The 57,671-nt window shown below is 31.2% G+C and carries 48 protein-coding genes and 1 pseudogene (2 of these 49 running past the window's edge); 24 read left to right on the forward strand and 25 right to left on the reverse strand.

Annotated elements, in window-relative coordinates; genetic code table 11:
• The 5 genes and pseudogenes from mobB to P163_RS08240 all read right to left on the reverse strand — a co-directional run.
• Nucleotides 1-106, reverse strand: the 5' end (the start) of a protein-coding gene (mobB, locus tag P163_RS08215) for a MobB family relaxase (RefSeq protein WP_034889480.1). Its footprint begins 920 nt before the window's first position; 106 of the gene's 1,026 nt are visible here — the first part of the coding sequence; the start codon lies at nucleotides 104-106; its stop codon lies beyond the left edge, outside the window.
• Nucleotides 107-634: a BfmA/BtgA family mobilization protein gene (locus P163_RS17835; protein ID WP_051931184.1), complete on the reverse strand. Its 528-nt coding sequence runs from the start codon at nucleotides 632-634 to the stop codon at nucleotides 107-109. It lies immediately after the preceding gene.
• A gap of 579 nt (nucleotides 635-1,213) precedes the next feature.
• A pseudogene (locus P163_RS08225) lies at nucleotides 1,214-1,664 on the reverse strand (JAB domain-containing protein).
• Between the two features lie 1,120 nt (nucleotides 1,665-2,784).
• Nucleotides 2,785-3,882: a hypothetical protein gene (locus P163_RS08235; RefSeq protein WP_034889486.1), complete on the reverse strand. Its 1,098-nt coding sequence runs from the start codon at nucleotides 3,880-3,882 to the stop codon at nucleotides 2,785-2,787.
• A gap of 1 nt (nucleotide 3,883) precedes the next feature.
• On the reverse strand, nucleotides 3,884-4,669 hold the full coding sequence (locus P163_RS08240; RefSeq protein WP_034889488.1) for an RNA polymerase sigma factor: 786 nt from the start codon (nucleotides 4,667-4,669) through the stop codon (nucleotides 3,884-3,886).
• Between the two features lie 480 nt (nucleotides 4,670-5,149).
• On the opposite strand from P163_RS08240, the gene P163_RS08245 reads away from it, so the two are divergent.
• Nucleotides 5,150-5,440: a hypothetical protein gene (locus P163_RS08245; RefSeq protein ID WP_034889490.1), complete on the forward strand. Its 291-nt coding sequence runs from the start codon at nucleotides 5,150-5,152 to the stop codon at nucleotides 5,438-5,440.
• 122 nt (nucleotides 5,441-5,562) lie between these two features.
• Here the strand turns inward: P163_RS08245 and P163_RS08250 are convergent, their stop codons facing one another.
• Nucleotides 5,563-6,036, reverse strand: coding sequence for a hypothetical protein (locus tag P163_RS08250; protein ID WP_034889491.1), 474 nt, complete (start codon nucleotides 6,034-6,036; stop codon nucleotides 5,563-5,565).
• Between the two features lie 3 nt (nucleotides 6,037-6,039).
• A complete protein-coding gene (locus P163_RS17840) occupies nucleotides 6,040-7,506 on the reverse strand; it encodes a serine protease (RefSeq protein WP_051931185.1) in 1,467 nt (488 codons plus the stop codon).
• A gap of 284 nt (nucleotides 7,507-7,790) precedes the next feature.
• Here P163_RS17840 and P163_RS08260 point away from each other — a divergent pair, with 284 nt between their 5' ends.
• From P163_RS08260 to P163_RS08350, 17 genes are all read left to right on the forward strand, one after another.
• The gene (locus P163_RS08260; RefSeq protein ID WP_034889493.1) at nucleotides 7,791-9,839 is read left to right on the forward strand and encodes an ATP-dependent nuclease; all 2,049 of its coding nucleotides are present in this window, start codon (nucleotides 7,791-7,793) and stop codon (nucleotides 9,837-9,839) included.
• A 1-nt stretch (nucleotide 9,840) separates the two neighbouring features.
• Nucleotides 9,841-11,631, forward strand: coding sequence for a UvrD-helicase domain-containing protein (locus P163_RS08265; protein WP_034889495.1), 1,791 nt, complete (start codon nucleotides 9,841-9,843; stop codon nucleotides 11,629-11,631).
• A gap of 160 nt (nucleotides 11,632-11,791) precedes the next feature.
• On the forward strand, nucleotides 11,792-12,952 hold the full coding sequence (locus P163_RS08270; protein WP_034889497.1) for a HEPN-associated N-terminal domain-containing protein: 1,161 nt from the start codon (nucleotides 11,792-11,794) through the stop codon (nucleotides 12,950-12,952).
• Nucleotides 12,953-13,121: 169 nt separating this feature from the next.
• Nucleotides 13,122-13,835, forward strand: coding sequence for a DUF2971 domain-containing protein (locus tag P163_RS08275; RefSeq protein ID WP_051931186.1), 714 nt, complete (start codon nucleotides 13,122-13,124; stop codon nucleotides 13,833-13,835).
• 157 nt (nucleotides 13,836-13,992) lie between these two features.
• Nucleotides 13,993-14,592 carry a Crp/Fnr family transcriptional regulator gene (locus P163_RS08280; RefSeq protein ID WP_034889499.1) on the forward strand — a complete coding sequence of 200 codons (600 nt, stop codon included), beginning with the start codon at nucleotides 13,993-13,995 and terminating at the stop codon, nucleotides 14,590-14,592.
• Nucleotides 14,593-14,684: 92 nt separating this feature from the next.
• A complete protein-coding gene (locus P163_RS08285; protein ID WP_081891316.1) occupies nucleotides 14,685-15,563 on the forward strand; it encodes a retropepsin-like aspartic protease in 879 nt (292 codons plus the stop codon).
• 208 nt (nucleotides 15,564-15,771) lie between these two features.
• Nucleotides 15,772-17,202, forward strand: coding sequence for an amidohydrolase family protein (locus P163_RS08290; protein WP_034889503.1), 1,431 nt, complete (start codon nucleotides 15,772-15,774; stop codon nucleotides 17,200-17,202).
• A gap of 135 nt (nucleotides 17,203-17,337) precedes the next feature.
• On the forward strand, nucleotides 17,338-18,729 hold the full coding sequence (locus tag P163_RS08295) for a DUF4932 domain-containing protein (RefSeq protein ID WP_034889504.1): 1,392 nt from the start codon (nucleotides 17,338-17,340) through the stop codon (nucleotides 18,727-18,729).
• Between the two features lie 159 nt (nucleotides 18,730-18,888).
• A complete protein-coding gene (gene lspA, locus P163_RS08300; protein WP_034889507.1) occupies nucleotides 18,889-19,419 on the forward strand; it encodes a signal peptidase II in 531 nt (176 codons plus the stop codon).
• A 420-nt stretch (nucleotides 19,420-19,839) separates the two neighbouring features.
• Nucleotides 19,840-20,502 (forward strand): ATP-binding cassette domain-containing protein, encoded by a 663-nt coding sequence (locus tag P163_RS08310; protein ID WP_034889513.1) that lies wholly within the window; start codon nucleotides 19,840-19,842, stop codon nucleotides 20,500-20,502.
• 175 nt (nucleotides 20,503-20,677) lie between these two features.
• Nucleotides 20,678-21,181, forward strand: a complete 504-nt coding sequence (locus P163_RS08315; RefSeq protein WP_034889516.1) for a hypothetical protein — start codon at nucleotides 20,678-20,680, stop codon at nucleotides 21,179-21,181.
• Nucleotides 21,182-21,380: 199 nt separating this feature from the next.
• On the forward strand, nucleotides 21,381-22,334 hold the full coding sequence (locus P163_RS18555; protein ID WP_231556178.1) for a VOC family protein: 954 nt from the start codon (nucleotides 21,381-21,383) through the stop codon (nucleotides 22,332-22,334).
• A 116-nt stretch (nucleotides 22,335-22,450) separates the two neighbouring features.
• Nucleotides 22,451-23,284: a VOC family protein gene (locus P163_RS08330; protein WP_034889518.1), complete on the forward strand. Its 834-nt coding sequence runs from the start codon at nucleotides 22,451-22,453 to the stop codon at nucleotides 23,282-23,284.
• Nucleotides 23,285-23,477: 193 nt separating this feature from the next.
• A complete protein-coding gene (locus P163_RS08335; RefSeq protein WP_034889520.1) occupies nucleotides 23,478-23,849 on the forward strand; it encodes a transposase in 372 nt (123 codons plus the stop codon).
• A gap of 2 nt (nucleotides 23,850-23,851) precedes the next feature.
• Nucleotides 23,852-24,700, forward strand: coding sequence for an IS3 family transposase (locus tag P163_RS08340; protein ID WP_034889523.1), 849 nt, complete (start codon nucleotides 23,852-23,854; stop codon nucleotides 24,698-24,700).
• 144 nt (nucleotides 24,701-24,844) lie between these two features.
• A complete protein-coding gene (locus P163_RS08345; protein WP_034889525.1) occupies nucleotides 24,845-25,387 on the forward strand; it encodes a DUF3575 domain-containing protein in 543 nt (180 codons plus the stop codon).
• A gap of 179 nt (nucleotides 25,388-25,566) precedes the next feature.
• Complete coding sequence (locus tag P163_RS08350; RefSeq protein WP_034889527.1) at nucleotides 25,567-26,850, forward strand: erythromycin esterase family protein; 1,284 nt, start codon at nucleotides 25,567-25,569, stop codon at nucleotides 26,848-26,850.
• Nucleotides 26,851-27,018: 168 nt separating this feature from the next.
• Here the strand turns inward: P163_RS08350 and P163_RS08355 are convergent, their stop codons facing one another.
• Nucleotides 27,019-28,095, reverse strand: a complete 1,077-nt coding sequence (locus P163_RS08355; protein ID WP_034889530.1) for an IS110 family transposase — start codon at nucleotides 28,093-28,095, stop codon at nucleotides 27,019-27,021.
• A 293-nt stretch (nucleotides 28,096-28,388) separates the two neighbouring features.
• Between P163_RS08355 and P163_RS08360 the strand changes: the two genes are divergently transcribed.
• Nucleotides 28,389-28,967 (forward strand): YdeI/OmpD-associated family protein, encoded by a 579-nt coding sequence (locus P163_RS08360; RefSeq protein ID WP_034889532.1) that lies wholly within the window; start codon nucleotides 28,389-28,391, stop codon nucleotides 28,965-28,967.
• Between the two features lie 227 nt (nucleotides 28,968-29,194).
• Nucleotides 29,195-30,067, forward strand: a complete 873-nt coding sequence (locus tag P163_RS08365) for a carboxypeptidase-like regulatory domain-containing protein (protein ID WP_034889535.1) — start codon at nucleotides 29,195-29,197, stop codon at nucleotides 30,065-30,067.
• Between the two features lie 818 nt (nucleotides 30,068-30,885).
• Here the strand turns inward: P163_RS08365 and P163_RS08370 are convergent.
• From P163_RS08370 to P163_RS08410, 9 genes are all read right to left on the reverse strand, one after another.
• Nucleotides 30,886-31,503, reverse strand: coding sequence for a hypothetical protein (locus tag P163_RS08370; RefSeq protein WP_051931188.1), 618 nt, complete (start codon nucleotides 31,501-31,503; stop codon nucleotides 30,886-30,888).
• 259 nt (nucleotides 31,504-31,762) lie between these two features.
• Nucleotides 31,763-33,910, reverse strand: coding sequence for a UvrD-helicase domain-containing protein (locus P163_RS08375; RefSeq protein WP_081891317.1), 2,148 nt, complete (start codon nucleotides 33,908-33,910; stop codon nucleotides 31,763-31,765).
• Nucleotides 33,911-33,912: 2 nt separating this feature from the next.
• Entirely contained in the window at nucleotides 33,913-34,563 is a 651-nt protein-coding gene (locus P163_RS08380; RefSeq protein WP_034889537.1) for a viroplasmin family protein, read from the reverse strand.
• 114 nt (nucleotides 34,564-34,677) lie between these two features.
• Entirely contained in the window at nucleotides 34,678-35,574 is an 897-nt protein-coding gene (locus P163_RS08385) for a restriction endonuclease (RefSeq protein WP_034889538.1), read from the reverse strand.
• Between the two features lie 10 nt (nucleotides 35,575-35,584).
• Nucleotides 35,585-36,157: a hypothetical protein gene (locus P163_RS08390; RefSeq protein ID WP_034889541.1), complete on the reverse strand. Its 573-nt coding sequence runs from the start codon at nucleotides 36,155-36,157 to the stop codon at nucleotides 35,585-35,587.
• A 9-nt stretch (nucleotides 36,158-36,166) separates the two neighbouring features.
• On the reverse strand, nucleotides 36,167-39,511 hold the full coding sequence (locus P163_RS08395; RefSeq protein ID WP_034889544.1) for an Eco57I restriction-modification methylase domain-containing protein: 3,345 nt from the start codon (nucleotides 39,509-39,511) through the stop codon (nucleotides 36,167-36,169).
• Between the two features lie 798 nt (nucleotides 39,512-40,309).
• A complete protein-coding gene (locus P163_RS08400; protein WP_034889547.1) occupies nucleotides 40,310-42,181 on the reverse strand; it encodes a cystathionine beta-synthase in 1,872 nt (623 codons plus the stop codon).
• A 406-nt stretch (nucleotides 42,182-42,587) separates the two neighbouring features.
• Complete coding sequence (locus P163_RS08405) at nucleotides 42,588-45,578, reverse strand: histidine kinase (protein WP_034889550.1); 2,991 nt, start codon at nucleotides 45,576-45,578, stop codon at nucleotides 42,588-42,590.
• Nucleotides 45,556-46,308, reverse strand: coding sequence for a LytR/AlgR family response regulator transcription factor (locus P163_RS08410; protein WP_034889553.1), 753 nt, complete (start codon nucleotides 46,306-46,308; stop codon nucleotides 45,556-45,558). The genes P163_RS08405 and P163_RS08410 overlap by 23 nt, the downstream gene beginning before the upstream one ends.
• 278 nt (nucleotides 46,309-46,586) lie before the next feature.
• Here P163_RS08410 and P163_RS08415 point away from each other — a divergent pair, with 278 nt between their 5' ends.
• Nucleotides 46,587-47,264, forward strand: coding sequence for a class I SAM-dependent methyltransferase (locus tag P163_RS08415; protein ID WP_034889556.1), 678 nt, complete (start codon nucleotides 46,587-46,589; stop codon nucleotides 47,262-47,264).
• A 70-nt stretch (nucleotides 47,265-47,334) separates the two neighbouring features.
• Here the strand turns inward: P163_RS08415 and P163_RS08420 are convergent, their stop codons facing one another.
• From P163_RS08420 to P163_RS08440, 5 genes are all read right to left on the reverse strand, one after another.
• Complete coding sequence (locus P163_RS08420) at nucleotides 47,335-48,081, reverse strand: carboxypeptidase-like regulatory domain-containing protein (protein WP_156100672.1); 747 nt, start codon at nucleotides 48,079-48,081, stop codon at nucleotides 47,335-47,337.
• 289 nt (nucleotides 48,082-48,370) lie between these two features.
• Nucleotides 48,371-48,934 (reverse strand): carboxymuconolactone decarboxylase family protein, encoded by a 564-nt coding sequence (locus tag P163_RS08425; RefSeq protein WP_034889563.1) that lies wholly within the window; start codon nucleotides 48,932-48,934, stop codon nucleotides 48,371-48,373.
• 56 nt (nucleotides 48,935-48,990) lie between these two features.
• Nucleotides 48,991-49,428 (reverse strand): hypothetical protein, encoded by a 438-nt coding sequence (locus P163_RS08430; RefSeq protein ID WP_156100673.1) that lies wholly within the window; start codon nucleotides 49,426-49,428, stop codon nucleotides 48,991-48,993.
• A gap of 51 nt (nucleotides 49,429-49,479) precedes the next feature.
• Nucleotides 49,480-50,043 (reverse strand): TetR/AcrR family transcriptional regulator, encoded by a 564-nt coding sequence (locus P163_RS08435; RefSeq protein WP_034889569.1) that lies wholly within the window; start codon nucleotides 50,041-50,043, stop codon nucleotides 49,480-49,482.
• 99 nt (nucleotides 50,044-50,142) lie between these two features.
• Entirely contained in the window at nucleotides 50,143-51,987 is a 1,845-nt protein-coding gene (locus P163_RS08440; RefSeq protein WP_051931189.1) for a monovalent cation:proton antiporter-2 (CPA2) family protein, read from the reverse strand.
• A gap of 617 nt (nucleotides 51,988-52,604) precedes the next feature.
• Between P163_RS08440 and P163_RS08445 the strand changes: the two genes are divergently transcribed.
• The 3 genes from P163_RS08445 to P163_RS08455 all read left to right on the forward strand — a co-directional run bounded on the left by P163_RS08445 (nucleotide 52,605) and on the right by P163_RS08455 (nucleotide 55,637).
• The gene (locus tag P163_RS08445) at nucleotides 52,605-53,267 is read left to right on the forward strand and encodes a DUF2461 domain-containing protein (protein ID WP_316930068.1); all 663 of its coding nucleotides are present in this window, start codon (nucleotides 52,605-52,607) and stop codon (nucleotides 53,265-53,267) included.
• Between the two features lie 215 nt (nucleotides 53,268-53,482).
• Nucleotides 53,483-53,857, forward strand: a complete 375-nt coding sequence (locus P163_RS08450) for a hypothetical protein (RefSeq protein WP_034889575.1) — start codon at nucleotides 53,483-53,485, stop codon at nucleotides 53,855-53,857.
• Between the two features lie 367 nt (nucleotides 53,858-54,224).
• On the forward strand, nucleotides 54,225-55,637 hold the full coding sequence (locus tag P163_RS08455; protein WP_034889577.1) for an MBL fold metallo-hydrolase: 1,413 nt from the start codon (nucleotides 54,225-54,227) through the stop codon (nucleotides 55,635-55,637).
• Nucleotides 55,638-55,704: 67 nt separating this feature from the next.
• On the opposite strand, the gene P163_RS08460 is transcribed toward P163_RS08455, so the two are convergent.
• The 3 genes in view from P163_RS08460 to P163_RS08470 are tightly spaced (at most 57 nt apart) and all read right to left on the reverse strand, a layout consistent with a single transcriptional unit that may run on beyond the window.
• Nucleotides 55,705-56,712: a YpdA family putative bacillithiol disulfide reductase gene (locus tag P163_RS08460; RefSeq protein WP_410503397.1), complete on the reverse strand. Its 1,008-nt coding sequence runs from the start codon at nucleotides 56,710-56,712 to the stop codon at nucleotides 55,705-55,707.
• Entirely contained in the window at nucleotides 56,669-57,334 is a 666-nt protein-coding gene (gene rpe, locus P163_RS08465; protein WP_034889579.1) for a ribulose-phosphate 3-epimerase, read from the reverse strand. Before rpe ends, P163_RS08460 begins: the two co-directional genes overlap by 44 nt.
• A gap of 57 nt (nucleotides 57,335-57,391) precedes the next feature.
• Nucleotides 57,392-57,671 carry the 3' portion of a BLUF domain-containing protein gene (locus P163_RS08470; RefSeq protein ID WP_034894136.1) on the reverse strand. Its footprint extends 122 nt past the window's final position, so the window shows 280 of its 402 coding nt (coding positions 123-402); its start codon lies beyond the right edge, outside the window — the gene reads right to left on this strand; its stop codon occupies nucleotides 57,392-57,394.

A 57,671-nucleotide genomic window follows, 5' to 3' on the forward strand; every position in this document is an offset into this window, starting at 1 on the left:
CCATAAGGCTTTTTCCCTGATTTTCTTTTTCCAGATAGCTCACAAAATCTCCTGCACTTTGTGAATAAGCGCCACCTAGTTTCTGAGCAGAGATTGTGATATACATTTATGATTTACGTTTTATAGTTATTTTAAACTTTTCAAATTCTGTGGGAGAGATGTTTAGTTTTAGATAATCTGACCCAAACGTGTTCGCCTTTATCTCCACATTTTGTAGCAGGTATTCCAGATCTTGTTTGGTTGCTTTTAATTCATTCTGGAGTTGGGTGATTTCCAATTCTAATTGTTCCGGACTTTTCCCGTTGGAAGAGGAAATCTTTTTCTTTTCAACTAATATGGGTTTTGAAATGGAGCGTCCCTCCATGAGTAATTCCAACATGAGAAAACCAGGTTTGGTTTGGGTCTTTTCAATATTTTTTAGAATAGCAATCACAGCATCGATCCTTTTTTTGATTAGGGTTTCCAGGCTCACTTTTGAAGGGGCTAAAGTCTCAAAAGGAGACAGGTTATTTTTCTCAAAAAAGTCTAGAATCAGATCTAAAGTTTGTGACTGATTGCTGTTGTTTTTCTTAGAAAACTCCCGGAATCTATTTGCGGTTTTTGATTGTATCTGAAGTCTGGATTTTGTTGTCATGGATACTATTTTAATAATTACTGGCTATAGTCTTTCTTGTTTTATAGGTCTTTTCAAAGGGCGGTATCCAGTAGGGTGGATACTTTTGAGTTTCACTACTCTATAAATCGCCCAAAAACAGGGGTTTTAAAAGGAAAAGAAATCGAATAACACCGCCTGGCGTGTTATCCTCTTGCTATTCGATTTCGTCCCGCAGGCGGGACAAAATTTTCATACCCGTTGGTTAAAACCAACTGCCTTTTTAAAGGATTTCAAAAACCTATTTTCATTGCTTTGGATGCTCCTCACTCAAATTTAAATTATGAGATTACCCTATTTCGAACAGGAGAAATCAAGCCTTTTTAAATTACGAATTATCCCTATTCGTTTTAAATGAGTAAATCATTAAAACTGGTTTCATTTGTTCTTAATTACCATCAATTCATACAATTATTAGAAATTGAAAAATTTCAAACGGCAGATTTTCAAGTTTTGCAGCCATAACTTGTTCAAAATTTAAGGTATCGGATAACTGAAAAATTGGAAAATGAAAAAAGGTGATCTAATGAGACCACCTATGAAAATGGTGACAAGAAAAGTTTAAAGTATTCCTTCATCTGCGAAGGAAAAATAATCGCCATCGGGGGTAAGTATCAAATGATCTAATAGTTTTATATCTAAAAGGCTACCTGCATCCTTAATTTTTTGGGTCAGGCATTTATCGGCTTCACTAGGTTTAAGATTACCTGATGGATGATTATGCACTAAAATTACCGCGGTAGTCAAGGATTTAAGGATCACTGCAAATAAGATGCGAACATCAACCAGCGTTCCGGTAATTCCTCCATTGGACACTTCAAAAATCCCTTTTACCTTATTGGAATTGTTTAAAAGCAACACCCTTAAAACATTCCTGCAAGCCTATACGGTCTTTATCCCAACGGCTAAATAATAGCGTACTTGCACTAAGGGAAGAGCTGATTTTAGGAGCATCTTTCATTTTGAAATTGCCCTGATATTTTATTGAAATTTCATTAACTTTCGTGTTCATGATTAATCATTTTATAGGGTTAATAATGAAAAGAGGGCGATACTTTGAACGGGGCGCCCTCTTTGTTTTTAGGTGTTAGGCATTAGCAAGATTTTTGATTTCGGGAGTATTTCCTAAATCCCCCATTAGCTGAACTTTGTTTTTGATCATACTCATAATGTTAAGTGTTATGGTCGTTTGACAGACCTGATTAATAATTGAATTACTTTTTATATCCGGAGCTTTCCTTTTTTGATCTTTTGTTCTGATTGAGGATATGTATCTATGTATTGATCTCATGATATTCTTAATTGATTTACTTCTTACAGAGCCGTATGCTATTTCCTTTTTTGATGCAGATACAGATTCAGGATATAGAATTAGAGAGGGCTTATAAAAGGGAGGGCGTAGCCGACCGGCTTATGCAGCCCGGCTAACTTCTATATCCTGGTATTTTGCATATAGAAAAAAGGATAAGTTGCGGTGGAGTAGAAGCACAGGAAGGGAAATGATAAATAAATATAAATCTTGCTAAAATCAGAATATGATAAAGATGTCCATATTTACAGGAATGCCGTGTGATGGTAAGTTGAATTTAATTTAGATCCATCCTCTAATTATTTATTTTATGAATTCTCTATATTCAAATCCCATCCGTTCATAACAAAATCAAGATTTGGATCTGAATTAGGCGAACTCCATTAAAAATCTTTGAATTGGAATGAAGCGTTCCGATATTTTCTTCGGATTAGCGTAAGGGAGATCGAAATTTTTGTTGGTGTTCAAGATCTTTTTAGAGAAGCGCTTTTCCCGGAATGAAGCTTTTGCATAATGAAGCGGGAATGTGCTGAACGGTTACTTATTATTGCTATTGAATGGGAGTCTTTACAATATCTCCATAAAAACTTTCTCTAAAGAAAATAGATGAATTATATGTATGCATGGATTCATTTCACTCCATTTAAAATGTAGTATGATCTTTAAATTATATTTAATCACTCTACAATACGGTTTTACCGTTATCGGTTTTTGGAAATATTAATTATAAGTTTCACTCACGCGTTGTATATGCTAAGCGCATTTAGTGAGTGTGCAATTCACCTCACCTTACGGGTGTACAAGCACCCTCGATAATTAATTCTTAATCTATGATAAGTTCTAAACCGGCTTTTTCTGCTTTGTATTTTATCTTGGTCATGAGATCATAATAACTCCAGTTCCTAAGTACAAATGCTTCCTCTTTAGCTATTTCTAATTTTTCTTGTTGATTCAATAAAATAAGAGTTCCTGCCTTATGTTTTATACAGAAGTCGATTAGCTTTCTGCTATAAACATGCAGTCTATTATGAACATAATTCCGTTCTGTATCACAAAATCTTGCTAAAGCTTTGGTCTTTCTTATACGACCTTTTCCCGATTTGGAATAGGTAACTCCTTCTCGGGTTCTTTTTTGGGCAGCTTGTATAGCCAGCCTTCGGTAGAGGAATTCTTCCTTTGTTCCTATAGTGAGTTTAGCACTGCCAATTTTCACGGCAATTGGATATTCAAGGGACAACGAGGCTTCGGCGATCACTTCTGGTTTAAGGATGTGTTCTTCTTTTTGAAATTCGAACACTGCAAGCATAAAGATTTTTCCATCTTTTAATTTGATATGAGAAGTTCGTATTTTGGTTTCTCCATTTGCAACCCGCTGCATCAGTTTTCTCTTGTCATAATAATCTTTTCCTAAATAGGTTTTCATAGGAATGGAAAAGAACCGAAAGCAAAAAGCATTCTTTTGGGAATTGTATTTTAATCCGCATACTCCTTCCATATCAAAGGGAAATGCCATATCTCTCCTAAAGTTATTTATAGAACGTTCCCCGCACCAGTATTCCTGTCTGTTTTTCTTAAAAGAACTCAGGATGGTACTATTCAGGTTGGTTAGAATGTTAGTAGGAATTTCCCCCTTAAAGCGATCGGAAATCATTCTATAGGTGCAATTGATCCGGGAGCGGTTTAGAATTCCCTGTTCATCTTTTTTTTGATCTACTAGTTTATACTTGATTTCTTCGGTTAAATAAAAGAAGTCTTCTACCATCTCCTGAACGTACAAATGAGAAACAATTAGGTTGGCTGCCCGATAACAACGGTTACGCCAGAGATAGAGTTTATCCATCGCCTCCTTTCGTTCTTCGCTTGTAGGCAGGTCGATAAGGAGTTGGATCTTTCGAGTTAATTTTATCATATCTTTTGCCATCTCAAACAGGTTCTAATTGGTGTTCCTGTACCTCTTGCATTAGCTTATAAGCTTGGGTAAATGCTGTATGTACTTCCTTTTGAGAAATATTAAGCTCATTGGCAATAGAGGCAAAGGAATAGTTGTGTTTACATCGCAGCTCTAAAACCTTTTGTTGTTCTTGGGTAACCTGAACCTTGTTATCATAATTTAATATAGATGGCTGATGTAACTCAAGGACATTATTTTGGTTGATGATGTTTTTAAGATCTAGGATAGCTTTGTTTACCTCATTACGGGTCTCAGTTATACCCATTCCCATTAGCTTAGCTATTATTTTATAGCGGAATTCATATTTTAAACAGAGTTCAATCAGTCGTTTTCTTTCTGGTTGGAGTAGGGGTAATACCTGAATAATTTGATCAAAATCTTCCTGTTGATTTTCCTGATCTTTCCAGTTTTGTGCATCTTCTTTAGGATCATAGCCTGCTAAATAATCCTGGTAGTTATCATAGCTTTCTAAGGAATTTATATTCTTAAAAAATTTATGTTTCGGATTGGTATAATAGGAATAACATTCCCTTTTCATCACCATCCGAAGAAAGAAAAAGAGATGTTTTTCAGATTCGATCTTATCGCGATTCGCCCATAACTTTAAGAAGGTATCCTGTACTAAAGATTCTACTACAAAATCATCACTGATGATTCTTTTTCCCACCCAATAGACCATCCGGCTATATCGGGCATGAATATGTACCAGCGCTGATGAATCATTTACTTTTAATAGTTCATAGTTATTATCCCGCATAATAGAACTCTTTTAAATTATGACATAATCATTAAAATTTAATTGCACAGGTTTTCACCTGCCATTACAGCATTATGTAGGGAATGAAGCTGTAGCTATTATGACAAATCCAGAAATGGATATACCCAATAGCTATGCGAGTTCTAAAATTTTTAAAAAGAAGAAGCTTTGAAATTATGTTGAGAAGAAGTGCCTTTTTCTACAAGTAAAAAGGCGTGGAACTCAACTTATTGCGCAGGCGGTACTGGTATACCTTTGGAACAATAAGAGAGCCCACGCCCCGGGTCGTGAGCATCTTGCTTATTCTCTCGTTCCATTTAAAAATTACCAGTTTTCCAGCACGAGATTCAAAGCGAATGCTTCTAATATTTACTTAAAGAAGTTTCGCAAATATAATAATATGAGGTAAATATAATTAAAAAGTTTTAATGAGAGCGAACACTCTCATTAAAATTTCTGATAATCTTTTCATTTGTATTAATGACAAAGAAAAACATGCATCTCGGGAAAGTTTATTTATCAAATAAATACGTTTGTAAATATATTAGTGAAGAATGGTTGACATCAAATGATATAAGTACTAGAAAATACGGTAAAATGTATGGCGTTAATTATCATATTATAGAAAAAATTCAGCAGGAAGATGGCTATAACATGCCCTTGTCAACATTAAGTACAATTTGTTTTAATCGCGGAATTAAATTATCCGATTTTTTCAAATTGGTAGAGAAACGCTATGGAAAATATTTGAATGATAGTTTCAAATATTAAACTTGATTTTAATCATTTTATTATATACTAACTAGTATTGCGCTTATCTTGGAATATTTTAGAATATATAAGTATTTTGGTTTGCATATAACCAGTTGGCAACAATGCTTTTATAGAATTTGCTACAATGAAGAAAAATCAATAGATCCCTCTTGATAACCTCTGTAGATTATTAAATCAAGGTCTTCAGGAATAATAGTTATTATAAAAGCTACACCTTGAGGTTTATATATCTTTTCTAATTTAACTTCGGCCGTACCTTTCTTATGATCATATGAATTTATATACCGCCAATTAAAATTATAGATTTCTTTTTTATAATTATCTAACGATTCTTTGATCTCTTTTTGCTTAATGTTATAAATTCTTCCAGAACTCTGAGAGTTACTTTTTGACCAAACATTTGCCATAAGAACTTTCTCATCGGTTTTGTATAAAACAACAAAAGCATTTTCACTAAGAATCTGAGGTGTTACATCCACTCCATTATGAGAAGCATCTTTAATTATAAATTTAGCTATAACATCCTCTTTTGTTTCCTGACAAAAAGAAATATTGAAAAAAAGAAGAAATAGCAGAAAGGTGATTTTTTTCATAATTTAATTATCAACACCATAAACTTCGATTATTTGACCAGCATCGTTAAACTTGTAGCGAACTTCACTTTCCACACTTTTCTGCTCTCCAGTTTTATCAAGGACATAGTAAAATTTTGTGTTCAGAATATAATTGTAGTCATTTATTTTCTCCACATAAACATCTTCATTTCTAGAAGAACGAACAGTTTCCCAAGAATCTAGGTATTGCTTATGAATTTCATCCTTCGTAGGATAATTTATATTCCAATATCTCTTTATATTCTTAGAAAAATGACTATAAATTTTATCAAAATTTCGATCCTTTTCCGCAGTTAATAAAGACTTTATATTATTAGAGTAGTCCACTTTTGTTGAATTTTCACTACTATTCCTTGATACTATCCTTTCATCTTGATTAATAGCTGGGGTATTATCATTTTCGATCGGTAAATCATTATAAAGCTTCACTAAATTCCGAATGGGAATGCCTAAACTAAAACCTTGATAATCGTAGGTTTTGGCATAATTAACAGCAATTAAATCTCCCCACTTATTAATTATTGGACTACCACTAGAGCCTGGTAAGGTAGGAACTGAATATAAAATTCTATCACTATCAGGATCCTGACTAACATTTCCAGAAGTAAATTGAGACTTTACACCTTCTTTGGTTATTGCTAAATCAAATCCATGATTGTAACCGATCATATATACTTCATCATTTAATTTTATTGGATTGGTTTCTTCCAGATTAGGTAGAGATAACAAATTATTAATATGTGAGGGGGTTCTTTTGTTCTTTAATTGGATAATGGCTAAATCAATATTTTCATTTTCGGATTTTCGAATTGCCACGCAATCTGCAAAGTCATCACTATTTTCTATAAATGTGTTATCATATGCAACTCCTAACTTAGTCCTAACAAGATTAATTTGAACCTTATCTTTTTCATAATTAAGCAGTCCAATTAAATCATTATAATTTTCATTTTTAGCTTGAATATTTGAATATGTCTCTTTAAATTTTTCTATCTCCGAATTAGAGAGATAATCATAATTATCATTATAATACTCCTTAATCCAACTTAAAGTATCTTTATTAGCCTGGATATCCAAATTAATATTTTGCTTTAAATTCGTATAAAAATTATCAAGCTCACCAAATACAGAATTTTTATCATATTCGGGATAAATTACATGTCTGTTTGTTGCAATCTTACCTTCCTTATCAATTAAAAAACCGGTTCCAAATGATACATCGGCATTTCTAAAAGCTTCTTCTTTATCCTGATATAAGCGAAAGTTGTCACCCGATCCTGTAAAATAAAAACTGATATCCTCAGCAACTTGTATTTCATGATAATAATCACTTTTTATAAGAACTACACTTTCTCTATATTTATCATACAATTCATCCGGAGATGGAGGTTCTTTTTTACAGCTTATTACTAAAAATGAAAAAAGTAATAGTAAAATTCTATTTTTCATAAGTATTTAAGTTAGTGTAGGGTCTGTTAAAAATATAAAAAATTCTTTAAAACTAATGTAATCTAACAAATCCATTCACATCTAACAGATAAAAATTAAAAAGAACAAAGCACAGTTGCCAACAACGGTTATCACAAATAACGGGTATTGTCGAAAAAGTGTATTTTAGTATCCTAACAAAAAACAACTAAGCCGACAAATTAGCGTCCCTACTCCCGCAACTTGTGTTAACCGAGACCGTTAGGTTTCATGTGAAAAACACTCTACACTAAACAATAATTTAAATGAAAATTAAAAAAATTGAGGTTAAAAATTTCCGTCTATTAGAGAATCTAGAATGTAACTTAGAGGATGATATCACTTTAATTGTGGGAAAGAATAATACAGGAAAAACTTCTTTTTTTGAAGCAATAAAATTAGCAACTTCTAATGATGGAAAGTTTATTTTCGAAGATTTTGCACAAAGCTCATATGCAATTTTCATTACTGTTCATAGCAATTATTTAAAATCTAAGAAAGAAGGAATTAAAGAAGAAGAGCGTGAAGAACTTGAAAAACAAATAATAGTTGAAATTCCAAAAATTAAAATCAATTTTGAAATTGAGTACAATACAGAGAATAATGAATCATTAATAGAGCTAAGTGAATTTATAACAGACCTAGAAAATGTAAGAAATGATGCTACAATCTGTATTTCTTTTGAACCAAGAAATACTTTAAAACTATTTCAATCATTTGAAAACAGAGAAGATAAAGCCATCGGCTTAATAAAATATCTTCACGAGAACATTAAGATTTTATACGATACTGTTTGCTATGCCCTTGATAAAGATTCTGATTATACTAGAATAATTGAGGATAGTTTTAAAACCAAAATTCAAAAAGTAGTACTTTTTGAAAGTATAAAAGCAATGAGAATTTTAGATGATACAAAAGGTGATTCTACTAATGCATTGTCAATCGGTTTTTCTAATTACTATAAACAAAGGGATAAAACTAACAATCAAGATGTTAAAGATTTAGAAGAGACACTGAAAGGAGTTTCTAAAGAATTGAAAATCAAATATGAAAAAGTTTTAGAAGGCATAATGTCCAAACTAGAAAAATTTGGAGCAAAAACACCAATTACAATCCCTCCAATAGGAATAAATTCAAAATTTGATTCTGAAAAAGTTATAAAAAACAACATTCAATATCTTTACAAACAAGACGAAATTGATTTGCCAGAAAGTTATAATGGACTTGGTTACAGCAATCTAATTTATATGATTCTAGAATTAGCAAGTTTCATTGAGAAGTTTAAAAATTCCAAAGAAGAAAAACTATCAAATTTTCTTGTTGTTCTTATTGAAGAGCCTGAAGCTCATATGCATCCTCAGATGCAACAAATATTTATCAGTCAAGTTTCAGAAGTTGTAAAAGATGCTAAAAAAGATACCGATATACAAATTCAAGTAATCGTCACAACACATTCTTCTCATATTCTTTCAGAATCTGGAATTGAGACTGAAAGAGGGTTTAATAGAATCAGATATTTTAATAGGTTGGCTACTGATTCTGGGTATAAAATTACAAATCAAGATTTCAATAATTTAGAAATTAAAGATGATAAACGAACTTTTAGATTTTTAAGACAATATTTAACGCTACATAAATCTGATTTATTTTTTGCTGATAAAGTTATTTTGGTTGAAGGTACTACCGAACGTATGCTTTTACCCCAAATGATTAAGAAATCTGCAATTTCATTATGTAATGAATATGTTTCAATACTTGAAGTTGGTGGAGCTTACGCACATTCTTTCAAGGAAATGTTAGAGTTCATTAATGTAAGAACATTAATAATTACAGATATTGATTCTGCTCATAAACACACTAAAGATGGTAAAGAAAAAACGGGAAAATGTAAAGTTGATATTGGCGAATTTACCACAAACCATACTTTAACTAAATGGTTACCCAAAAAAACAACTATATCAGAATTAATAAGTTGTAAAGTTGAAGAAAAAATAAAGAATAATATTTGTGTTGCTTATCAAATAAATGAAAATGGTTTTAACGCAAGAAGTTTTGAAGATGCTTTTATAAATGCAAACAAAGAGTTTTTTATATCTGAACATATTGAGGAAGGAGAAGAAAATCTTATTATTAAAAATGCGTTTTCATACCTAAAAAAGAAAGATATTTCTAAGGAAATACCGGATAATATTACATCTAAACAAAAAACGGAATTCGCATTTGATATTATGTCATTTGATGAAGAGAAATATGGAAAATGGAAAGTTCCAGAATATATAAATGAAGGTTTGATTTGGTTAGCTAAAAACGATTAGAATGATAGCTATTGAACAAATAATAAAACATATAGAAGAAAACAAAAGCTATGTGCTTGAAGCTGGTGCAGGTTCAGGAAAAACATATACTTTAATTCAAACCATAAATTACGTTTTAGAAACTAGAGGAGAAAGCATCAAATTAAACAATCAAAAAATTATTTGTATAACTTACACCAATGTTGCAAAAAATGAAATCATTGAAAGACTTGAAAATAATCCGTTAGTCATTGTTTCAACCATTCACGAATTTTTATGGGATTGTATCAAAAGGTTCAACAAACAGTTAATAATCGAATTAGATGTATTGAATGAAGCTCTCCCTACTGATAAATCTTACAAGAGCGAAACAGGACTAAAGAATAGAATTACACAAGTTACTTATGATGATAGAGGTTATAGAGATTTTGAACAAGGAAGTCTGCATCATGATGATGTAATAACTTTGTCTTTACAAATACTTAAAAACTATATTTTCTTAACGCATATTCTAGGTCAAAAATATCCATACATATTTATAGATGAATATCAAGATACCGCAAGTGAAACAGTTGATGCTATTGTAAATTATCTACTTGAAAGAAATAAAACAAAATTACTAGTTGGTTTCTATGGAGATTCATATCAAAAAATTTATGATGAAGGGATTGGTTCACTTCAATCTTATATTGATTCAAACAAACTTGAACTTGTAACTAAAGATGATAATTATCGATCTTCCGTAAGTGTGGTAAATCTATTAAACGAAATTCGAGATAATATAACTCAAACAATACCTAAAAGTAAAGTTAGTATTGATGGAAGTGTTCAATTCATTAATTGTACAAATGCTCCTATGAATCCAAAAGAAAAAGTCACACCTTATCGAGCAAGAATTGCAACAAAAAAAGATTCAGATTACAATAGTATTGTGTCAAATTTAGAAACAAATGGATGGGATTTTTCAGAGATTGGGATTGATAAAATTTTAATAATTGCAAATAGTAAAGTTGCGGAAAGAGCAGGTTTCGGAAACCTATACAAAACCTATTCTAAAAGATTTTTTGACCCCAAAGCTGAATTATTAAATAGAGAAAATCAATTTGCTTCTTATTTCTTTGGTTCTAAAGACAAAAAAACCTCTAAAGAACGAGAAACAGGAATTGAACATTTAGTTTCTTTTTGGGAGGACAAAAATTATAATGGAGTTATAAAATATTTAAAACTACAAGGTGTTTTTAGTTCTCTAACTAAACATTCTGACAAACAAGAAATAGAAAGTAAATTAAAAGAATTGACAATTTTAAGAACGACTGGAACAGTTCAAGATGTTTTTGATTTTTGCCAAGTAAACCAGTTGTCATTACCGTCTAACAAATTGCAAAAATTCATAGAACAGCTAAATAAAGATATTACTCGTATTATTGACGAAAAAGAAAAGAAAACTGCAATTAAAAATAAAGAATTCTACAACTCATTAATGCAAACTGATTATAATGAGATAATTTATGCCTTTAAACACATTCAAGAACAAACTTCATATTCCACTAAGCACGGAACGAAAGGAGAAGAATATAGAAATGTTTTGGTTATTATTGATGATACGAGTTGGCCTAGTCAATATAATTTCGAAAAATTCTTTAATGACACTGATGATAAGGAACATAGGAAATTAAGAACTAAAAATTTGTTTTATGTTTCTTGTTCTAGAGCTAAAGAAAACTTAGTTGTTTTAGCTCTTTCTCAAATGGGAGATTCAGCAATGAATAAAATAACTGAATGGTTTGGTTCTAAAAACATAAAAACACAATAAAAAAGCACGAAAACCTACCAATGTATATAAAAATAGGCGAAATAGTAATAAAATCAAGGCTTTTGGCTCGTATCAAAGTAAGTGCCTAACCGAAAGTTTCGTGCTTCGAAATCGCCTACTTTTCATATACTAATCGTTGTGTGTAATAAAAGAAAAATCGATGTCCAAAAGAAACTTTAAAACTGGAAATGATGTTGGAGATGAATTATATAATTTAGAAACAAAAGAATATGTTTGTTCTCAACATATTAAAAACGCCTTCATCGAAAAGTATATAAAGGACAAAGGAACAAAAGGTATATGTGACTATTGTGATAAAAAAATTAATATTGTTGAATTAAACGTAGTTCTCGAACTTTTAATAACTGGTATTGACTATCTATTTGAAAATCCTAACGAATCAAGATATTTGAATAAAGATGGACTTCACGGTTTGGATGGAAATACATTTGATTTTTATGATTTATGGTATGAAGATTACCTAGACTTAAGAATTAATGATACAACTCTATTTGAAGATATTTATAATTATTTAAGTAATGAAAATCTTTATTGTTATAAAGATGAATATGGTTCTGAAACTGATTTTTTAAATGACTCTTGGTCTCATTTCAAAAAAATTGTAAAACATAAAGCTAGATTTGTCTTTCATTACAAAGATGTGTTTTCTAATTATAACCTTGTTGACCCAATATCATTACTTGATAAAGTTCAAAATTCAATCATAAAATTTAATTTAATCACTGAATTAAAAAAGAACACTGCATTGTATAGATGTCGTCATCATAAAACTAAAAAGGAAGTTAAACTCGCAAAGCATTTAGCTTCTGCACCAGAAAATTTATCTAAAGCAAATGGAAGAATGAATCCAGTTGGAATATCAATGTTTTATTCTAGTAAGTCAAAAGAATTAACTATTAAAGAGGTTGTTGATTATTCGGACAAGTCTAAACCTTTTTATACAACTGGAATTTTTAGGACTAATGAAACTCTTAAACTTGTTGACTTAACGGATTTACCAATTGCAGGAAGTATTTTTGATTCTACAGCTAATGATGATATTGATACAATCGCATTTTTAAATGGATTCATAGAAGATATAACAAAGCCAATTAATTATTCAGACACGATAATTGAATATATTCCAACACAAATTGTTACAGAATACATAAGGTTTAATCCAAATCTAAATGTTGACGGAATTATTTATCCTTCATCAAAAGAAAATAGTCTAAAAAATATTGTTTTATTTTACGACCACGAAGAATCAATAGAAAATTTGACATTTAGTAAATCCAGTTTAAAAACAAAAGTAGTATAATTACTACACACAACAACGGTTATCACAAATAACGGGTAGCATTTAAAAGAAAATAATTAAATTAACCAACCAACAGGTCTAAGTCGATAATGTCGCATTACCCACTCCACCAACTTCGATAACCGAGACCGTTGTGGCAATTAATTTAAAGAGAATTTAGAAATATAAAATGTTTGTATATAAATATAGAAGTGGAGAAAAATATGATTTTGATTCATTAAAGCATAATCAATTTTGGGCTTCCACTTCCAAAGAATTAAACGATCCTTGCGAGGGAATTGTTAATTCAAAATATATAAAGTTTGGTCTTAATTTACTAGGAAAGCTTTTTGGAATTGATTCTGTAGAGGAAAGAAAATTTATTGAACAGAATGCAGTCGATGTTCTTTCTTTTAATCTTGAGAAAGGAATTTATTCATTATCTAAAACTCCACTTGATGAACTTCTTTGGGCTCATTATTCTAATTCACATAAAGGATTTTGTATCCAATACGATTTAGATAAATTACTGCAAACGGATGGAATTTTAATCTCTGATTCAGTTCGCTATTCGGATGATCCACCTGAAATACCCTATACCGATATTTTACCAAAAAATTCAGACTCCCATATGAAAAAATCAGGATTTTTTAAATCTAAAAGATGGGAATACGAAGAAGAATATAGAATAATTACTGACAAGTTTGGATTAAATACATATTCTCAAGATGCAATTAAAGGAATCTATTTTGGTTTGAAGATGAGCACAAATCATATCAATCAAATTTTAGAGATTTTTAAAGGAAAGAAAATTGATTTTTATAAAATTGCTTTAGAACAGAATAGCTATAAACTGAAATCTGTAAAATTAGAAAATCTAAAAATGTTTAGCACACCAAATTAATGGTTAATACAAATACGGGTATCATTTAAAAGAAAATAATTAAATTAACCACAATTAAAATCTCATCCGACAAGTTCGCGTCCCTGCTTCCGCAACTTGTGTTAACCGAGACCGTTAGCTAAAATCATTTTATAAAAAATTAGATATATAATTATGAATGGAAGAATCTGAAAATTTTAATAGTGCAAAAAGGGCATTTTCAAATTCCTTATTAGAAATTTGTCCTGATTTGGCAGAAAAAGAATTAGAATTTATATTAAAGAAAGTTTCCCTTACTCAAATAAGAAGTAAAACATTTTATCTAAAAGCTGGAATAGTTCAAGAAAGCTTAGGATTCGTTTATAGCGGTCTTTTAAGAAGTTACTATTTGACCGCTGATGGAAAGGAAGTTACCACAGCTTTTCTAAGTGAAAATAGCACAGCCACGGACTATCGTTCATTCATACAACAAATACCTTCAAAATTTTATATTAAAACTTTAGAACCTTGTATCTTCATTAATCTATCATACAATTCAATTCAAGAATGCTATTCCAGGTTTAAAAATTTTGAAAAATATGGTCGACTGATCGCTGAATATTTATTAATTAAACGCCAAAATAGAATTGAAAGTTTTTTATTTGAAAATGCAGAGCAAAGATATCTCAATTTCTTAAAAAATAATCCGAGGCTAATAAATCGAATAACTTTAACCCATCTATCTTCATTTCTTGGAATTGAAAGACAATCACTAACCAGAATTAGAAAAAATCTTTAAAAAATAAAAATTGACACAAATGTGTCAGTACGCTCTATTCTTAATTAAATACTTTCGTGAGATTAATAATAAATAAGCCAAGTTAAATAATTATGAGAAAGTTTACTGCCATTTTAATAATGCTACTATCAACACTAACCTATTCACAAGAAAATTTAGTAAATAAAACGAGTATTCCATTTACATTGACTCAATACGGACATATAATAATTCCAGTTAAAATTAATGGTGTAGAAGGAAGATTTATATTTGATACTGGAGCAGGAATAAATATAATTTTTAAAAATTTTGAAGATAAAATTGAAAATCTACAACAAACGGACAATTTCTATACAGGACATAGAGCTACAGGTGAAGAATTGCAAGTTGATCTATATAATCTAGAATCTTTATCATTAGGCAGTTTTAATGTCAAGAATGTAATTACTGGAGTTTACGATATAGATTTTGAATATGACGGATTAATCTCCCTAACTTTATTCAGGAAGACACCAATAAGTATAGATTTTAAGAATAAAGTCATTACAATTGAATCCGAATCGTCCATGCAAGATTTAATTAAAGATAAAGATTTCGAAATGCCTATTCAAATAACTAATGACAGGAATATAGATGTAAGTATATCTACTAACATTAAACTAAACAATAAATTAAACTTGAATGTAGGATTAGATAGTGGTGCAGGATTTGACGTTTATAGGTTTAATTCGAGATATCTAACAGCTTTTAAAATTGATTCAACATTAATAAAAAAGGTTTATAAAAAAAGTTATTTTAAAGAAGGTGAGGGTAACAATTTTTTTATCACGAAAATACCCGAATTAATAGATGATAATAACAATGCATCAGTTAAAGATTTCGACGCTATTTTTATTGAAGGCCTTATATATGAAGGTATAATGGGAATTAATTGGATTGGAGAAAAATTAACAATTGATATTGCTAACCAAAGAATATTAGTGCAAAAATAACATTTGCTAACAACGGTTATCACAAATAACGGGTTGCTTTTCAAAGAAAATAATTAAATTAATCAACAATTAAAACCTAAGGCATCAAGTTCGCATCCTTACTGCCTTAGGTTATGTAATTGAGACCATTAGGCTCAATTTTAATAAGCATCGTAACGACCAAAAGAATTCATCGGATTTTAAAAAAAGCATTCATAAACCAATCAAAATGAAATATCCACAACTTCTAGTTCTATTTGTAATTATGTATTTCAATTTAGGTGCACAGAATAATCAACAAATTGAAAATAAAGATCTAGCAAATAATATTTACATAATTAAAAACGTCAATATCATTCCTATGACCACAGATAATGAAATCATTGGAAATGCAACAATCGTAATTGAAAAAAAAATTTTATCTATTAACAGTGATTCAATTCCAACGAATGGAAAGATTATAGACGGAACTGGAAAATGGTTAATTCCTGGTCTTATAGATATGCATGTACATACTAATTCTGATGTTAATTTCAGAGGAAATTCACCTACTCAAGGTGCTACATTTTTTATGGACACACAGGATATTATGACACCATATATTGCTAACGGTGTTACAACCATATTTGACCTTGGAGGAAGAGTCGAGCATTTTGGGCAAAGAAACGAAATTGCTAAGGGAAAGGTTATTGGTCCACGAATGGCAATTGCGGCAATGATAAATGGTGGAGACCCAAATAATGGGGGAAGAATCGTAAATACAGCCTCAGATGCACGACAAGCTGTTAGAAGTGCAAAAGCTGAAGGTTACAATTTTATAAAAGCATATTCTAATTTAAATATTGAATCTTTTAAAGCACTCGTAGATGAAGCTGAAAAACAAGGACTAAAAGTTGTCGGACATATTCCAGATGCTTATAAAGGTAAAACAGAAGAAGCTTTTATTCCACATTTTGGTTTAGTCGCCCATGCAGAAGAATTTTCTAAGCAAATAAGAAATCAAGATAAGACAAAGAAAGACGCTCAATATTTTGCTCAATTAGCAAAAGAAAATGATACTTGGTTAATCCCTAATTTGATAGCTATAGTCAAGATAAGAGATCAAGTTCAATCTCTCGATTCGATTCGACAAATGGAAACTTTAAAGTATGTACATCCACTTTTACAAGATAAATGGTTAACATCGAACAATTACAACAAGCATTCAAGTCCAGAATTTATTGATTATTTAGACAGTTTAATTACATTTCATAAAGAAATAGTAGTAGCTTTTAATGACGCTGGAGTACCAATGGTTGCAGGAACCGATGCAGGAACTTCCGGCGTAGTAACAGGTTTCTCACTTCACGACGAGTTGGAGTTATTAGTCGATGCAGGTTTAACAAATGAAGAAACACTGATTTCTGCTACTCGTTTGCCAGCTAAATGGTTAGGCATCGACAAAGAAGTTGGTACTGTAGAAATAGGAAAATATGCGGATCTTATTTTACTAGATGCCAATCCTCTAGAAGATATAAAAAATACACGAAAAATTTCTGGTGTATTTGTGAATGGTCGATGGCTTGGCAAAGCTAAGCTTGATAAAATGCTTTTGGAATTAGAACAAAAAAACAACGCAGAAAAAGATAAATATGAATGGAAGAAAAGACGAGAATATTAGAGGATAAAACTGTGCCTAAAATCGATTAAGAGCAAACGGAGGATTTTTAAAACCTTTTAAAAAAAACTAAGTCGGCAAAACCATAACCCTATTTCAATCTACTTTCCTTTAGCAAAACAGTTACCTGCAATTTTCATGAAAACCCACCTTAAATACATATTACTTATTCTGATAATTACTTCATGTAGAACTACTAAAAATTGGTATAGTGATCAGAATGACAAATCTTACACCGCATCTTATGACGATTTTAATGGAAAAGAAAAAATTGAACTCAAACGAAATTTAAACCAAATTGCTTACCTCAGTTATTTAACAATTAATAATAAAGGAAATTTAAACTTAGATGTCAACCGAAAAGGCTTCCATTATATTCCCAATAAAATAGAGCACTTAAAGTTTGATCTAAACAATCCTTTAATTATTCAAATCAAAGGTGAAGATGCTAAAGGAAAATTTAATTTAGAATATCCGACCTACAAAAGGAAAGAAATCCAAGTACAATACAATTCCAACTTTGAGCTTTTAAGTTTGGCTTATTTCTTATCAAATATGTACTCAGGTTTAAAAGAGAGCAACAACACCTTTGACTATAATGGTAGTAAAGTAAAAGTCGCTGACTTATTTAGTTTAAATTTAAAAATTGGAGATAGGTTTAAGACTTATCAAAATTCTGAAAATCTAAAAATTTTAAAAGATTTTTTCAAAAAACATTGGTATTTAGATTACACGAAATTCGTTATTAATTTATCCAACTTTCCAAATGCAAAACATAAACAAGGGGACTCTTTTTTGCATACCCTTTTCGATTCGAAAAAAGATGAAGAACAATTTATTTTAGCATTGAATAATTTTTATAACGAGATAAAATTTGATGAGTTTTTACTAGAGTATAAGCCCTACTATAATAAAATGATTGAAGAGGTAAAAAACAATTTACCAGATGAAAATTTTATTACAGAAATGGAACATCTATATAATAAAGAAGCAAGTGAATATTTTTTAAATGCAAGTTTAACAATGCCATTTAGTCAAGGTTATGCAGTTTCTGAAAATGATAATATAGGATATGTATTTGGTTCGTTTACTTTACCATCTGAAATAGATGATTTAAATAATTTATCTCTTGGTTATGCAAATGCTTTACAATTGAGAAATATTTCTGTTCACGAGTTTGGGCATTCATTTGTAAATCCCGTAGTTGATAAAGTGGGTGATTCAATAATAAATAATAAAGAATTTCTATTCGAGCCAATTAAAAAGAAAATGTCTGAGCAAGCATATTCAAAATGGAAATATACATTATATGAACATTTCGTTAGAGCAGGAGAAATATTTATAGCAAAACAATTAAATGATGAAATAACTGCTCAAAAACTCTCACATGATTATATAGAAAATAGAGAGTTTATATATTTAAGACAAATCATTCCGGCAATGGAAAAATGGTATAATAAAAAATATTTTACCCACACATATTCGGATTTCGTAAAAGAAACAATTGAAAATCTAAAGTTGGAAAAGTAAAAAACTGCAGGCAATAATGATCATGATAAATAACGGGTATTATCAAAAAAGTGTAATTTAGTATCCTAAGTAAAAAAATACCTTAACTGCAAAGATAGCATCCCTACTACCGCTACTTTTGTTACTGATACCGTTACCAACAAACTTTATAAAATTCAGATGCAAGGAAAACGACTAACTAAACTAATTATCGGTTTACTATTAATAATCTCTAATATTAGTTGTGATCAAATCACTAAAAAAGAGGTTCGAGATAATATAGAATCAAATGAAAGAATTCAGGTAGTAAAAGATAATTTCATTTTAACTAAAGTTGAAAATACTGGTGCTGCATTAAGTTTTGGATCCGATTTTCCTCCTATAATTAAATTATTCATTTTTCAAATAATGCCAATTGTAGTTTTGTTTTATCTATTCTACTTTTTATATAAAAGAGAAGATGTTTCAAAAACAAATTTTGTTGCTTTCACATTTTTCATTGGTGGAGGAATTGGTAATATTATCGATCGTATTCTTTACAATTCCGTTACCGACTTCATGTATTTAGAAGTTGGATCAATTCATACTGGAGTTTTTAATATGGCAGATGTTTCAGTTACAATAGCAGCAATTCTACTTGCGTATAGTTCCCTCTTTAGTAAAAGAAAGATTCCGTTAAAACCAGTTTATAACGACAATTATCACAAATAAAGGATTGATTCACAGAGAAAATAATTAACTTAACCAACAATTAAAATTTACGCCACAAATTCGCATCCCTACTCTGGCTACTTGTCCTAAACTTTACCGTTAGGTAAAATATCTCTAATGGAGATTTTACTAAAAAGATTAAATGTTGAATACACCGATTTTAAAATATTTTTGGGAAATAAATAGTTTTAATATTCCGCTTGCTATTGTTATTGGAATTTCCTCGGGATTAATTTATGGTTTAATATTGTTTTGTAGTGCTGGTATCTTATTTGGCCTTTTTGGTTTTAATTATTTCAAAAACAATGAATATTATACCTATTATAATCTAGGATACTCAAAACTTAATTTGATTAAAAAAGTTTTCTTTTCAAATATTATTATTGCATCTGGATTATTGCTCATTATAACAATTATTAGATGAGTCTCCAGGTAAAGAACATAGAGAAATCCTTTGGAAAAAATATCATTCTCAAGGACGTTTCAATGACCTGCCAAAAAGGTGAAATATTAGGAATATTTGGTAGAAATGGAACTGGAAAGTCTTCTCTTATGAAGATTATTTTTGGAATATTAAAACATGATAAAGGAACAATAGAAATAGACCAAAAATCATATTATCAAAACGAGATTATTCCAAACCAAGAAATTTCATATCTACCTCAAGACACATTCTTACCTAAGAATATAAAAGTAAGGAATATAATTCCTTTCTTTTTTCAAGATGGTTGTGATCAAGATAAAATTTTCTATTCAAAAGGAGTTGGAAATTTTACACAAAGAAAAATTAAAGAACTTTCACTAGGACAGCTTAGATATCTTGAAATCCTTCTAATAGGTCATTTAAATCATTCTTACATGCTATTAGATGAACCTTTTTCTATGATTGAGCCCATTTATAAGGACTTTATTAAAGAGTTATTATTAAAGCTTAAAAATCAAAAGGGAATAATTTTAACTGATCATTACTATAGCGACGTTCTGGAAATATCAGACAAAAACTATTTAATAAAAGATGGATCAATCTTAAAAATTCAGAATAAAAATGATTTGATAAAAAGTGAATATTTAAATAAAAAATGACCAAAGAGATACATTGCCTAACAAGGGTTATCACAAATAGCGGGTATTGTCGAAAAATTGTATTTTAGTATCCTAGGTAAGAAAATACTTAAACCGACAAGTCCAAGTCCCTACTCCCACTACTTGCGTTGAACAAGACCGTTATAACATTATTAACTAACAAACACTATAGATAATGATTCCGATAATATTTGGTCTTATTGTTTTTGCTGCAATTTTTTATTCGATAAAAGCAAATGATGAAAAAAAATTGAGAGAAAAGCAAGAAATAGAACTAAGACAACTTAAATTTCAAAATGAATATTCCAGTAAAAAACAGAGGGAAGAAGAGAAAATTAAAGAATTAATATCTAGCATAAAGGAATTGGAAAAACCTAAATATGTTGATGATGAAAGAAAATTGGAGAAAGTTAGAAAGTTTATACCTGAATTTTCTGAATTTCAAAATGTTGACTACTATTATACACGTTTAGAATCCGAATATGATAATATGAGAAAAGTGATAAGTATTCTGGAATATGATTCACCTTTAAATTTTTTGGAAATACGATTTACTATAACAAAACTTACTCCATATCAGGAGATATTTGATAAGATTGAATTTAAAAATCACCACACTATAGAAAATAAAAAAATACTCAACTCTTATAAAGCAATGAAGTCAATAATTGATTTATAAATCGGGGATTTTTTATAAAAGTCTAAACGGAAAAATAACGTGTTACAAAATCGCTTATAGTATATAATGGACTTATCCGAATAAATGTAATTTAGAATCCTAAGAAAAAAAATATTTAAACCGATAAGTTCGCATTCCGACTCCCGCTACTTTGTGTAGCCCGACACGTTGGGTGCAAGTATAAACGAAACTTTAGTAAATGACATTTAGATATGCAAGACATACAAACGACTTAGACAGAATTGAAAAATTTTATACGGAAATAGTTGGTCTTGAAAAATTAGGCGGCTTTAAAAATCATAACAATTATAATGGTCTATTTTTAGGAGGTGAAAATTTAGATTGGCATCTAGAATTTACAACTTCAAAGGAAAAACGAAAGAGTAATTTTGATGAAGATGATATACTTGTTTTTTACGTAAACTCTCAAATTGAATTAGATATAATTGAGAATATCATCAAAAATAAAAACATTAAAATTAAAATTCCTAAAAATCCATATTGGGAACAAAATGGAATGATGATTACTGATCCTGATGGATATAACATCGTATTATCAATTAAACATTTGGAATTAAATTCAGATGATTATTTGACTCAATTGGTGAGAAGCAAAAACATTAATAATTGGAGTGATTTAATAGAATTAATTAAAAATCTTCCGTACGGACGGAATCACAATAGAGATGATTTTTCACTAGTTCTGAAAGAAGAGAAAGGAACTTGTAGTTCCAAACATTCATTTCTAAAAAAAATTGCGGAATTAAACGAGTTTCAAAATATAAAACTTGTTTTAGGAATCTATAGAATGAACCACTTAAACACACCAAAAATTGAAAAAACAATTATAAACAGTGGTTTAGAATATATTCCAGAAGCGCATTGTTATTTGAGAATTAATCAACAACGAATAGATATCACCAATAGAGATTCCGACATTGACAATTTCGAGAAATACATAATCGAGGAAGTTGAAATCGCACCAGAGCAAGTAAGCATTTTTAAGGTTGAATATCATAAAAATTATTTGAAGAAATGGATTGAAGAAAATCATATTAAAAAGACTTTGGAAGAAATTTGGGACATTAGAGAAGAATGTATAAAAAAACTAGAAGTACAAATACCTGCACCCAATAACCATCATCACAAATAACGGGTAGTATTACAAAGAAAATAATTAAAATAACGAACAATTAAAACCTAAGCCGACAAGTCCGTGTCCCAACTCCCGCAATTTGTGTGAACCGAGACCAATGGCAAACATTTGAAATGAAAATACGTAATTACATTGTAATTTTGGTTTTAACCATAGGCTTTTCATCTTGCAAGGATGAAAAAAAAGAAAATAGAACTGATGAAATAAATGAAAATATTTCATCGAATTTACAGGTTGACCATTTCAATATTTGGGTTGAAAATCCCAAAACTGCTAAAGAAAAATTGAACGAAATTGGATTTAACTCTGTTCCCGATTCACTTTCGGAAGTTCATAAAGGACAAGGAACAGCAGGAAGATATTTCAATTTTTTAAATGGCTACCTCGAACTAATTTTTGTTTATGACCAAAACGAATTAGAGGAAAATAACAAGAAAAACAAAGATTTAGATTTTACGAAAAGAGCAAATTTCAAAAAGAATGGTGCTTTACCTTTTAGCATAGCTCTGAGAATAAAAGATTACGATATAGGAAAAATTCCATTTGAAAAAGTGAGTTACCACCAAGATTGGATGGAGGAAAATGCCAATATATATTCAGCTAAAAATTCCAAAACGCATCTTCAAGAACCTTCTATTTTTGTCGTTTATCCAGAAATTGAATCGGACACATTTGAAACCATATCAGACCTAAAAAATATTCCAGATGAATACGCATTTGCAAGAGAATTTTATAAGCATCCAAATGGAGCGAAAAAAATCACGAATATAGTAATCACATCAACTGATTTAGATTTAAAAACAGAAACGATAAAAGCAGTTAATGGAATTTCACACTTAGCTGTAAAAAATGGAAAAGAACATTTAATGGAACTATATTTTGATAATAATATTCAGGAAAAAACATTTGATTTAAGACCTGAATTACCATTAATTATATATTTGTGACGTTCAACAAACGTTTGCTAATAATGGTTATCACAAATAAAGGGTAGCTTTTCAAAGAAAATAATTAAATTAACCAAGAAATAAAGTCTAAGCCGACAAGTCTGCATCTCTACTCCCGCAACTTATGTTGACCGAGACCGTTGTACAACATTATGACTCGTCCTGAATAAAGGCTACATAATTCTAAACAGTTATGTATAAAAATGACAGAGTAACCAGACGTTATAGTGAACCATTCAAATTAAAAATTTTATCAGAACTTAGTACTGGAAAATATTCTAAGTATGAACTAGGTAAACTCTATGGGATTGCTCCCTCAACCATCAATGAATGGATTAGGAAGTATGAGCGTAAAGACCTAATGAACACAAGGGTTATGGTAGAAACAAAGGATGAAATAACACGGATCAAAGCACTCCAAAAAGAAATTGAACAGCTTAAAAAACTACTCCTTAAAAAAGATATGGATCAACTGGTCGATGATGCATACTTGGAAGTAGCTGCCCAAAAATTAGGCTACAAAAGTGTCTTGGAACTTAAAAAAAAACTAAATATCAAGCCTTAATCATAGCAAAGGAAAAAGCCAAGGGATTTGCTTCGTTATCCAAGATATGTGATTGTTTTGAACTAAAACGTGACGCTTATTATAAGTACAAATGCAGAGCTGATAAACGAAAAGAGATCGAACAACATATAGTTGCTATCGTAAAAAGAAAACGCAAATCCCTTCCGCGAGAAGGCGTGCGCAAGCTTATGAAATCCTTGAGCCAGGACTTTGAAAAGCAGCAGTTAAAAGTAGGTAGGGACACATTATTCAATGTACTAAGAGAACATAAAATGTTGACATTAAGAAAAAAGTACAGTGCCAGAACAACCAATTCGTATCACAGGTTTTATAAGTACAATAACATTATAAAAGATCTAAAAGTAAACCGATCTAATCAAGTTTGGGTATCGGACATTACGTATATCAGAACTCTAAAAGGATTTTGTTACCTAGCACTCATTACAGATATGCATTCCAGAAAGATTGTGGGTTATGACCTTAGTGATAGCCTAGAACTTAAAGGATGCGTGAGAGCACTTAATAAAGCGATTTACCAAGCCAAAGACATCAAAGGGCTCATACACCATTCAGACAGAGGGATACAATATTGCAGCAATGTGTATACTCAAATCCTTAAAAGAAAAAAGATAGCTATCAGTATGGCTGAAGAAAATCACTGTTACGAAAATGCAATGGCAGAACGCGTAAATGGGATCCTGAAAGATGAATTCTATCTCGATCAGGTCTTCACAAATAAGGAACACGCTAAAAGAGCTGCAAAAAACGCCATTAAATTATATAATGAAATAAGATTACATTTATCTTTAGACTATCAAACACCAAATATGGTATATAAATTAACAGCGTAAAATCAATTTTAACCTGTAGCCATATTTCAGGACAAGACATTAACAAATCAATTCTGTGGCAAAACATCAAAAATCTAAATCAGATAAAACTGTAGAATATTACATTCACTCTTTAATAACCCTCTAATTAACCAACAAGTTTTTATGAAGAAAATCTTATTAATGGCTGTAATGCTATTTACTTTTATTGCCGTTAAGGCACAAAACAACTCTGATAATCACTATGATAAAAAAAATGAATTAAAAGTCGATGTGATCCAACCATTAATTGGAGGGTCTATTGAAGCAATTTATGAAAGGAATTTAAACAATAAATCCTCATTAGGAATTTCGGGTCTTTATATGTTTTCTGAGAAATTTGATGAGGATATGAATTACTCCATCACACCCTACTACAGAAGGTTCTTAGGTAAGAAGTATGCCGTAGGTTTTTTTGTTGAAGGCTTTGGAATGTTCAGTTCAATTGACGGGAAAAAAATATATGAAACAGAGGAGAAGCTAAATTTTACAGAAGGTTCTGATGTTTATGATTTATCTCTTGGGTTAGGTTTGGGTAGTAAATGGGTCACCAAAAACGGTTTTATCTTTGAAATTAATGCTGGTTATGGAAAACAATTATTCAATGCAGATAAAACAGATCACAACCAGGTAATACGTTATGGTATTAAATTCGGTTATCGATTTTAAACACAAAATTCGAAAGAAACGTTGTACAACATCGGTTCATCGCAAATAACGGGTATTATCGAAAAAGTGTAATTTAGTATCCTAGATAAGAAAATACTTAAACCGACAAGTTTGCATCCCTACTCCCGCAAACTTGTGTTAACCGGGACCGCTGTACACCATTTTATACAAAAATTTCAATGAAGAATATCCTTTCTATTTTCATACTTATTTCACCCTTTCTTTTATTTTCTCAAAAACAAGAAACACTAAATTCGATTACAAATAATTCGATAGAAATTGAGGATGCCAATCCTGATTCTGAATTAAAGATTTTTGAACAAAACACACCTAATAAATTTTCCAGAGCCAAGATTTATGGTTTTGGAGAAGCGTCACATAACACAAAAGAATTTTTTGACCTAAAAGCCAAGTTCTTCAAATATTTGGTAAAAAATCAAGGTGTAAAAACATTTATAATGGAGGAATCTTACCAAGCTGAATCTGGAATAAATGAATGGATAAGTGGAGGCAAAGGAGATATCAAAACGATTGCTGAAAATTTTAATATTAAATTTTGGCATACGAAAGAAATTGTTAATCTCCTGCAATGGATGAGAGAATACAATAGAGGCAAATCCCAAGAAGAGCAAATTAAGTTTTATGGTATGGATATTCAAGTCGGTAGACAACTAAATCAAGAGATACGAGAGTTTGTTGATAGCACTAAAATCTCAATAGACAAAAATCTTTTGGCTATTGCTGATAGTTCTGCAAATAAAGAAATAGACTATGCTAAAGAAGATACTTGGTGGCAAAACCAGCTTTCGAAATTAAACGAACTTAAGCAACAAGTAATTAGATCTAATCTAGAAAGAGAGAAGTACAAAAATGTTATAAGAAGTTTAGATTACTTGATAAGTTATACGGAATATGCTTCTTTGGTTAGAGATGAATATCCTAAGAGCACGGAATTCAGAGATTTAAAAATGTTCGAAAATGTTAAATATATTGTGGCAAATCTATCTACAAATGGTAAAGCATTTATATGGGCTCACAATGAACACATTAATAAAAAAGAAATGTACAGTACAGATAGTAATATTATTAACCTGGGCCGTAATTTAAAGGATCATTATGGTGACGAATATTATGCAGTAGGATTCGATTTTGGAATTGGTAAAATAAACGGTTTAATAACTGATCACAAAAAAGGCAATTATTGGAAAACTTACGATATAAAAAAGCCGTTTAGGAAAACTTATGCGAAAACCTTGATGTCAGTAGACAAAGAAATTTATTTTATTCAATTCGATAAAAATTTAAAATTCTTCAATGAAAAGTCCAAGCATTTACTAATTGCAGGAGGTGGATACCAACCAAAACCTTTACATAGAATACTAATTAATAAAGTATATGCAGATACTTATGACGCTTTAATTTTTGTGAAAAAAATCTCGGTGCCAGATTATAATTTAAATTAGGTAATAAAACGGTGTACAACAACGGCTCATCGCAAATAACGGATTTTGCCGAAAAAGTGTTATTTTAGAGACCAAGTAATAAAACAACAAAACCGACAAGTTCGCGTCCATTCTCCAGCAACTTGTGTTAGGTACTGTGTTATAAAACAAGTAATTTTGAGAAAATTTTTAGGAAGAAGTCAATGTTAAATTGCTTCTATCTTGTGCAGCAAGGACTTCGGTTCTTGCTGTCTTTTTTTGCTCATGTTCTGGATCGTAATCTATTTCATTTTTCCATAAACTATACATTAATACCAATAGCTTTCGCTCTACTGCTACTAAGGCTATCATTGGTTTGACTTTAGTGGGGTGGACTCGTTCGTAAAATTTTCTCAAGGTTGGATTCCATTGTATGGCGCTCATCGCTGGCATATATAGTGCACTGCGAATATGTTTATTCCCTTTCTTACTGATTCTCGTCTTTCCCTTATAAGCACCAGATTCTTTCAAGACCACATCAAATCCTGCATAGCTGGTCAATTGTTTAGCATTAGTAAAACCGGTAAAACCCAAAGTTTCACCTACTACGGTCGCTGCAGATTTAAAAGAGATCCCGGGGATACTTTCCAAGTGCTTCATTCTTTGATGCATCTGTGGATCATTCTTAACTAGAATTTCCATCTCCTTTTCTATTTCTATCAACTGCTTTTCAATCAATTTTAACCGCTGTCCATAACGCCTTAGCTCTGGTTTACTCTTATAAACCGAGTGCTCTACAGCATGAAGCCTATTTTGCTCGATCTGCTTCTCCTTTAATAGAAAGGATCGTTCCCGACTAAGTCCTTTTAACTGACGAAACAGAGGGTCTGGAGGGGTCCACAAGGTCAACTCCCTTTCACATCCAAGCATGGCCAGCATACGGCTATCTAAAGCATCGGTCTTGGAGCGTTGGTCCAAACTTTGGGCATAACGCTTTACCCGTCCTGATTGCATAACACTTACAGGAAATCCTTCCCCATAGAGATGGTATACCAAAGCTTCATGATAAATACCTGTCGATTCCATAACGACAACTATATCCTCTGGAGAACTGGCATTTTTAAGTAACCACTTTACCAACTTTTTAAAACCTGGTAAATCATTACTAACCTCAAATGGATCTTCAAACTCCTTTGTAAGTCTAGCCGTTAGACGGCACAAACAAACAGCCAAAGTCTCTTTTGAGACATCTATTCCTAAGGAGAGTTTCAAAATTTCATCATTCATAATAATGTTGATTTTTTAAACTCTATTCTCCATCACTTTTGCTCGCTTTTGATACGATCTCTATTATAGGATCTAGGTACTGTTCAAGTTCTCAGAGAAATTAATAGAAGGGTGGAATTTCTAACACACGATATCATGGATTAAATGTATCTACCGAGACCTCCCTATCCCTTCTATGGAGTTTAATAATTAATTCCTATTTTTAGCTAAATTACAATCTCAAATCTAACATACGAAACGAGACCGTTGGCAGCAAGGCAAAAAAAAAGTCAGTAAAGAACAAAATAAAAATCATGATAAAAAGTGTTGAATCTTTTTTCGAGGAAAGTAAGAAATGGAAGAAAGAATATGCTTTTCTGAGAATGATTATTTTGGAGACTGATTTAAAAGAAGATTTTAAATGGGGAAAGCCTTGTTATACTTTCCACGGTAATAATATTGTTCTCATCCACGGATTTAAAGATTATTGTGCATTACTTTTTAATAAAGGTGCACTTCTAAAGGATGATAAAAATGTTTTAGTTCAACAAACAAAAAATGTTCAAGCTGCTCGTCAGATTCGGTTTACGGATAATGAAGAAATAAAGAAAATTGAAAGCGTTATAAAAACATATATTTTCGAGGCAATTGAGGTTGAAAAACAAGGTTTGGATGTGAAAATGAAAAAAACTTCTGATTTTGAAATGCCGAATGAATTTAAACAAGAATTGGAGAAAAATTCTGATTTGAAAAAAGCTTTCAATTTATTAACTCCAGGAAGACAACGAGGATATCTTTTATATTTTTCTGGTGCAAAACAATCTAATACAAGATCAAACAGAATAGAAAAATTCAAGGAAAAAATACACAGTGGAAAAGGTTTAAATGACTAATTCATTATAGCAATTGAGAAAGCCCAGCTGCCAACAACGGTTATCACAAATAACGGGTAGATTTTCAAAGAAAATAATTAACCAACAATTAAAACCTAATCCGACAAGTTCGTGCTATCCTTTCCATGGAGTTTGTTAGCAAATTCTTATTTTTAGCTTAATTACAATCTCAAATCTAACATACGAACAGAGGCCGCTACCTGCAATATTTTTAAAAAAAATCGTCAATGAACAAAAATTCACTCGCTCTTATATTTTTCTTAATTCTGTTTTCAACAGGATTTTTACAAGCCCAAGAAATACTTGGAAATATATCTGATGAAAAAAATAATGAACCTCTACCTTATGTAAATATTGGAATTCCTAATAAAAATTTTGGAACAGTTTCAGATGAAAATGGGAACTTTAAATTAAAATTGAATTCAGAAATTGAAGAAAATGACACTATATTTTTTTCATATATTGGATACAATACCATAAAAAAATTAGTGTCAGAATTGAAAATTCAAAGTAATGCACTTATGATGACTCCGGACGACAATAAATTAGATGCAGTAGTTTTCAAAACGAATAAATTAAAAGAAAAGAGATTAGGTAGAACAAACAAAGGTCTCGGACTTATGCATTGGAATTTTTATTCATCTAAAGAAAAAGATGTCGATGATCGACTTAGTAAGGAAGTAGGAATGAATTTTAAACTTCGAAAAAACTGCAGATTAGAAAAATTTAATTTTGCAATAACATCAAATGAATTTAAAAGCTTAAAATTTAGAATTAATATTTACAATTCAAAAAATGATAAACCTGATTCTTTGATAATATCGGAGAATATAATATTTGAGCTAAAAGATCAAATACTTGGTTGGAATTCAATTGACTTGAATCCATATAATATATATTTAAAACAAGATCTTGAAGAGTTCATATTAACTATTCAATGGGTTGAAAGTAAAAAAGAAACAGAAAAGAGTAAATTTTTCGCTATTCCTGCGAGTACTTCACCATTTCATAAAATTTATTATAGAGATAAGGCCATGGATGATTTTGAATCCCAGACAGGAAGTTTAAGTATGTATTTAGATGCCAAATGTTCTAACTAAAAAAAACTGCAGGTAACAACGGTTATCTCATATAACGGATGGTATTTCAAAGATAATAATTATATTAACCAACAATTAAAGTCTGAGCTGACAAGTCTGCGTAACTTAATCCAACAACTAGAGAGAACAGATACCTTCGTTTCTATGTATGGAATTTAAAATGATAGATGTACGCTAGAAGACTTTAACAATTATTCAATCGAACAAGGGTATAGTGAATTTACGCTATCAGGAAATCCATCTACCGTTTAAGATCATGTAAAATGAGTTGAAAAGATATATGAAAGAGAAAGTATTACGGTTAAAAGGTTAGCTGAAAATATCAGTATCTTTAGATAATTAAGGGCCTACCGGTTATTAAGGTGAATGTGGAAGAAAAAGTCATAACGCTTATTTAAGTGCTCCAAGAAAATTTTAGGATTTTGTGAAATAGGTATCGATTATAATAATAGCCTTCACCGAACACCATGTCAAAACTGCCCTTGAACCTCCCAAATGGAAATTCTATTTCTATCAGTATCTAATAATCTACTCATACTTTCTTTCATTTTTGAGGTAATTATTTATCAAAACTATCTCTGGATTGAGTTAAAATCCGGTTCTGGAATTCCTTATTAATATTAAGTAAATCCTCCTAGAATACAAAATTCTTATTCCAATATGCGGCGGCTAAAAAGGATTGCATGAGTTATATCTAAAAAGTAATTAATAACTATTTTAATAAAGAGGTGATTAATAAAGTGAATAGAGACTTAAAGCCACATACTACATTAACTAAAATTATTTTAACTACAATTTTAATGATAGAGGTAGTTTTACTATTCTATTCCCCACTTTTTAATAATATTTTCAAGTGCTGTAGATTGTTTATCACTTAGTTTTCCATTGCGTTCAAAACTTTTCTTTAATGAATTAATAAATGTTCTATCAAAAGATTCATTTTGTTCAGACCATTTTAATACCAAATTAATCCTTGATAAAGAAGAATTTGATTCATAACTTGTGAAAGTTATAAGCTTTTTGTTTATTCTCTTCCGAATCTCCAATTGTTTAGAAGACATTTTTCTTTTTCTGATTGTGTCTGAATAAAATTTATTTTCAAAATCCGTAATCACCTTTTTTCTAAACAAATAATCAAGTACTTCGGGACTCATACTTTTTTCAGGATCTATTTTTAATCTTTTAATCGACACGAAAATTTTATTCCCTTCTTCAATACCAAGAAATTTATTTACGCAACAATTTCCTACTTCTGTACTGTTTTTATTGATCGTGTTTTCTATTACACAAATATTTTTAATGGGGTAATGCCCACAAAGGCAAGTTTGTAAATCTTCACTTTGGTAAGCATATTCAAAATTCCATTCCATTTTCGCACTATTCCATAGATCGGATTCACTTAATTTAATTATTTCATCGGTTAATTTGAAGTGCATAAATAAATAGATTTTATGATATAATGGTAGAGCTAAGAAAATAGTGAAATCATGAATACTTTATTTAAGTAATCTAAGTATTAGCTATTCAATCGGAATGGGTTAAAATTCATTCTCCATTTAAATTCTATTTAGATTTAAGTGTATCTCTCTCGAAATCAATTAACAATTCCACTTGTTTCTTTATGAATGGATCATGCCAGTGTTATTCTCTAATTTTAAGTTTTGTTTTTTAAACTCATTTATAAAACAATTTAAATTAATTTGATTGAATGCCACAGTAAGGACAAAAATCGAATCTTTCTTCAATTTTAGATTCACAACCATTACATAACTTTACTGTTTCTACTATTGTAGATAGTGCTTTTCCAAGTTTATGAATCAAGGAGTCTGGTATTTCATTAAGAAAGCGAGATTCATTTCCTTTTTCAGTAATAAGGTATAGATCGTTTTGCGCTCTTGTAAGAGCTACATAAAAAAGTCTTCTTTCTTCTTCAAGAAGTTTATCGTGCTCAGATTCTTTTAAAACTTGAAAAAGTCTATCACTTAACCAAACATCTGGAAAACCACCAGAACCATCAGTTAAACCTATTATAAAAACAGCTTTTGCTTCTAATCCTTTTGAAGCATGAATAGTTTTTGCAGAAACTTTTATTCCCTCATTTTTGAATCTCTTTTTGTATTCGGAATACATGCTAGTTCTTCTATATAAAAAGAGAATATCTTCTTTCGAGTAGTTTTTTTCCTCTTTCAGAAGTTTAATCTGATTCACTGCAAAATCTACATTTTCTAATTCCGTAATTCCTTTGTGAACGTAAACTTTACTTCCAGATTTATTAGAAGCTTGAACTTCCTTTTTCATTTGGAATTTGTTATGCTTAATTACTTCATTACTTGCTCCAACGATATTTTCACTACTTCTATAATTTAGATTAAGTTTTATAATCTTTGAATTATGGAAATGATCTTCAAAGTTTACTATAAAATCTACATTAGAGCCCCTAAAGCCATAAATACTTTGCCAATCATCTCCAACACAGAACAATTGACTTTCTTCCTTTAAAAGCAGCCTAATTAGATCTACTTGAAGATTGTTAACATCCTGAAACTCATCAACAAGTAAATATTTAAACTGATCACGAAACCTATCCTTAATTGCAGAGTTATTTTCAAAAAGTGATATAGTCTTAGTAATTAAGTCATTGAAATCTAGATATGATTTATTTGTACAATAGGCTTGGTAATCACTAATTAAAGGTAGAACAAGTCTATAAAATTCTCTTACTCTCTCATGTTGATCTTCCTTAGCTCGTCTTGCAACAGATTCAGTGGATAGGTTTTCAACCTTTATCATATCAACAACTTTCAAAGTATCAAAAAGAAATTTGGCTATATTTTTCTTATAGTAATTAAACTCTTCCTCAAATGATAGATTTTGAGTATACTGATAATCTGTGGGCAACCTGTTTTTTATTGCATTTTCTAAAAACTGATTAAAAGTGGCAGAATTTCTAGTTTGCTCTTCATGAGTTTTTACTAAAGTAAGATTTGCTTTTTTGAATTGTTCTTCTTTCCCTTTTGTTGGGTGACTTCTATCGCTAACATGTTCAATGTAAATATTTGCGGATGGTAAGAAAAAATCAGGTTTAAATGAGAAATCACCGAAGTTAACTACACGTTCATATTCAAAAGGAATACTATGTCTATAAAGCCAATCTGAGATAAATTGTTCAGATTTCGATCTTACTTTTGTACCATTTAAAGTTGTATAATATTTCCCTTCTGGATAAAATTTTAGATTATCCTCTTTTTGATGAATTTTATCGACGAGATAATCCAGCACATATTTTTTTAAGTCTAGAAGATAATCCCGGTCTTGCTTACATCTTTCAATTATGCATTTATTTAAAGCTTCAAATGTGGTCTCATCAGCCGAATTGAAAGCTTGCTCAGGATCTTGCTTATTATCTGCAATCAAGCGAAATTGATTGTCGAATTCTGTAACACCATACTCACGTAAAATCCCATAGCAAAGGCTATGAAAGGTTTTTATTTTTAAATTATTAATCCAGTTGAATTTTTTGGTAAAAACAATTCTCTCTTGATCAATTTGAGCTTTGGAAATATATTTATCTGAAATAATCTTTTTATAATCTCCAGTTTCATCAGCACTCAATATTAACCTATCAATCATCTCATTGGCTGCATTTTTAGTAAATGTTATTCCCAAGATATTATTAGAGTTAATATTTTTTTCTTCAATGAGATAGATAATTTTTTGAAGCAATGTTTTAGTTTTTCCAGAACCCGCACCTGCTAGCACTAATAGTCTTTTAGATTCACTGGTTACTGCTTCCTTTTGCTTATCGTTTAACTGACTTAATAAACTATTTTGAATTTCCTGCATAATTATTTTTTTCTTCCATAATCGGCTGGAATTTCACCCCAGGCTTTTGTTTCCCATTTGAGAATTTGATTATCATATGTGTTTTCTGATAACCATTTTAAAGCTCTGGTTATAAGTTTAAACGTTTCTTTATTATTTTCGGTTTCCTCTAAATTCGTGTTGCATATACCTTTTTTTACCCAACCCATCGCAATTGTACTATCTGAGTAAATAGGTCTCTTGTCGTTACGCCGTTTTAATTCCGCCAGAGCATGAACTATAGCCAAAAATTCTCCCATATTTACGGTGGAATATTCAAATGGACCTTGCTTGAATATTACCTCTTTAGTTTCGGTGATTACTCCTTGATATTCAAGCCTCCCTGGATTACCGCTGCAAGCTGCATCAACAGATATACTATCTGATATTGGTTGTCCAATTAGTAATAATTGCTCTTTAGATAATTCGGGAGTGAACTTTTCTTTTACATCTTTACCTGCATAATCCCAGTAACTTTCAGAAAAAGCTTTTTCAGCTGCTTCCAAAGTCAGAAAAGATTTGAATTTAGCTTTAGGATAACCTTTTGTATTTGCTAGGCATTCATTCCATGTATGGAAAATACCTGTTTCTACTCCTTCCCAAATAACATAAATTTTTTTCTTCTTCTTACTCATTTTATACCTGAGTTTTCTTTTTATTTTAGTATATTAAATATCCTCTGTTTTGCTGAAATCACTTTAATTTCTCCTATGATTTGAAGTTTATTAGCAATAATTCGGACTCAGGAATCAATCTCCTTCAAAAAAGTCGTTATCAACCTCTTTTACTTCATAAACGGTTTTAATTTGAATACCTACGTTGTATTGATGCATGAGATCTACAAGTTTAGCACCATCAACTAAAATAATAGAGTGATGGGCTTCTTTAGCTTTTCTAATAGCTGCGTCATCAAATGTTGATGTCGTAATAAAAACACCCTTACTAGTATCTCCGCTCATGGCGCCAATAAAGTTCCGAATGTCCTTTTCTCTCACTTTATTCTCGTTATAGCGTTTTGCTTGCGTATAGATTTTTTCTAGACCTAGTTTATCTTCGTTAATAATACCATCTATCCCACCATCACCAGATTTAGAGGTTTCCACAAAGTCACCATAACCCATTTTTTTAAGAAGGATAAGAATAACTTTTTCAAAATAGTAAGGATCAATTTCTTTTAGTCTTTCTAGGAGTTCGGTTTTCACTTCTGTTTCTATAGAATTGAAACCAGAATCAATCAAATCTTGCGGTGAGGCATTTTCTACTTTTACATTTTCAAGTGTAACTTCATTGTCTTTTTTATCATTTACAGATTCTCTATGTTCAATATAATCTTTATCATTGTGAAGTTCCTCTACTGTTAAATGACCTCTTTCTAATACTCTTCTCCCTTTTTCAGTTATCTGTACCATTCCTCTTTTTGGATAAGAGGCAAATTTTGCCATTTTTAGATAAGATTTCCCCCAAAGAATTCTGTCAACTAAAGTATTTGCACCAGAACTTGTTTTCTGATTCAATAAATTCTCAGGCAAGTGAGCGTAATATTTATCTCGCACCTTGATAGCTAAATCTCTACTATTCATAGGTTCACCAGAACTTAAGATTTCTAAAAGAGGAATAAAGGATTCATGATATTTTGGTAATTCCATAATTTATATTTTAATGTGTCCGGAAGGTATTGTGTTCAGTATTATATTTTACTGAAACAAAAACTTCAAATAGATAGAGCATTATTTCTTCCTTGTGCTGATGCATATTATTTTTACTATGTTCCTCCTTATTTTGATCATAGAATTTTATTAAAGAAACATCACAAGTCATTAATTCATTACGCTCTGAATCAAAAGCTTGATGATATTGTTGATCCGTTGCCTTAGCTTTAGCAATTCTATGTGCTAAAGTAGCCATTGAACTTGTTGGACCTTTTTGATGATCTAAAATTCTCTTAATTACATTTCTTGAAATTCCGCAATAAAAGGGTTTTCCATTTCTTGAAAATAGATAAAGTCCTGCAAAATCTTGAGTTATATCAATATGCTTCATTTCACTATAATCAAATATATTAGTTCTCAATTTTTCTATCGCAGTTGCAGGGCCTATACCTTTTAATGTTCCTTTATTATTTGCAAATGTCTTGAAAGAAATTTTATTTTCTATAGGATCCCATTTTTCGCAAAGCAATTGAAGATCCCTAAAATATTTAATGAGGTTTTCTGAATCTAATGTTTCCAAAATTATAATTTAACTATTTTCAACTATTTTAATTTCCTCATCCGTTAAGCCATAAAGCTCATATACCATTTGGTCTATCTCTCTATCGGTATCGGCTATTTGTTGCTGAAGTACTACTGCCTTTTTCTTATTTTCTTCAAACAATTCCATCCACTCAAACTCGTCTCTTTTGGTGAGGGCTTCGACAAGCTCAGCTATACAGCCAGAATCTTTTGCAGCTTTTTCGCGTACTTTATTACTCACTTTGATTGCTTTATTTAATTCTTTGATAAATTCTCCAAATTTCAATTCATGCCAGTTTTGGAGTTTTTTTGATATGTTTTGTTGAAGTGCAAATTTTGAAGAAATAAAAGAATTAAATTTAATTATCAGATAATTAAAGTTTCTGTATAATTCAATATTTTTTATTGAATATTTATCAATATCAGAGTTCCTAATTTGATCAATTTTGGGTAAGGGAAAAGGGTTTAAATAAGTTGTGTTAAACGCAAAATATCCACCTCGATAAACTGAACTTGTGTTTTTGATAAAAAACCATAACACCTTTGAATTCAAAATTCCAAGAAGATGGATTAGATTTAATTCTGTGCGTTCATCTATTTTAATACAATAACCTCCAGCATCTGTTAGAGCTTTTGTGGTGTCAATTGTAAAATTAGGATAATTTTGTATTGTTGCGGAGACAATCTTTGGAGAATTAAATATATCTAATTCTCTTGATCTATGTAGACTATACCAATAATCTGGATTTGTTTTGTAACGAATTTTCTTTTCAATTAAAAAATCTTTAAACTCAATTAAATAATTATAAGTTTTTGGAAAATTCTCCTTTAAAATATTTTCGGGAAGGGGAACAGTTTTATTCTCCTTCTGATAGTGAGTATAGATCTGATAATAATTTATATCTAATTTTTGGTATCTTTTAATATCTTTTCCCTTCGCCAATGGTTTCATGATTGCTGCCTCTAGATGAACTTCTTTATTTAATTGATCCGAGAATCCTATAAACTCATTCCCGTGAAAGCTTCCTCTCATCATAAAAATTTTATCAGTAGTATTCTTAATTCCCTGTGAAATATTATCTAGAATATTTTCTAATTTTAATTTATTTTTTTGAAGTTTTTGAAGAACACCGCTAGAGAGCTTATCATGCAAATTCCATTTTTCAGAACTGAGTGAATCTAGATTTATAATTCCGAAATTTATAGGTTCCAACAGTTGAGAAGAATCAATTTCTAAATATTTAAAGTTTTCATTTTCCTTGGATAATTTGAGAATACAAGTGTAAGTTGAGGCATCCTTAAAAATTAATTCTGCTCCGAAACTTATAATTTCTTCAACGAATTTTTTTCGCTTTAAAAAATCTCTAATTCCAAAACCGAAATCAGCAATTAGAAATTTGTGTGGCAGAATAAAACTAACTTTACCATTGTTCTTGATTAGATAAAATGATTTTTCAATAAAAAGAACAAAGAGATCGTATCTTCGGGTTGCGGTTTCATACTTCTTTTCCAGCTCGAAACTTTCTTTATTAATAGAGTCTTTAATTGTTTGAACTCTTACATAAGGTGGATTTCCAATAACTACATCAAAACCACCATTTTTAAAGACTTCGGGAAATTCTTCTTTCCAATTAAAAGCTTTATCTCCGGCTACTTTTTTATCGTCTATTAAAGAATTTCCGCATTTTATGGTACTGCTTAAATCATTGAGTTTTCTTCGTGGTTGTGCAGTTCGCAACCAAAGTGAAAGTTTAGCAATCTCTACACTTTCTTCATTTATATCTACCCCGTAAATATTGTTTTCTAGAATGGTGTTTTCTATATCGCTAAAAACAAGTCCGCCACCCAATAACTTGGCTTTTAGCTCATCTATATAGCGATGTTCTTTTATAAGAAAATCTAAAGCCTGGTTTAAAAATGCGCCGGAGCCACAGGCTGGATCGCAAATGGTGAGTTTTAGTAACCATGCTCTGTAATCATCCAGAATTTTTACGAGTGCTTCTAAAGTATCCTTTTGTCGGCGTTTTCTTCCCCGATAATATTCTTCTTCTTTAAACCCAAGCTCAATCTTCTTTTCTTCACATAGTTTGCTTACTGTATTTTCTACTATGTATTTGGTGATGTATTTAGGCGTGTAAAAAACGCCATCTTTTTTACGCTTACTTTTTTGCTTATCAAAATCATCGCCTTCAATTTCAGCATTTACACTCTCGATTTCATTGAGAGAATTTTCAAAAATATGACCGAGAATATTAACGTCAACCTGGCTTTCAAAATCGTATTTAGCGAGTTGTGCCGTGTGTTTATGTAATAATTCATCATCTATCTCCAACGCATCCAGAATTGCATCGGGTTTAAAAAGCCCTCCATTATAAGCAAATATTTCTGCTGCAGTATCACTGATTTTTCTACCGGTATCTAAATAATTAAAGTATTGTTTAAACCTATCATATAAAGGCACTTGAGCATCCAGTTCTTTTAACTTATTCCAATCGGCTAAAATTTTATGGATAGAATTGGGTGGAAGCAAGCCACGATCTTCAGCAAAAAATATAAACAGAAACCTATCTATTAGCTTTTGTGACTTTTTAAATAAGTTGAGCTTTACATTTTTCTCTAACCTGTTTACATCATTTTGAAGCTCGGGATGCTCTAAAGATTCTGAGGCAATTTCAGAAGAGCGGAAGGTTTTTAGATGTTTGGCATTTTTGCGCACCAGATCTCTATAAAGCTCTCTTTTAAAAATAGAATAATCTTTATAAAACTCCTTGGTAATGGCTTCTTCTACCACTAAAGAATCTTCCTTGATTTTTAACGGAAGTTCTCTGCTAATATTTTCCTTTTGAAGACATAACCATAACAAAGAAAAATCATAACGGTTAAGTTCAAAAAGATCGAATTCTAAAAATTCGGTAGCATCATTAATATAGAAACGCAGCTTTTCAAAGTTGGAAGTAATTACATAAACACATCCTTTTTGATTGGCTTTATAATCAAAGGCTTGTTGTCTTATTCCCTCTAAATGCTTGGTGTTCGTCCCTTTTAATTCAATTACTCCAATTGCGGTACCATCGTTCAAGATAGCGCCATCTGCCTTTCGTGCATTCTTCTCGTTCTTATACTCTGTAGTAAGATTATAACTAGGATTTGGATTCATGGTATAACCCAGAATCTTTACAAACAATTCATTTAAAAATGTAGCCTGAAATTGCTCTTCTTTGGAGCTTCTTATATTCTCCTGTATTTCAGGATGCTGAAAGTAGTTGGTGAATTTTTTATAAGCTTTATCAATGATGTGGTCATCTTGAAGCTTGAGGTATTTCTTTAATACAGAAACCTGAAATAAGGCCATAAATTGGATAGTTATTGTTACAAACTGCAATACTAACTAGTAGGGTAGGAGTAGTGGCAGATATTAGGGTAGTAAAGCTATAAAAATATCTTAAAACTATGCTAAATAACTAACTCATTATTATCACCAACATATATTTCTGAAATTATAGCTACTTCATTTTATTAATAATATTATCAATAAAATTTCTTTTTGCGAACCCAAGTTAAGATTTAAGTATCTTATTTTGGACATACTATGTGGGAAGCACAACATTAATATGAGAGCTGAGAATTAAATGATCCAATCTAATGGAAGGTATATTTCATAAATAGTAATTAAAGCCTTACACTACTATTAATTTTGATAATGGTTTGATTCATTTGATCACTTGTTATAATCTAAAATCTTTCTTTTAATTTTCTTTATAACTAAAGGATAATTAATATCTTTATACAAGACGATATAAATGACATCAAAATTTTGGTTCACAAATCGTCAACATTAAAAATAAGTTATTAGTATTTACGGGCTATTTGAGAGATCGGTGAATCCTGCCGGGGTCACGAATAAATGGAACGTCCTAATTGCAAAAGAGTCTACTCGAATTTGCAATTAGGACGTTCTGTTTTCAAAGCGGAGCTTTGAGGATGCGCGCAGCGAATCCTTCGTGACTTTCACAGTTTTGATAAATCAAATCTTCAAACCGAGTTTACTGGAATTTTAAATTAAAAAAATCCGTAGAGTACTATAAAGTTCTCTACGAATTTTTTTAATTTTTACTTTAAAGGAAAATGTTTCCTTTGAAAGTATGTAAGGCTAGATCTGATCTACAAATTTCTTAAAAACTTTTTTGTGAAGTTCCAGATCAAGATCTGGAGAAACAGAAACACGAGCTATGTAATCTTTGTCACCTTCTTTTGTTGTTCCCTGAGTAGAGGTTGCTGGTATCGTCCAGTAACAACCTTTTAACTGACCATAGCTTACACAATACTTACTCTCGCTTGGAATTTCAGTAATCATTAAATTGATCAACTTCAGGTTTAGTTCTCTTTTATACGCTTCTTTTTCTTCTGCATTAGCCCCTTTTGTAGGAAGGTCTAGTGAAAATACCGAAGGTGTAAATCCTTCTGCTGCTAATTCTTCAGAAACAAAATTGATCTTGGCTTCCGGTAATGTTTCTTTAATAAAATTTACAAACTCTCGAGTATTCTTATAGGCGTCAAAAATCCTTTTATTCATTGACGGCAGCTGTTTAGCTAATATTTTATACTGAAGATCGGTAGCTTCGTTATCACATATACTAAGATGTAATGCTATTTTCTCCATCAATGCATCTGTTTTGTCATTTCCAACACAATACCCAGCGGTACATTGGCCACCACTAGGAAATTTAGAACCACTAGCATAGGAGATTGTTCTCACGGTAGATAAAATTTCACCTTCTCCTAAAAAATGAAGATTAGGACAAAATGTTTGATCTAATATAAAAACCGGATCTATGGCAGTATCACCATTTGATGTTTTACGAACCGCGCTTAAAGCTTCTTTCAATTTCTGAAGATCTGGAACCTCTACTCTTGGATTTGTAGGTATTTCTGCAATAATATAAGGTACTGCATCTTCTTTAGCTACTGTATCTAGAATGGTATTTATACTTTGTACCATCTCGTTATCTCCGTCTACCGGCAAATCTACCACTTCCACATTCTCAAGACAAGCTGCCACTCTTCTTGCCTGATCATTGGTACCACCATAGCAGTTTGGCGGAACTATGAATTTTACAGCCTTTCCAGGGTGATTTATGTAAGCATCGTGAACAAGACCCATCATAATAGCATATTGAATAGAGAGTCCGCTAGAAGCTACAATAGGATCTATATTAGTGCCTGTAATGACTTTTATAGATTTTAAAACACTGTTTTTATCTGCTTCATCTATATTTTTAAATTCTAAAGTTGAATGTTCTACCATCGCTTTAAGTGCGGTGAATGAATCTGCTGGAGTCATTGCTATGGTCTCTCTCCTTCTTACATGTTGAATGTCGGAAATATAATCTTCATTTTCTTCTCCGTTAACAATCATCACGCTTCCCAAAGAAGTATGAAAATTAACTAAGAAATCTATTCCTAAAGATTTAGATACTAATTCTGTATCTATATTTCCAACTTCTTTTTGTTCTGAAAGGTATATGGTAGTAGCTTCGGAGTTGAGCTTACTCAAATTTGGAATTTCTTTTTTGTCTTCTATCTTCTGAAGATCGAACTTATAGTCATATATATTCTGTACTATTTCAGCATTAAAATGTAAGGGAAGATCTCCGGAATAGAAAATCTGAGTTTTTTTACGCTCCAAAGAATTTTTTCTAAGAATAGCTAGAATAGGCGTTGTTCTTGAAGAAAAACTAATTACATTATCTGCTTTGATATTGTTTAATTTTGCAATGCTCCATTCTAATAATGAGGATAAAGGATGTCCCAATCTTATATAATCATAAGCAGTAGGTAATATCTTTAGAGCTGCGGTGCTAGAATTGTTGCTATGGTATAAAATTTCAAACTGATCTAAAAATTGAATTTTAGCCAATTTTTCATCATAAATATCTAATCGATGCGTTGTTAGATTCAACCAGTCTTTTGGCATATTTTCTAATACATCTTCTATATACTTCAATATTTTATCTTCTTTCATAATTTGATGCTTTGATAGCGGATAATATACATTAATTAGGATTTTTTAGACGTAATACTAACTAATTTCTTGCATAGTGAAATAGACTTTACTTATGCTTGAGACATTTAAAATAAATAACAGAAAGAAATCTTTATTACATGCAGACTGTAACGTGCTGAATATATTGAAATAACAAGGATAGAAATAGAAAACCACTATCAACAAATAGTTTCTAGTGGTTTTGTAATTAAATTTTAGAGATATCGCATATACTATTGCATACAAGAACATATTAAATCCCTACATAAAATATATCCTTCAGTAGCAATGGTAACTAAAATAGTAGCAGGCACCTCTAATTTTTTGTAAATCTATAACTCTAGAGAAGTATAAAATTAGTCATTTAGTAAACGTGCTAGATTTCTTAGTAATCGTTAGGCTTAAGTTGCAGAGTAACAATAGTACCAGAATTTTGCTTTGAATTAATTTTTACTGCCGTATCGGTATCATAGCCCAACAATGATAATCGCTCTTTTACCAAAATAATTCCTTTGGAGACATGCAATTTATTATCTGAGATCTTCGAGATCCCAATCCCATTATCTTTAATTTTACATTCCAACGTCTTGTCGGGCAGTAATTTAAAAGACACTTTTAATGTAGGTTCAGAAATACTAGGGGGGAAGGCATGAATAAAAACATTCTCTACAAACGTTTGAAGTAGCATAGTTGGAATTTCTACATCATATACATCTATCTTGGAATCTACCGCTATATTTACATGGATCTTATTATTGAATCTTGTATTTTCAACCCGCATATATAGCTTAAGGTACTCTATTTCTTCTACCAGTAAGATGCATTGCTTAGTGCAATGATCTAAGTTTAACCTAATTAGTTTGGCAAAATCTCCCAGAAAGCTTGTAGCATTGTCTATATCTCTGTCTACGATGTAACTTTGTATTGAATTCATAGCGTTGAATATGAAATGGGGATTCATTTGCGCTAATAGTGCTTCCATCTTAGTTTCTTCCAAACGCTTTTGGATCATACCTTTTTGCTCTTCAAAATTTTTATTTTGTCTAATTTGAATTTTGTATAAGGTATATACCATCATAGAAATTATTGCGAAGATCAAAAACATAAACCACCATGTTTTCCAAAATGGTGGTTGTATTGCTAATTTAATTAAAGACTGAGTATAACTTAAACCTGTGCTTCTATCTAATACTCTTACTGTAATGTTGTAGTCTTTGGTGGGTAAGAATGGTAAGAAAATTTCTGGTTTAGATGATGGCGGACTCCAGTCCTCTTGTTCAGTTAATCTATATTGATAGGTTAATTTATGAGGGTAAGGATGAGCATTGGTACTAAATTTTAAGAGAATAGTGTTTTCGTTATAAGACAATACTATTTGCTCCTTTTGATTTTTCTCTTTAAAATTAAATTTGCGATTATTAATTAATACCTCTTTTAACCATATTTCATCTATTAACGATCTTAAAGTATTTACACTCTTTAGATCTATACTATAATATCCATTATCACTACCAACAAATAAATTATCATCAAATATAGTTGCGCTTAACAGTGGCTGCTGTAATCCTTGCTCTTCATCTAAAAAGATAAACTTGTTATTTTTATAAATTGTTATTCCCTTTTCGGTGCCTATTATCAACGCTCTATTATGACCTTTCAGAAATGAGATAGAATTACCAAGGATCTTTGCTCGAGGTATTTTCCTTAACAGTTGAAAAGTATCTTCATCATTTATAATAAAAACATCTCCGAATTCATTCGAAACTGCTAGATCATTTTCGATTGAAGTAATATGTTTTAATTTTTTTTCGCTCCATATATTTTCTTTAAAAAAAGACTTGAATTTATTGTTCTCCCAACTATAAAGACCTGAAAAGATGGATATGAGATAGGTTTTACTAGCTTGCTGAAAACTATTTACCACCATGGTGGGCGTATTAGAATCTGCTGGATTATAATAAGTGTTTTCTAATTTGTCTAGATCATTAAATATCCTAAGTCCGCCATATGGGTTTGTTTCTATGAGATCTCCTTTTGTCGTAAAGTTGATCTCTTCGGAATGTAAGGGAAGGTATTTTGCCAGGTCTCCGGCAGGTGTAATAGCAAATATTCCAATATTTGTGTTAAGCCAGAATTTATTGGCAGAGACCTTAATATCATAAAAATTAATTGCTTCTGCTCTAATATTGTAATCTAATTCGTAAAAATCGTCTTGATGTTTTGGTAATGGAATTCTAGTAGTACGAATGTAATTCTCTTGCCATTCTTTAAATTGGGAAACTGATATAGTTAGCTCTTTTATCTCCTTAGATAGAATAAGATCTTTATTTGATAATATTGCGGTTGTACTGTCAGTTTTGGCAAAGCCAAGGATTCGATGTTCTGGAAGACTATGAAATTTAATTTTATTGTTCAATTTGATCTCATAGTAGCCGGAATCTTTGGTTCCAACAAATAATTTATCAAATTTTTTACTGTAAGCTAAAGAAATAATCTGATTGCTTGAGACACTAAAATCTGAAGCTCTAGATACCATTTTATGGTTTATAATTTCATAGATCCCTCCATTACTATCATATATCCCCCAAGCGGCAGCAAAAATTTTATTATCCTTGGTCTTAACATAATCCCATATAATAGATTCTCCAACTTTTATTTTTGGATTGGGGCTATTACTTAAGTATTCAGAGATTTTGCCCTTTGTGTAAAAGCCCTTATTGCTACTGTAGATACTATCATTATTCTTTAAAATGGAATAATTATACTTATGGTTATTTACCTTAATTAATTTTTTTTGTTCATTCTCTGTAACAATTTTAAAGACGCCGGAATTGTAGGTGATCACAAACAACTCATTTTGATATTCCAAGAAATCCTGCACTCTAAATAGCGTAGTAGATGTTGCTGGTTTTAAAGATGATATTTTGAGAGTGTTTACATCAATAATCGAAACACCATCACTGGTACCTACCAACATAGAATTTCTATAAGAATATAGCTTAGTGATCTCGTTATTTACTAAGCCATCTTGCTCTGAGATCACTTTAAATTCTGTTCCGTTGTAAATGCTAATTCCCTCCCCGTAACTACCAAACCAGAGCCTATATTTTTTATCTTCAGCTATGGCCCAACAACTATTTAGCGCTAAACCATCTTCTACAAAAAAATTAGTAAAAATATCATTCTCTTTTTTTACCAACCCATTCTCAGTACCAATCCAAAGAACGTCTTTATTATCTATAAATAATGACCTAACGGTGTTGTTTGGTAATTCATTTGCCGCTGTATAATTTTTACTGGGAAAATTTTGCGCTACAGCAATTTGAACCCATAATAATAGGAGTGGGAGAAGTTTAATTATTCTGAAGTATTGCATTTATAAAATCTTCTTCTTTTCTAAAAGAAACCGGAAGTTTCTCCCCATTGGTTAATTCTACCTCTTTGTTTGCTTTGTGGTATCTAACCAAGTAATTCATATTGATTACATAGGATTTATGTATTCTTTTAAATGAAGTATCCGGAAGGATCTCCTCTACATATTTCAATGTTTTAGTTACGGTCTTACTTATGCCATCTATCTTTTTAATAAACGTATAATTGCTTTCTGCTTTACAATATAAGATTTGATTGGCATGAATAAGCTCATAACCCTCATTAGTAGGAAAAGCTAATTTGCTAACATTCTGGTCATTCACATTTAAATTTTCTAGTAACAGTGCCAGCTTCTTTTGTGCAAAGCTTCCTTGATTCTTATCTTCAAATCTTTTGATGGCCGGGGCAAGATCTACATGATTAATAGGTTTTAATAAATAATCCAGAGCACTCCGTTTTATAGCTTTTATAGCGAATTGATTATAGGCAGTAATAAAAATGACCTGAAATTTTATAACCTCAAAATATTTGAAAAGCTCAAATCCATTCTTTTCCGGCATTTGAATATCTAAAAATACCAGCTCCGGTTCATGATCTTTTATTGCTATCACACCTTCATCTACAGAATTGCATTTCTGTACTATATTAAACTTATTTGGGAAGTACCTTTCCAGGGTTTTTTCAAGTAAACTTTGAGCGTTAAGTTCATCGTCTATAATAACTGCTTTTATCATAAAATAAAACTACTAATAAATCCTGAATTAGTCTCTTTTTAACTCTCAAAGCTTATAGATAGTAGCTATTTTTGATATTTTCAGAGATTCAAAATATCTTATTTTTGGAAAAATATTAGAATTCAAGTTAGTGGTTTATTAATTTGATCACATTGTATATCTAAAAATAATACTTCAGCCACTAATTTGTATTTTGAAACAACATTTTCAAAAGAGGTGTATAACTATATTGATAATGGATAATTTTATAATATTGGCAGGTAATCCAATATTCTTTTATGAAACAGAGAACAGATAATCCTAAGAAAGAAAAGAAAGCTTGGCCTACTAAAGATGCTATGGCACAGATCTATGAGAAGAATCTTTGGGGTTCTAATCAATCTGAATTCTATTCTGGGTTAGGATCTCACGATCCTGAAATTATAGACCCATATTTAGAAGTAGTAAGCTCTTTTCTATCAACTTTTAATCCTCGATTAACAGTTTGTGATCTGGGTTGTGGCGATTTTAATGTTGGTAGTAAGTTAATTGATTTTACTAAAAAATATTATGCGATAGATATAGTAGAATCTCTAATTGAATACAATAAAACAAGGTTTAAGGAAGAAGATCTAAAATTTTTATGTTTAGATATTGCGGAAGATAGTTTGCCGGTAGCAGATTGTGTTATAGTCAGACAGGTTTTGCAACATCTGTCTAATGCTGAGGTGGCGCGTGTTGTGAAAAAATTAATAGATTTTAAATATGTTATTTTAACAGAACACCTTCCCGATAAAAATTTTGAGCCCAATATGGATATAATTTCCGGGCAGGGAATACGGTTGAAAAAGAATAGTGGCATTAATTTGTTGGCTTCGCCTTTCAACTTAGAAGTTTATAGGCAAAGAGAACTTTTGTCGGTTAGATCTCTAAATTTTAAAGGCTTGATAGTAACAACTTTATATCAGCTTTTCTAAGTACTATTTTAGTGCTTATTAAATGAGAAATGTTAAAAAATCATCATGTTTTTGTGGAAGCGTGGAATAATTATTCATCATCCTGTTTAAATTTTAACCAGGTTTCAAGAAGAAAAATTTCTATCCTTCCTTTATTATTAGAATCAATGATTTCTTGAACATTTTCTTCTTCAGCAGCTAGATAGATTAGTCTTCCTATTTGTTTTTCGGATAAGCCAATAGCGTTCTGTAAAAAATCACGATGTCCTTCTAAGATGCCAATGTTTTTTATTTTTCGTTCTAATTTAATGTTCTTTTTTAATTGCTTTGTTCTACCATTAATAGCATTTAGAATTGGATCTACCTCCAACGAACCGCCTAGAAGCCCAAGAAGATGTATCCATTTGAAATCTCCTGCGGTTTCTAGTCTTCTTTCATATTGTGTGTAAGATCTAATCTCTTTAGGTATTATGCCCAGACTTACTGCGTTTATTTTAGAAACATCAGTAATATTAACTTCTTCTAATTGATTAGTAATATTTGTCATACTTATAATGAGGTTGTTATTCTCGATATTTTTAGCATCCACAAATTCAATGTGATCTTTCATTCCTATATGGGAGAAAATAAGAGTATCTCCCAGTTTGGTGAGAAGAGAGAATTCTCCATTCATATCTGTAATTAAAGATCTGCCGGTAGATATATTTTTGAGATATACATTCTCCAGAATACTAAGATTATTCAGCACTCGGCCATCTAGCATAGTTCGTTCCTGCGCATTTGTACATAGCGTAAAAAAGCAAACGCAAAGTGCATAAAAAATTTTTGATCTTCCCATTTTTGGTTTGCAGACTAAAGTTTTTCTGAATTAGAACTACATCAGAATTTCTTGTGGCCCAATATACTATTTAATACAGAGGGTAATTATATGAAATTTATAGAATATTGCTAGATATTGTGATGGCTTATAAAGGAGAAGAAGATTATACTGAAGGTATCTAGTTTAAAATGTAGAACAAATTCATAATCATTATTAATACAGATATAATAGAAAAAAACCTTCCAAAATAGTGGAAGGTTTTTTCATTTTTAAATAGAATAATTTAAAGTAGTTAAGATATAACCTCTTATTTACTCCATGCATATGGTTGAAATCCTTTATCTAAAGGAGTTTGAGCTACACGATTAGTATAGTTGCTTATCACCTTTTGAGACAATCCAAGAATAATTTCTAATAAGTGTCTCTGATTATATCCTGCAGCGTAGAATGCATCTATTTCTTCTTGAGAAATATTACCTCGGTTTCTAGTTAAGGATAAAGTTGCGTTGTGTAGCGCTTGAAGCTTATCTGATGGTAACTCTGTTCTATTTCTTAGAGCGTCAGATATTGCATCATCTACTTTCATTGCTTTTGAAATACCTGTATGTGCAGGTACGCAGTAATGGCATTCGTGTTCTACATTTATAGTTTGCCATACAACGGTAAGTTCGTCATTATTGAATGATGAATTTACAAATAGCTCATGCAGGTTTTGGTAAGCTTCTAATAATTCTGGAGCTTCTGCCAATACACCATGTAAATTTGGAACATAGCCATAAGCTTTTTGGGATTTTTCCAGTAAAGACTTACTCTTCTCCGGAGCTGTTTCTAAAGTGTGAACTTTTAAATTTTCATTTTTTGAAGTACTCATAATTGTAAATATTTGAATTAATTATTATTATTGTTAAATCTTCTTTTTTTAGCCTTCTAGTAATCCCAGTTATTAGCGAGATTTACCATATACTGATTAACCGTTGCTTTTTTGAATTTCTTGTAAAGTGAATCTGTTTGACGTTGAGAGAAGTAGGCGGTAAGCCCAGGGTTTCTATTAGTAAGATTCAAATTAAATTCAGAGGAATTCGCAGATTTTTTCGCTGTTCTTCTAAGAAGTTTGGTTAGGTCTGCTTTAGAGAAACTCTCCTCTCCAATAGGGTAATTAACATTTGATTCTTTAGCAGATCTAAGAAAAGATCTATAGCTAAAATTTTCTTCAGATAAGACATCAGCGGTATAGCTTATTGTTGTGTTATCAACAGATAAAGCTTGTTCTTCCGATCTTAGATTTTCATAGCTTCTATAGTCCATTTGTGCAGTGGTAGAAATTGAATATAAAATCAAGGTGAGCGTTATATATAAATTTTTCATGACTGTGATTTTATAACTAACCAATCGGTTAGTTTGTGATTAAAAAAAATGTTATAGGTCTTTAAAGACATTTTCAATATAATTCTCTAGTTGTTTATTTGTAAAGATTCGTGTAGCAGAAGACAAACCAAACATTGCTATTGTTAGAAAATCAGCTTGCTGCTCTATTACAGAGATGTTTTCATTTTCTTCAACTTTTAAAGTATTGAGAAATAGCTGTTTTACTTCATCCATAAAGTCAGTTAAGACTTGTTTAATATTTTCATCTGCATCGGTCCCTATTTCATTCGCGGTATTTGTTACTAAACAACCTTTACCAAACTCGGTCTCTCTGGTGAACTCAATAAAATCGTAAAAATATTGCTTGATTCCTGCAACTCCACTTGGAGCATCCTTTAGCTTTTGGAGTATAAGATTTAATTTTTGTTTATAGCATTTTAAGCTTTCCAAGAAAACACCATTTTTACTTCCAAAGCTAGAGTATATAGAAAACTTATTGATGCCCATTTCTTTTTCCAGCATATGCATAGAAGTAGTTTCATACCCATTGCGCCAGAAAAGGTTCATAGCCTTTTCAATAACTTCTTCTTCTATATATTCTTTTTTTCTAGCCATATTTCTAATTACAGTACAAAGCTAAACGATTAGTTAGTAATGGCAAAACATTTTAGATAACTTTAATACTTAACCTGTATTTCCTAAAATATATTGCTGTTATTTGATGATCTCACTACTTCCTATTTTAAGATCTTCTACCAATAATTTTTCTTGTTGTGCGATCTCTTCTCTAGCTTGGAATATATATTTTTTGTCGTCTTTAGGGGTAGCAGCTAGTCTTTTAAGACTTTCAGTATCTAATTTTATAAACTTATCTGCTTGTTCTTTGGTTGCACCAGCATCAAAACCCATATAGAACAAAAGATCGCTAGCCATTTTTACAGAGGTGTCTAGAGATTCTCTGTAAATATCATCTATTCCTATATTATGTAACTTATATGCATCGTCTCTATTTCTAGCGCGAACCATGAGTTTAAGATCTGGGTATTTACTCTTTAATTTTTTCATTAAACCGGGTGTTAGATCTGGGTTGTCTAAAGCCGAAATAAGAAAATCTGCCTCTGCTATTCCTGCAGATTCTAGAAGATCTAATCTGGATACATCTCCATAGTAAACCTCGAATCCCATTTTTCTTAGAAAATCTACTCTGTTAGAATTTTGCTCAATTACCGTAGTTTTTACTCCGTGTGCCCTAAGAAACCTACCTATGGTACTTCCAAAGTGTCCGAAGCCTAATAAAATTACCTTATGTTTCTGCTCTATAGAATCCATAGGTCTCTTAATAGATTCTATGGTTCCAATTTTAGGGAGCACTAATCGTTCATTAATAATCCAAAGAATAGGTGTAAGTGTCATGGTAAGCGCCGTAACTACTAATAAAATATCCATTTGATCTTGGTTGAAAATATTAAGCTGAAACGCAAAGGATATCAACACAAAAGCAAATTCTCCAATTTGCGCCAATCCTACAGTTAGTAATAATCTTTGGTCTAATTTCAATTTAAATATTAAGCCAACAATATATAGAATGCTTGCCTTTACTACTATCACCCCTATTACCAACGCAGCAATTAATAATGGTTCTTCTGCAATTACTCTAAAATTAATGGAAGCGCCTACGGCCATAAAGAATAATCCTAAAAGCAGGCCTTTAAAAGGGTCTAAGGTGCTTTCCAGCTCATGCTTAAATTCACTAGTTGCAAGTACCACCCCGCCAAGGAAAGCTCCCAGAGCAGGACTCAACCCAACCAAACCCATAACATAAGATATACCTACAACTATTAATAAAGCTGCAGCTACCAGAAGTTCTCGAACTTCAGTTTTAGCAACCAATCTTAACATAGGAACAATTAAATATCTACCGGTAAATATTATCAGTACCACAGAAGATATAATAGATAATGCCTGCAATCCTATTGGTAGGTTGTCAAGAAGATTTTCATGCGCTTTGCTCGCATCTACAACGGGAGTATCTGCTGTAGATATTTCTGATAATAAAGGGAGTAATCCAAGCATTATAATGACTATAATATCCTGAAAAAGTAAGATTGAAAAAGAGGAAGCACCGTAGGAAGTATTCATCAAACCCTTCTCTTTGTTAGTTTGCAATGTTATGGCAGTAGAAGAAAGCGCTACCGCCATGGCAATAGTGAGCGATATATGCCATTCTAGATTCAGAGCATAAAATATTAGATAGGTGAGGAGCATGGTACCAAAAACTTGAGTGAATCCCATCCCCAAGATTATCTTTCGCATCTTCCAAAAATTGCTAGGTTGAATCTCCAAACCTATAAGGAAAAGCATCATAACCACTCCAAATTCTGCAAATTCTAAAATGTCTTCTCCTTCGTGACCAATAAAACCAAAAATGTAGGGGCCAATAAGAATTCCAGCAAGTAGATATCCAATAACAGAACTTAATCCTAACTTTTTTACCAACGGAACACAAATAATAGCTGCGGCAAGAAAGACTATAGCTTCAAAAAGAATACTTCCACTCATTGGTTTTGTTTATATATAAATTGATGTATAAGAAGCTTTAAAGTTAATCAATATGATATATATCTGATACTCTAATAGCTAAAGCTCCTAAAGTCGGCTTAAGCAATTAAGAATTACATGAAACATAAAAAAGCTTATCTAATTTACAACTACCAAATTTTTGCTCTAATTGAAGAATTTGACTAAAAGGAGGTTATTGAAAGAACAAGGAACCATAAAGATGTTAAAAATTTGTTGAGATGTACCTTGGAAAAGTTGAAGAAAGTGTGTGCAATATTTAAAGGAAAAATACCAGCCTAAGAGTTGCAAATAGTCCCTACCCAATTTGCAGCTTCTTATTGACTGGCATTTTATAGCTTTTTTAGGTATCTAAAATAGTATCCTAGATATCTATTTTTATTCTCCTTCAAATGTAGTATTTCTCTTACTTCTAATTTTACGGTTTTCCGTACAATGAAGATATTTTCATTAAAATTTAATATGTGCAATTTTCTTTTATAGCTGGTAGATCATTAATGAGGAACGTTTATGGTAACGCAAAGATCTCTAAAACTGCTAATTTAGTATCTTTAACGTACGTTCGTTTAAAAAATGAACAGACCATAAATCCTTAAATAATGTCGAAAATGTGTTTTAAAGATATGTTCGATTTTCTCAATCGATTAGAAAAGAATAATCATAAAGAATGGATGGATGAGCATAGGAATGAATATCACCAGATTCGAGATTGGTATATAGAATGGCTTAATAAGCTAGATATTAAACTTTCTATGGTAGATTCAAATTATACACATACTACCGGGAAACAGGCAATTAATAGAATTAATAATAATCTGCTTTTTCATCCTAATAAACCGGTATACAAAGATCATTTTGGAGCTGCGTTAGATAAAACAAAAGGTTTGGGAGATTTTTATATTCACTTAGGTATTCATGGCAGTTTTGTTGCGGGTGGAATTCACAATCCTAAAAATGATATTTTAAAAAGTTTAAGAGGAGCATTAGATTATGATGGTGAAGAATTTGTGAAGATCTTAAACAAACCTTCCTTTAAAAGGAACTTTGGCGCAATGATGGAAAGCGATATGCTTAAAACTGCTCCTAAAGGATATTCACAAGATCATAGATTCATAGATCTTATGAGATATAAAAGCTTTTCCATAAAATATGATTTGGATCCTCAGGAAATCATGGCATCTAACTTTCAAGATAAGCTTATTGACATATATAAAGAAATGCTCCCTTTTAGAAGATATCTGAATCATGCACTTACGGTTTAGAAAAGTTCGCTCTAATTGACTCTCGTATAGTTAGATGTCTATTACTTGAAATTCAATATTTTTAGTGTAAATGCTATTTTGATAGAGTTATTGAATGCTTTTTGTAGAATTTTTTGATATATTTATGTTAATGCGTTAAACCTATTCTAATTTTGAATTCCCGTTGAGTGGTTTTTTTAATTTTACCCTTGTTAATTTGAAAAAATAAATTCATCATGGTAGCATACTATAATCAAAGACAGATAAAGACCGAAATGAAAGCTCTTATTCAGGATTATCTGAAATCCTGCTCTAACTGTGAAGAGTTGCCGGCAGATTTAGTTGATCTTATAAAACATAATTTTTTAGCTAAATATGTATCTTATAATTCTGAACTTCATTCTATAGAAATTGGAGTGGAAGTATCAGATAAACCATCTTCTCTAATTAGTTATCCTCAAATAGAAGTGTATCAATTTCCAATAGATGATAAAAAAAATAAATGGCTGAAAAAGTCACTAAAAACTTCTAAAACAGATCTTGCGTTCTACGGAAGACTTCTAAATAAAAGAAGTACCATATATAAAAATGCAGATGTAGTAGTAATGTAATTATTAATAATCTCAGATATTAAAAAGCAGCTTAAATTTTAAGCTGCTTTTTTTATTTGCTTCTATTAGTTTGTATCACTCCCATAATTAACTAAAATTTTCCGCATATCTCTACATACATGATTTTAGTCAGTATCGTAAAAAGTCTTTCTTTTTAGATTTGAATCAAGCTTCATTTTTCAATTATTATTATAGCTATTAAGATAGAAATGAAGCAATCTTAGATCTATTAAATATTTTAAAACTGTTGGCTTTGGTAACGTCTGTTACTGTATAACTGCAGATCTAAGCATAATTTTGAATTATAAATCTTGCATTCGCAGCTGAGCAAATAATCTTTAAGCGATTGCATAAAAACTTAATTATTATGAAAGTAGAACAGATTTACACAGGATGTTTAGCGCATGCAGCATATTATATTGAAAGTAATGGTGAGGCTGCTATTTTCGATCCTTTAAGAGAAGTAGAACCTTATTTAGAGCGAGCTAAAAGTGATAAGGCAATAATAAAGTATGTTTTTGAAACCCATTTTCATGCAGATTTTGTAAGTGGACATTTGGATTTACAGAAAAAAGCAGGAGCAGAGATCGTATTTGGTCCCGGTGCTGCTCCTGCTTATGAAGCAACCATTGCAAAGGATGAAGAAATTTTCTCGGTTGGAAACTACAAGGTAAAAGTTATTCATACTCCCGGACATACCATGGAGAGTACCACTTATTTGCTTATAGACGAAAATGATAAAGAACATGGAATTATAACCGGAGATACTTTGTTTATAGGAGATGTAGGTAGGCCAGATCTTGCACAACATGTTGTTTCAGATCTTACGGAGGAGAAGTTAGCCGGACATCTCTTTGATTCTTTACGTAATAAGATCATGCCTTTAAGCGATGATCTTATTGTTTATCCAAATCATGGTGCGGGTTCTGCTTGTGGTAAAATGATGAGTAAAGAGACTACAGACACTTTAGGGAACCAAAAGAAATTTAATTACGCATTACGCCCAGATATGACTAAGGAGGAATTTATTAAAGAGCTTCTTACCGGTCTTACAGCACCTCCCGTATATTTTCCTCAAAATGTTCTATTGAATATTAAAGGATATGAAAGTCTAGACAAAGTTAGAGAGCGTGCTAACATTCCATTATCCACACAAGATTTTGAAGCCGTAGCTAATGAATCTGGTGCGCTAATGTTGGATACAAGAGATGCTGAGGTTTTTGCTAAAGGATTTGTGCCTAATAGTATTAATATTGGACTAGATGGAAGTTTTGCACAATGGGTGGGAGAATTGATACCAGATGTAAAACAGCAAATTTTACTTATTACAAATCCGGGAAATCAGGAGGAAACCATAACAAGATTATCTCGTGTAGGGTATGACAATACTATTGGCTTTCTAAAAGGAGGGTTTGATGAATGGAAAAAGGATGGGAAACCTGTTAATTCTGTAAACCGTATAGATGCAACAGAATTTGCGGTACTAAATAAAGATAACTCGGTGACCTTTGATGTTCGTAAAAAGAGCGAATTCGATTCTGAACATCTCTTGGAGGCAGAGAATATTCCTCTAAATGAGATAAATAAGCATCTCTCAGAAATTCCAAAGGATAAGAAAGTTTATTTACATTGTGCTGGTGGATATAGAAGTATGATCGCATCCTCTATATTAAAGCAAAGAGGATGGGATAATATTACAGACATTCGAGGAGGGTTTAAAGCACTTGCAGAAACCAAGATTCCAAAATCTAAATATGTATGTCCTTCAACCTTATTATAGTTTATATATAAATAAAAAAAACGGTTCGAATATTTCGAACCGTTTTTTTTATGTGCTATCGTCAAGCTTAGTTGCTTTTAACAATATTATCTAAGATCATCTTAGCATGAATTCTGGAATTTTCTATGAACCATTTGTGAGTTTCCATACCGCCACAAATAACTCCGGCAAGATAAATACCAGGAACATTAGTTTCCATGGTATTCTCATCATATTCCGGAATTTTCCGCCCATCATCTGATAGATCTATACCAATATCTTTCAAAAATTTGAAGTTCGGTCTATATCCGGTTAGTAAAAGCACAAAGTCATTTTCTATAGTTACATCCCCATCTTCCGTAGATATAATTACTTCATTTTCTTTAATATCTGAAAGCGATGAATTAAAATAAGCTTTAATACTTCCTTCTTCGATCCTATTTATAATGTCGGGTCTAACCCAATATTTAACGCGGTTACCAATTTCTTCTTTTCTCACTATCATAGTAACTTCTCCGCCTTTTCTATAAATCTCTAAAGCAGCATCTACAGCAGAGTTACTAGCTCCAACAACTATTGTTTTTTGAGTAGCAAAATAATGCGGATCGTTGTAATAGTGATTTACTTTTGGTAGATTTTCTCCCGGAATGTTCAAATAATTTGGAATGTCATAAAAACCAGTTGCCACCACCACATTCTTAGCGGTATAGGCATTTTTACTTGTTTTAACAACATGGGCATCTTCATTTTTTGAATCTACAGCTATAACCGTCTCAAAAAGATGAATATTAAGAGAATTATTAGAGACAATTCTTCGGTAATATTCTAAGGCTTCTGCCCTTTTAGGTTTAGCATTGGTACTAATAAATGGGATATTGTCTAACTCTAACTTTTCTGAAGAAGAAAAGAAAGACATATTTGTAGGGTAGTGGTAGAGAGAATTTACAAGACATCCTTTCTCGATAATAAGATAGGAAAGTCCATTTTTTTCTGCCTCCAAGGCGCAGGCAATTCCTATAGGACCACCACCAATAATTATAATTTCGTACTCTTTAGTTTGAATTTGCAATTTCTTTAAGTCCTTTAATAGTTTCAAGTTGATCTTCCGCCTTAAAAACATAGCTTCCTGCTACTAATACATCTGCACCAGCTTTTGTAAGCCCAGCTGCATTTTTGTCTGTAACACCCCCATCAACTTCAATAAGTGTTTGCGCGCCCGCTTCTTCTATGATTTGCTTTAAGTGTTTTACCTTATTATAAGTATTTTCAATAAAACTCTGACCACCAAACCCCGGGTTAACGCTCATTACTAGAACTAAGTCGATATCTTTTATAATATCTTTCAAAAGATCTACATTGGTATGAGGATTAATGGCTACTCCAGCTTTCATGCCTTCAGCTTTTATTGCCTGAATAGTTCTATGTAGATGAGTGCAGGCCTCGTAATGAACCGTAAGTATATCAGACCCTAACGCTGCAAACTCTTTAATGTATCTATCTGGATCTACGATCATTAAATGTACATCGATGGTTTTCTTAGCATGTTTTGCAATAGCCTTTAGAACAGGCATTCCGTAAGAAATGTTCGGGACAAAAACACCATCCATGATATCTATGTGAAACCAATCTGCCTCACTATTATTAATCATTTCTAGATCTCGTTGCAGATTCCCAAAATCTGCAGCTAAGACAGATGGTGCAATTAATTTTGTGCTCATAATTTTATGTTGTGTTGTTTCTGCGCACAAAAATAAGAAGAATAAAACGTAATCTGTTTAATTTACAAAGGCGTTGAGCATGGTTTGAACAACTTTTTGCGAACCTTGATCTAAAGTTTGAATATTATTTAAATACCTGCTTAAAGTCTCTTCATCGTACTTTCGATGTTCAGATAAAAAATCACTTTTATAATCATCAAAACTCCCTGCGGCTATCTCTTTTCCAAAGATCTTTATAATATTATGATGCCGTGGGTCTTTTTTAATTCCCTCAAATAATTTTAAGATTATTTCTTTATTACCCTCTATTACTTGTAGGAAATTTCCATCAGAATAT

It is taken from the genome of Gillisia sp. Hel_I_29, from assembly GCF_000744275.1.
Lineage (GTDB): Bacteria > Bacteroidota > Bacteroidia > Flavobacteriales > Flavobacteriaceae > Gillisia.

Excerpts from the sequence above, each read along its gene's own strand:
- P163_RS08235 (WP_034889486.1), bottom strand. The coding sequence starts at position 3,882 with ATGGCAAAAGATATGATAAAATTAACTCGAAAGATCCAACTCCTTATC.
- P163_RS08385 (WP_034889538.1), bottom strand. The coding sequence starts at position 35,574 with ATGGAATTACCAAAATATCATGAATCCTTTATTCCTCTTTTAGAAATC.
- P163_RS08445 (WP_316930068.1), top strand. The coding sequence starts at position 52,605 with ATGTCGAAAATGTGTTTTAAAGATATGTTCGATTTTCTCAATCGATTA.
- P163_RS08295 (WP_034889504.1), top strand. The coding sequence starts at position 17,338 with ATGAAAACCCACCTTAAATACATATTACTTATTCTGATAATTACTTCA.
- P163_RS08270 (WP_034889497.1), top strand. The coding sequence starts at position 11,792 with ATGTCCAAAAGAAACTTTAAAACTGGAAATGATGTTGGAGATGAATTA.
- P163_RS08345 (WP_034889525.1), top strand. The coding sequence starts at position 24,845 with ATGAAGAAAATCTTATTAATGGCTGTAATGCTATTTACTTTTATTGCC.
- P163_RS08310 (WP_034889513.1), top strand. The coding sequence starts at position 19,840 with ATGAGTCTCCAGGTAAAGAACATAGAGAAATCCTTTGGAAAAAATATC.
- P163_RS08435 (WP_034889569.1), bottom strand. The coding sequence starts at position 50,043 with ATGGCTAGAAAAAAAGAATATATAGAAGAAGAAGTTATTGAAAAGGCT.
- P163_RS08330 (WP_034889518.1), top strand. The coding sequence starts at position 22,451 with ATGAAAATACGTAATTACATTGTAATTTTGGTTTTAACCATAGGCTTT.
- P163_RS17840 (WP_051931185.1), bottom strand. The coding sequence starts at position 7,506 with ATGAAAAATAGAATTTTACTATTACTTTTTTCATTTTTAGTAATAAGC.
- P163_RS08425 (WP_034889563.1), bottom strand. The coding sequence starts at position 48,934 with ATGAGTACTTCAAAAAATGAAAATTTAAAAGTTCACACTTTAGAAACA.
- P163_RS08405 (WP_034889550.1), bottom strand. The coding sequence starts at position 45,578 with ATGCAATACTTCAGAATAATTAAACTTCTCCCACTCCTATTATTATGG.
- P163_RS08415 (WP_034889556.1), top strand. The coding sequence starts at position 46,587 with ATGAAACAGAGAACAGATAATCCTAAGAAAGAAAAGAAAGCTTGGCCT.
- P163_RS08290 (WP_034889503.1), top strand. The coding sequence starts at position 15,772 with ATGAAATATCCACAACTTCTAGTTCTATTTGTAATTATGTATTTCAAT.
- P163_RS08245 (WP_034889490.1), top strand. The coding sequence starts at position 5,150 with ATGACAAAGAAAAACATGCATCTCGGGAAAGTTTATTTATCAAATAAA.
- P163_RS08395 (WP_034889544.1), bottom strand. The coding sequence starts at position 39,511 with ATGGCCTTATTTCAGGTTTCTGTATTAAAGAAATACCTCAAGCTTCAA.
- P163_RS17835 (WP_051931184.1), bottom strand. The coding sequence starts at position 634 with ATGACAACAAAATCCAGACTTCAGATACAATCAAAAACCGCAAATAGA.
- P163_RS08280 (WP_034889499.1), top strand. The coding sequence starts at position 13,993 with ATGGAAGAATCTGAAAATTTTAATAGTGCAAAAAGGGCATTTTCAAAT.
- P163_RS08335 (WP_034889520.1), top strand. The coding sequence starts at position 23,478 with ATGTATAAAAATGACAGAGTAACCAGACGTTATAGTGAACCATTCAAA.
- P163_RS08400 (WP_034889547.1), bottom strand. The coding sequence starts at position 42,181 with ATGAAAGAAGATAAAATATTGAAGTATATAGAAGATGTATTAGAAAAT.
- P163_RS08430 (WP_156100673.1), bottom strand. The coding sequence starts at position 49,428 with ATGAAAAATTTATATATAACGCTCACCTTGATTTTATATTCAATTTCT.
- P163_RS08240 (WP_034889488.1), bottom strand. The coding sequence starts at position 4,669 with ATGCGGGATAATAACTATGAACTATTAAAAGTAAATGATTCATCAGCG.
- P163_RS08450 (WP_034889575.1), top strand. The coding sequence starts at position 53,483 with ATGGTAGCATACTATAATCAAAGACAGATAAAGACCGAAATGAAAGCT.
- P163_RS08350 (WP_034889527.1), top strand. The coding sequence starts at position 25,567 with ATGAAGAATATCCTTTCTATTTTCATACTTATTTCACCCTTTCTTTTA.
- P163_RS08315 (WP_034889516.1), top strand. The coding sequence starts at position 20,678 with ATGATTCCGATAATATTTGGTCTTATTGTTTTTGCTGCAATTTTTTAT.
- P163_RS08455 (WP_034889577.1), top strand. The coding sequence starts at position 54,225 with ATGAAAGTAGAACAGATTTACACAGGATGTTTAGCGCATGCAGCATAT.
- lspA (WP_034889507.1), top strand. The coding sequence starts at position 18,889 with ATGCAAGGAAAACGACTAACTAAACTAATTATCGGTTTACTATTAATA.
- P163_RS18555 (WP_231556178.1), top strand. The coding sequence starts at position 21,381 with ATGACATTTAGATATGCAAGACATACAAACGACTTAGACAGAATTGAA.
- P163_RS08250 (WP_034889491.1), bottom strand. The coding sequence starts at position 6,036 with ATGAAAAAAATCACCTTTCTGCTATTTCTTCTTTTTTTCAATATTTCT.
- P163_RS08260 (WP_034889493.1), top strand. The coding sequence starts at position 7,791 with ATGAAAATTAAAAAAATTGAGGTTAAAAATTTCCGTCTATTAGAGAAT.
- P163_RS08420 (WP_156100672.1), bottom strand. The coding sequence starts at position 48,081 with ATGGGAAGATCAAAAATTTTTTATGCACTTTGCGTTTGCTTTTTTACG.
- P163_RS08360 (WP_034889532.1), top strand. The coding sequence starts at position 28,389 with ATGATAAAAAGTGTTGAATCTTTTTTCGAGGAAAGTAAGAAATGGAAG.
- P163_RS08265 (WP_034889495.1), top strand. The coding sequence starts at position 9,841 with ATGATAGCTATTGAACAAATAATAAAACATATAGAAGAAAACAAAAGC.
- rpe (WP_034889579.1), bottom strand. The coding sequence starts at position 57,334 with ATGAGCACAAAATTAATTGCACCATCTGTCTTAGCTGCAGATTTTGGG.
- P163_RS08285 (WP_081891316.1), top strand. The coding sequence starts at position 14,685 with ATGAGAAAGTTTACTGCCATTTTAATAATGCTACTATCAACACTAACC.
- P163_RS08375 (WP_081891317.1), bottom strand. The coding sequence starts at position 33,910 with ATGCAGGAAATTCAAAATAGTTTATTAAGTCAGTTAAACGATAAGCAA.
- P163_RS08440 (WP_051931189.1), bottom strand. The coding sequence starts at position 51,987 with ATGAGTGGAAGTATTCTTTTTGAAGCTATAGTCTTTCTTGCCGCAGCT.
- P163_RS08275 (WP_051931186.1), top strand. The coding sequence starts at position 13,122 with ATGTTTGTATATAAATATAGAAGTGGAGAAAAATATGATTTTGATTCA.
- P163_RS08370 (WP_051931188.1), bottom strand. The coding sequence starts at position 31,503 with ATGCACTTCAAATTAACCGATGAAATAATTAAATTAAGTGAATCCGAT.
- P163_RS08355 (WP_034889530.1), bottom strand. The coding sequence starts at position 28,095 with ATGAATGATGAAATTTTGAAACTCTCCTTAGGAATAGATGTCTCAAAA.
- P163_RS08365 (WP_034889535.1), top strand. The coding sequence starts at position 29,195 with ATGAACAAAAATTCACTCGCTCTTATATTTTTCTTAATTCTGTTTTCA.
- P163_RS08410 (WP_034889553.1), bottom strand. The coding sequence starts at position 46,308 with ATGATAAAAGCAGTTATTATAGACGATGAACTTAACGCTCAAAGTTTA.
- P163_RS08380 (WP_034889537.1), bottom strand. The coding sequence starts at position 34,563 with ATGAGTAAGAAGAAGAAAAAAATTTATGTTATTTGGGAAGGAGTAGAA.